Source organism: Paraburkholderia bengalensis (assembly GCF_037126505.1).
Classification (GTDB): Bacteria; Pseudomonadota; Gammaproteobacteria; order Burkholderiales; family Burkholderiaceae; genus Paraburkholderia; species Paraburkholderia bengalensis.
Window position 1 is genome coordinate 1 of the sequence record NZ_JACFYJ010000050.1, and the last position, 56,641, is coordinate 56,641.

The window sequence follows — 56,641 nt, forward strand, 5'->3', positions numbered from 1 at the left end:
GCGCGCAAGGTCCTCAGGCGTACGTCCGGACTTCACCAGTTCGACTATCTGGGCCCGGAAGTCCGCTGGGTATGGCATTCGATGTCTGCCCATTTCGACGTTTTCGCGGGTCAACCTCACCACCATTTCAGCGTTAGGACGATCGACGCCAGTCCGCTGCCCACAAGAACGGCACCCAGCATAGGAGCATGACGCGCTGACGCCCCGCCCGATTCAATGCGGCGGCCAATGTGCCACACGACAGCGCCAACAACTGCTATCGAGAGAGCGACAAACCAGCCCGGAAACCTCACGCCGACTGCCACCAGAAATCCCGCAAGCGTGACAAGCTGCGGCCACGTTCCGCGCACCACTGCCAGGCAGACTGCTCCCAACCGGTCCACTATGCCTCTCCCACAATGATTACGGCGCGAGCGCGTCGGGTTTTGATCGGAGCGCCGTGAGAATGCCTGTTAACAGATCAACGGGCGATGGCGGACAGCCCGGAATGGCGACGTCCACAGGAAGCAGGTTCGACAGCGGTCCACACACGGCATAACTGTCCCTGAAGATGCCGCCCGTGCACGCGCAGTCGCCTGCGGCAACGACGAGCTTCGGATGGGGTGTAGCCTCCCATACCCGACGCACTGCTTCCTTCATGTTCAGCGTGAGCGGACCCGTCACCAGCAGCATGTCCGCATGACGCGGACTCGCAACGAATTTGATACCGAGCCCTTCGATGTTGTAGTACGGGTTATTCAGCGCGTGAATCTCCAGTTCGCATCCGTTGCACGAGCCCCCATCGACCTGGCGGATGCATAACGCGCGACCGAGCACGTCGAGAATCTCCCGCTGTATCTGCTGCTGATGCGAGGTTCTCCAAGCGTCGTTCGTGTCCGGGACGGACCCGGCCGGAATGTCTGTCCGTGCGATCTGTTTGAGAAGTTGCCACATTACAGGTCGTGTCCCGCGTAATTCAGGTTGAACGATTTGTTGATCAGCGGGAAATCGGGAACGATATTGCCGATGATCGCGTGCTCGAGCGCCGCCCAGTTCTGCCACGACGGATCATGGCAATGGCAGCGGGAAATCGTCCCGTTTTCGCCCGTCTCGATGGCCACGAACACATCGCCGCGCCATCCTTCGACCCAGCCGACACCGCGAGATGGAGGCTGCCCGGTTTCGACTGGCGCGACGACGGCACCGTCAGGCAGACCGTCGAGGAGCACGCGAATCAGCCGCAACGACTCATAGACTTCGTTGAACCGCACAGCGACGCGGGCAGCCACGTCGCCCCGGCTGTCGCTCATCATGTGAGGCTGGACCTCATGATATGGCGCGAACGGATGATCCACGCGAACGTCGATGCACAGACCGCTCGCCCGCGCCGCCAGGCCGCACACGCTGAAATGCGTGGCCACGTTCGCCGTGAGCTTGCCTGTTCCCGTAAAGCGATCCTGCAGACCCGCCTGCTCGTCGTAAATGCGCTGCATCGCGCGGACCGCGTCTTCGGTTCGCTCGCACTGTTCAGTGGCCGCCTCGACGAACTGCGCAGCGATATCGCGCGCCACCCCGCCCGGCACGATCTGATCCATCAGATAGCGATGCCCGAACATCACTTCGTTCAGACGCAGCCAGTCTTCCTTCATCCGCGCGAACTGCGCGAGCCCGAACGCAAAGCCAGCGTCGTTGCCAAGCGCACCGAGATCGCCCAGATGACTGGCGACGCGCTCGCGCTCGAGCAGCACGGCGCGCAGCCACTGCGCGCGTGGCGGAACAAAGATGTTCAGTGCGTGTTCGACGGCCATGCAATACGCCCACGAGAAGGCAACCGTCGTGTCGCCGGCTATCCGTCCCGCCAGACGATAACCAGTCAACAATGGCGTGCGCTCGAACAGCCGCTCGATACCCCGATGCGTATACCCGAGCCGCTCTTCGAGTCGCAGCACCTTCTCACCCACGACTGAGAAGCGAAAGTGCCCTGGCTCGATAATGCCCGCGTGAATCGGTCCCACCGCGATTTCGTGCACACCGTCTCCCTTGACCTGCACGAACGGGTAGTCCGCTTCCTGGGATTCGAAGCGCTCAGTTCCAGACGACAGTTTCTGAAGCGGATAATAGTCGGCTGGCCAGCTACCGTGATTCAGCCACGGACGCCCGTCCGCCGCGCCCGTCGCACGCACCCCGAGCAGATCGTAGACGGCACGCTGCATGCGCGACGCACACGGAAAGATGTTCGACACGTCCGGATAGCCGGCCGCTTCTTCATTGCCCATCGCGACAGGCAACTGCACCCACAACAGGCCATCTTGCATCGCATAGGCAGCCGACATCGTGAATGCGCCCGCAGCCGCTTCCCTACCCGCTTGCGCACCCCACAACGAGATCAGCCGGCCGCCCTCTTCTCGTGCTGTGCTGGCGATGCGGACCCACGTTGCGGCGTCGGTATGTGTCAGCCAGGCAGACGCCGAAAGCCGCGTGAGGTCCGAAAGTCCGAGTGAGTCGATCCGCACGCGTCACCCCGCAATCATCGCTGCCGCCTGCCGGTACCACGCAGCAAGATACGGCGGTATGTAAATCCCCAGCATGAGACCGAGGCCCAGATGCACGAATACCGGTAGGAGCGCCGGCGGGTGCTCGAGCGGTGTTGCCGTCGTCTCGCCAAATACCATGTGCTGCACGCGCGCGAAGATGGTAGCGAACGCCACCGCAAGTGCGATGAGGAGTACAGGCGTCGCCCACGGCAGTTCGCTAATAGCCGTCGTCAGAATCAGGAACTCGCTCGCGAAGACGCCGAACGGCGGCATGCCCAGAATGGCCAGCGCCCCCAGCATCATGCCCCACCCGACCGTCGGGCTCACGCGCAACAGCCCGCGAATGTCGTCGATCATCTGCGTGTGTGTCTTCTGTGCAGCATGGCCGACCGTGAAGAAGATCGCCGACTTGACGAGCGAATGCACGGTCATATGCAGCAGACCGGCGAATGTCGCGGTCGGCCCACCGAGTCCGAAAGCAAACGTCATCAAGCCCATGTGTTCGATCGACGAGTATGAGAACAGGCGCTTCACGTCTTTCTGGCGCAACAGCGAAAAGGTGGCGACCAGCACCGCTACCAGTCCAAACCCGACCAGCAGGCGCCCCGGCAGACCGTTCTGCAAGGCCCCGTCGGCAAGCACCTTGCAACGTAATACCGCGTACAGTGCCACGTTGAGCAGCAGGCCGGAGAGCACGGCGGAAATCGGGGTAGGCCCTTCGGCATGCGCGTCCGGCAGCCAGTTGTGCATCGGGACGAGGCCGACCTTCGTGCCATAACCGATCAGCAGGAAAACAAACGCAAGGGACATGATGGTTGGATCGAGCACGCCCTTCACTGCGCTCAGGCTGGTCCAGAGCAACGCGTCGCCGCCCGTGAGCTGCCGGCTTGCCGCAAGATAGAGCAGGATCGTGCCGAACAGCGCCTGCGCAATGCCGACCCCGCACAGGATGAAATATTTCCATGCCGCTTCGAGACTGGCCGCCGTGCGATAGACGCTCACCAGTAGCACCGTCGCGAGAGTCGCGGCTTCCATTGCGACCCACAGGATGCCGACGTTATTAGTGAGCAGCGCGAGCAGCATCGCGAACACGAACAGCTGATACATACTGTGATACAGACGCATACGCGCCGCCGTCATCTTGCCGCGCCCCTGTTCAATGCGCATGTACGGTCGCGAGAAAATCGACGTGGTCCAGCCGACGAATGCCGTCAGTGCAACGAGGAAGACGTTGAGCGGATCGACGAAGAAAAGCTTTCCGAGTGCGAAGGCGGTACCGTGGGCAACGGTTTGCGCGGCCAGCAGAATCGCCGCAATGAAGGTCAGGAAGCTGAACGCCACATTGAGTTCCGGCGCCAGACGATGCTGTCCGACGAGTGCCAGACATCCGCCCGCGACGAGCGGAATGCCGAAGACGAGCAGCAGAACCCACGCTTCAGTCATCTTTGAGCTTTTCCAGATGGTGGATATCCAGGCTGTCGAACTGCTCGCGGATCTGGAACATGAAGACGCCGAGAATCAGGATGCCGACCAGCACGTCGAGCCCGATGCCGAGTTCGACGATCATCGGCATGCCGTTGGTCGCCCCTGCCGCCGCGAAAAAAAGACCGTTCTCCATCGAAAGAAAGCCGATCACCTGCGGTATCGCCTTGGACCGCGTGATCATCATCATGAACGAAAGCAGCACACAGGCGAGCGCGATGCCGAGCGTGCCGCGCGCAACCGAAGTCGCGAGCTGGCTGATCGGCGTCGCCACGTTGAACGCCACGATGACGAGCACGATTCCGATGAGCAGGGTTGTCGGTATGTTGAGCAGCGTCTCGACATCGGTTTTCACGTTGAGGCGCTGCACCAGCCGGTACAGAATCCAGGGAATGACACCGACCTTCAGTATCAGCGTCAGCAACCCCGAGATGTACAGATGGACATCATCGGTGACAAAGCCCAGAACGAGGTTGGCCAATACAAGCGCGATACCCTGTAGCGTGTAGAGGTGAATCAGCGACAGGATGCGGCGCTGGCTGAGCATCGCAAACGACACCATCAACAAAACGGCCGCCAACAGGTTGATGATCTGTGTCGAAAGACCGTGGAGACCGTGCATCATGCCCCCAGCAGAAAGTGGACAAGCATGCCGATCACCGCGAGCAGAAAGGCCGTGGCGAGAAACTCCGGCACCCGGAAGATGCGCATCTTTGCGTTCGTCGTCTCCACCACGGCGAGCGCCACGCCGCCCACCAGCAGCTTGACGAACAGCAGCGGTATGGCGAGCAGCAGCGCGACGGGATTGCCGGCCTCTGCGATGCCCCACGGCACGAACAAGGACAGTCCGATGCACGAGTAGGCGAACAGCTTGAGACTCGCCGCCCACTCCATCAGCGCGAGATGCCGCCCGGAATACTCAAGGATCAACGCCTCGTGAATCATGGTCAGTTCGAGATGCGTGGTCGGATTGTCGACGGGCAATCGTGCGTTCTCGGCAAGCGACACCATCGTGAACGCAATGCCCGCGAACGCGAGGCTCGGATAGATCGCAAGCTCCTGGTGGCTCAACGCGCTCACGATATGCGTCAGCAGCGTCGAGTGGGTAATCAGCGACGCGGAAAAGAGCACCATCAGCAGAGCCGGTTCAGCCAGGAACCCCACCAGCATCTCGCGACGTGCGCCCAGCGTGCCGAATGCCGTGCCGATATCCATTGCGGCGAGCGAGATTGTCACGCGCGCCAGCGCGAACAGCCCGACCAGCGCAACGGCATCGGCAGCGGGCGACAACGGCAGATCCGTCGAGAGCGTCGGCACGATGGCGCACGCGAGTGTCATGCAGCCCAAGATCACGTATGGCGCACCGCGAAACACGGGGCTCGCGTGATGCGCGACGACCGATTCCTTGTTGAACAGCTTGTGCAGCATCCGGTATGGCAGCCAGATGGATGGCGCGCGACGGTTCTGCAACCAGGCACGGCACATGTTGATCCAGCCAGTCAGCAGCGGAGCCGCTGCGAGCGCCAGCAGAATTTCGAGCAGTTGCGAGGCCAGTCCGGAGAGCCTAATCATCGTCTGACCAGTACCAACAGGACAATGAGCACGAGAAAGCTGTGCATCAGATAGACAGCGATGCGGCCCGCCTGGAGCAGGCCTGCCAGCGCCGCGATGCGTCTGACAATGCGCTCGATGGGCTCGTAAAGCATCGCCCACGTGCGGTCCGTCACGGCGACGCGATACGTCGGGCGCGCGTCGAAGGGTGTCGGGAGTTGCCGTTCGATCCTGAGCAGCGGCGCGAAGATCTCGCGAATCGGCTGGCCGAACCCTTCGGCCGTATCCTGCATGCGCGCGTTCACGAACGGATGGCCGCAAGCCCACGGAATCGCGCGGCGCAACCGCCCATGATAGAACCGTCGCACGAGCACCCAGGCCAGCGCGCAGCAGCCGACGAAGAACAGCAAAAAGACCAATGGCATGTAACTCGCACGACCGGCATTTGTGGGTGCCAGCAGCAACCAGCCATTCCGGGCAACCGCTGGCCCGATGCCCGCGCCGATCAGCGCCTGCGTCACGCGATCGAGCACGGCAACGAACTGCACAGGCAGCAGGCCGAGCAGCACGCACGTCGCCGCGAGCCAGACGAAGCCGACACGCTCCCACGGGCTGGCATCCCGCGCGTAGCTCAGCTTTGGCTCGCGCGGCTGCCCAAGGAAGATGATCCCGAAGAACTTCACCATCGTGTAACCGGCGAGTGCGGCAACGAGTGCGATCAGCGCCGCGACGAGCGGAACGATCATATTCAGGAATGAGTTCGGCAGGTCGGGCGTGAACAGGAAACTCTGCAACAGCAGCCATTCGGACACGAACCCGCTCAACGGCGGCAGCCCCGCACTCGAAAGCGCGCCCAGCAATGCGACCCACGCAGTCCATGGCATGAACCGGATCAGGCCACCGAGGCGGCCGAGATTGCGCTCACCCGTTGCATGCAGGACAGAGCCCGTCGATATGAACAGCAGGCTCTTGAACGCGGCATGGCTGGCGATCTGGTAGAGCAACGCCGTCAGCGACAACGCGGCGAGCGCCGGCATGTCGAACGCCCGGAACACGACCGCGAGCCCCATGCTGACGAACATCAGACCGATGTTATCGACCGACGAGTAGGCGAGCAGCCGTTTCATGTCGGTCTGGATGGCGCTGAACACGACGCCGAACAGTGCGGTGAACAGACCGAGCGCCAACATCACAACACCCCACCATGCGGTCTGCACGTGCAGCAGGTCGAACACCGTCCGCAGCATGCCGTAAAGCCCTGCCTTCAGGACAAAGCCGCTCATCAGTGCCGACACAGGCGACGGCGCCGCCGGATGCGCCTCGGGCAACCAGACGTGCAACGGGAAGATGCCCGCCTTCGCCCCGAAGCCAAACAGCGCCAGCGCGAACGCAATGGATGCCCAGAATATGTCCAGATGCTGTTGCCGCATGCCGGCAAACGTGGAGTCGCCCGTCCCCGCCTGCAACAGCCCGAAACACAGCAGCAGCGCGAGTGCGCCCACGTGCGAAATCAGGAAGTACAGGTAGCCGGCTCGCCGGATTTCGGGAATGCGATGGTTGCTCATGACGAGAAACGTTGCCGCCAGCGTCATCGTTTCCCAGGCGACCATGAAGGAGTAGGCATCGTTTGCCACGAGGACGAGCGCGAGGCCCGCAAGGCACACGTGATATTCGAAGCAGAGCAACCCGGGGGGCGTGCCTTCACCCTTGCGGAAATAGCCGGCGGAAAAGGCACTGACGCCCGCGCCAACCATGCCGAGTACAGTCAGGAAATACGCCGACAGGGCATCGAGCCTGACATGGAACGGTAGACCCGGCAGACCCAACGGCAGGATCGCCTCTTGGGGAGGGGAAACGATGCCGGCAATACCCAGCGCGCAGAGCAGCAACCCAAACAATGCACCTGCCGGGAAAAGCGCGTGTGCGACGACTCGCGTTCGACGTAGGCTGAGGAGCCCCAGCACCCCGACGACGAGCCAACCGGCGATCACGGCAAGCACGGCAAGCACGAACGGAAGGACGGTGAGAGAGGCCATCGTGCGTCGCCTTTGCTGTATGCCTATTCTCGGCCCGCTGCCGCACCGGATGCGATGCGATCAACAACTTGCGTCGCGCGTCCTTCAGGACAGGCGGCGCCTGAGCGCCGGCCTGTCTGACCGCCCGGTTGATGAAGCGGTCCGTCTGCCGCAAATCCGCGCTGCATAGGATGTCTCCTCGCGAGGCCGGAACCTGGAAACACGGAGCCGGCGTCAGGAACATACAGTTATCAGACTATGATAATGCCGTTATCATCCTATCAGCTTTGTCCGCAGGATTCCATACGGCAGCGACGACCCCCTTCGCTTCGCGGCGGCGCCGTGTTTTCACGCCTGCACAATGGCAATCCGTCTTTCAGAACCGAGACCAGCGCGCAATTCCGACGCGGTGGAATTCACGCCCACACAAGGCCACATACACATCGTGTGACGGCAGGAGTCTGTACGCATACCCGCGCACTTCTTTCGAGCATCGACCGGAAAGGACCGACGTACCGAGGCGAACAGGCGTCTCGGGTTTTCCCTTGCGTTCGTGGCAGGTGCGGCGAACGCGGGCGGCTATCTGGCCGTGAAGCAGTACACGTCGCATATGAGCGGCATTCTTTCCGCGATCGCGGACGAGGCGGTGCTGGGTGATGTCGCGCTGGTGCTTGCCGGCATTGGCCCGCTGATCTTGTTTCTGCTGGGCGCCGCCTGCTCGGCGGTGCTCGTCAACTGGGGAGGCCGTCAGCGCCTGCATAGTCAATATGCTTCCCCACTCATGCTCGAAGCCGCCCTGCTTCTGTGCTTCGGCATGGTCTGCAGTCATCTGGCTCTGCGGGAAACCTTGTTCGTGCCCGCAACCGTCGTGTTGCTCTGCTTCATCATGGGACCGCAGAACGCCATGATCACCAAGCTGTCAGGCGCGGAAATCTGCACCGCGCACATGACGGGCATCGTCACCGACATCGGTATCGAACTCGGCAAACTCTTTTACTGGAACGTGTTGAGCGCTGATCCTGCCTCGAAACCCGTTCTCGCCAACCGGGAGCGACTCAAGGTGGACTCCGGCATGCTCGCGAGTTTTTTGTAGGCGGCATGACGGGCGCCCTGGGCTTCAAGCATGTCGACGGCGCTGGCAATCAGTCCATTGCTTGACGATCTTTGGGAGCGCCCGTGGCGGCCCGCGCGCAAGCCGCAATGACCCCGGCGATGAACTGACAGGGCGTGGAGTCACCTCATCCATGCTGCTCACACACACATGGTATGATAATGCCATTATCATTTGATTTGCGCTCCTGTCCGACGAAATACGCTGACGCCGGCCTGCCTGTGGCAAGTCTTGAGACGGTGCCACGAACAGACGTGCGAAACGCGTCCGAAGACCTGCAAGGAAAGAACGTGATTGACCCGGGTGCTGCCCTGCTGTCGCACGACCACGCATGCCGACTGGTTCGGGACATGAAGGGCGAGCACGGCCTGGTCGTGGTCGGCGTCGGCACGGCCGGGGAGCGCGGGTTCCAGATGCTTCACCGGTTTGCGGAGATATCCGACAGTCTCGAAGCTCACGGAATCAACATCGTTTTTGTCTATCCGAAGGCATCGGCGCGCCATGTGTTCGACGCGATCTCGGTCCGTGGCGCCCGGTATCGCGGAAAGACATGTCTCTTTCTCGACGGTGACGGCCGGCTCTTTCGAAAACCACTACCGCCGAGAGCTATCCGCGCGGTCTATCTCGACGCCGATATGCGATCCATCGATACCACATGCGTGATGCTGGACAGCGAGACATGGGACGATGCGTTGCGCAGCTTTCTTGCGGACATTGTCGGACGGCGTCTGCACTAGGTCGATGGGGGTCGTATCGGCCTGATTGAACCGACGCGCAGGAAAGGAGAAACACTGTGGTAATGCTTTGATTCGGGTGACGGCCCGATGGGGAGTCGATGAGACCGTAGCGGCGGAATTCGCGGCAACAGCAGTCACGTTTGCCAGCGATGTCATCTGTGCGGCAAATGGTCGCCATGTCAATGGCAAAGATGCCATGTCGGTCATGTCGCTGCGGGCCCGACGGGACACAGCCGTTCACATCCTTGTGGCAGGACCTGACGAGCGGGATGCGCTGCAAACCCTGTCGGCCAAACTCTGTGCCTCAGAGCTTGGGGCAGTGCCCTATATGCAGTCGCGCGCACAGTGCAGCACTGCAGTCACCGGCCGATGATCCGCAGCGGTTGGCCCAGCCAGAATGGAGGACCCGAGCGACCTGTGATTGTACGGGCGGGCGGTTTCGTCGCGCTGCAGTTCGATGAAAGCGGCGTATAGAGTTGCATGCTTGCGCAAGAGCCCTACGCCCTTGCGTTGGGCTATACGCGGACCATGATGGGCTTTTTGTTGTCCCAGCCAAATCCGCGCCGCATTTCGATCGTCGGCCTGGGCGGCGGCTCGCTGGCGAAGTATTGCTACCGCTATGTGCCTGACGCCATCATCACGGCTGTCGAAATCGATCCCGACGTGCTCGCGCTGCGTTCGCAGTTCCAGATCCCCCCCCGACGACGAGCGGTTCACGGTGATCTGCGCGGATGGTGCCCATTACGTCGATTCGTCTGACCAGCATCCCGACGTGCTGCTTGTCGATGGATTCGGCGCGGAGGGTGTGCCGCCGCAACTGTGCAGCCGCGCGTTCTATACGGCCTGCCGGCGACAGTTGCCGGATAACGGTTTGCTGGTAGCCAATCTGATAGCTAGCGATTCCGGCTTCCGTCGCTGCGTCCGCTCACTCAGGGCCGTCTTTGACGATGCAGTCGTCGTGGTGCCGGCGGAGGACAGTCCCGAGAATGTCATCGCCTTTGCGTGGAAGGAGCCGGCCGCATGCCTATCCCTGGACGAGTCGCTTGCACGAGCGCGCGTCCTCGAGGTCATGCACCCTCTGAATCTACGCGAAACTGCGATAAGGATCGAATACGGCAAAAGGATTGACTGGGACGAACGCACGGCCTGCGCACAAACCTGACCAGACACGCTCCCCCAGCCGGATCGAATTCCCCCGCTTCTCCCATCGTGAACCACGCCACGACAAGAACGAGACATGACCGAGCCTACTGACCTTCGGCCAGTCAAATTGAGCCATGCAGCGATCTGGACGCTCAAGCGCCTTTCGCAACCACGCTACGGGCGCAGCACGCCAGCCCTGAGCTGGTCCGTCACTCATGAATTGATTCGTGCCGGGTTTGTTGCCGTCTCCGAAAACGGTCGGGGGGCCACGACGCTCACCCAGGCAGGACGCAGTTTTCTGCATGGCGACGCAAATCTTACGCTCCTGTTGCTGCTGGCGGTCGCCAGGACTGCCACCTGGAACGCACGCGCCCGCCTCTCGATTGAGCGCAGTGACATCAATTACTGTAGCGAAAGCGAACAATCCATTATAATTTGATTAACATGTTTCAACCTTCGCTGCCACCATGGAATCGAAAAGCGCCCGACTGACAGTCCTGATTGACCCCGTAAAAAAAGAAGCGTTCGAGAAACTCTGCGCCGCACAGGACCTGACTCCATCCCAGGTTGTGCGGCAGCTTATCAGAGACTACCTCGAGCAGCATGGCGTGACCTGGAAGACACGGAGCACTATTGGCGCACGTACACGGCGATGACAGTTTCTGCCCAACACGCTAACGAAGCCCGGGATCACCCTGCACGCCTAACCTCTTCCACCGTCAGCATTGCCCACTGCGGCCGGTAACCAGCCTGAGCGTAGATGCTGGAATGCGGCGAACGCAGCGCCGTGACGCCGCCGGCAACTCGTATCCAGGTCGCGTCTTCGCGCGGATGAAACGGGTCGTTTCAAAACTGCGTGTTCACGCCACCACTCAAATCCGCGCCGCGATTGATTCACGCACCCATAGGGCTGCCAGTCCCGGCAGCCGCCGGTTTAGATAGTCCATTGCCCGCGTAATCCAATCCCTACCACCACTGCCCAGAGGTCGACCCCAAGATCGGCCTGCCCCAGTCCATCGATCTTCGCGTCGAATCTTCTACGCGGCCAGATCACCAGGGCTCCGGCGCGAAGCGCGTGTCGAACAGCAACGTCACGGCAGGACAGACGGTTTGCGCCCTTGCGAATTTCTCACGTTGAGCGCTCAAACTGCGGTATCTGTGACTCCCATAAGCGGCAGCGCACATAGTTGCCAATCTTTTTCCTATACGCTGACGGTTCAAACACGTGCTCGATGGAGCAATTACCACGGCAGAAGGCCCTTGCGGCGATCGAGCACATGCCTGCCGACGGGCTTGCTACACGCGAGAAGAATACCGCTCGTTGCACCATCAATGTTTAGTGATCGATAGAGACTGAAGGAGGGTACGATGGAAGGCTCACCTTATCCGATTCGATACCAGGTTTTTGGGGTCTCTCGACCATCAGATTTCAGCCTGTTTATTGACTATGTCGCGGGGAGCATAGAGCAACGTCGCACGAATATCATCAGTCTCATTAGCGATGGAGCAGACGCGGCCTTGAAGAGATGGTGCATGTTTGGACACCTTTCAGATTGTGACGTTTTCGAGATCGAGTGTCTTCCAGATCAGGTGTCAGCAGAAGAAGCAGTGGGATTTTGGAGAGCATATTTCGCATCTTTAGGCGAAGAAATCGTTTCGGCGAAGCACATATGTGGCGATGCTTGAGTTAATCGATCACTGATTCTTATGAGGTCGTGTTGTTGCGTCGACGTGCGGAACTGGTCTGAGTTGTATTTCTATTCGTGGCTCGGGGCCTTCCGGCCAGCAAGGGGCGGGTGGAGCGTCTAATGCGCGACTATGGTATCCACGTCCTACACAGACGCCGTTATCGCAATCTCGACGGACTTGAGGCACACGCTGCCGGTCACTGAGAATCTGATGGCGCGCAACTTCACGCCGAGGGCGCGGAACTCTCGCCGTGATTGCCCCCGTCCGAGTGATGCTGCGCACCGGGCTCGGGCCGGCGTCTGACCTTCCAGGCAAAGCTGGACGGATATGGCATGCCATGCTCAATGAGCCGCAAAGGAATTGTTGGGAATGCTCCGACAGAGCGTTTCTTCAACAGCCTAGAGCGAACGGGTCCATTCGAATACACATCAGAACGTCGTAGCGGACTTGTTGGCGGCGCGACGTTCAAGGAATTGATAACCCCAATCGATTGCCAATCCGACGGCTACATCCTTTTCTGGAAGAGGATGCAGCTAGCCCATACACCGACGATACCGAAAAACACCACTGGTACTTACCGTCGCTCCACGGACCGCAACGGGGAGACTCAGCACCAGCTCGGCTAAAGCAGTATCAAAGACGCAGCACTTCGAGACCATTGCTGCTTGCGCCAATGGCAGAAGGGAACGGGCCGCCCACCGGAACGGCGAATAAGTCTTGTCGACCCACAAGGGACGTCCACGGATTTCGATAGCGATCGTTCGAGTCACATTACGCTCGACATATCGCAATGATTTCCTCGCTGGTTGCGTCCCGGAAAAGGCTACCGTCCCAATCTCGGTAAGTATCCAGCCACAACGCTCTTTTCAGGTTCGCCCGGCAAACTGCCCGGAACACGCACGCGGAGGATTCGCCGAAGGTCTTCAACCAAGATCCGTTGAACCTGTCCGTTCTCGATTTGCCCGTATGGAATGTCCGCGAACCCGCCACACACAGACAACGGCAACATTCCTGTGCCATCGTCAACTGCGACTTCTATGTCATGCGCGGGCGAATGCACCCTTCTGTCCGCCGATCTCCTCCGTGAAGGGGCCAATCAGGCAGACACTTGGTCGTCGACCCGACATTCAGGTACAGCAGGTGTCAAATCTGATTCGCTCGACATTAGCATCTCCGCCGCGGCCAAACCCCAAACTTACCCAATCGAAGGCGTTCTTACGACCTTTACGGCCCTTCAGATTCACCGAAAACGGCCGTTCAAGTTAGCAGGCTACACTGACAGCCTTTGCCCGCTCAGGCGCCGCTTGATCGCTAGTGCGCCAGTACTCGTATTCCATCCAGCAATTTGCTGATCTCCGACTCAGTGGTCAGGTAGCTGACCGACGCGCGCGCGATCTGCTTAAGTCCCCTGAATTCCATATCCAGCGGCGTATAGCCGACGCCATTGCTACCGATCGTAATACCTTGAGCCGCAAGACTGCGCTGCACCGATACGGCGTCTAACCCCGTCAAGTTGAATGCCACCAGACCGGACCGTTCGACGCCTTGATCCAGCACCGTCACACCCGGAATAGCCGCCAGTTGCGTACGCAACGTCTGTGCGATGCCGTCGATCCGCGCGCGGATAGTGTCGATCCCGATCTCCAGGGCTTCCTGCAACGCATTGGCGAGTCCGCAGTGCAGCGCCAGCGACGCTTCCGACGATTCGAACCGCACAGCGTCATTTCGCAAAACGGGTTCGCCGTTCGCATCCAGCGGCGCAGAGCGCGTGTCGACGAATGCGGGCGCCAAGCGGGATAGAAAATCCTGTCTGACATACAACAGGCCCGTGCCTCTTGGACCACGTAGTGCCTTACGACCCGCACCGCTCAGAACATCGCAGCCCACCTCGACTACATCGATAGGAAGTTGCCCCACTGCCTGCGCGGCGTCGATGAAGTATGGGATCCCGTGACGGCGCGCGACCCGACCGATCGCCGCGGCCGGATTGATAAGCCCGCCGTTCGCCGGCAACCAGGTTAGTGCAATCAGGCGTACCCGGTCATCGAGCATCGCCTCCAGCGCGTGGGGATCCACTGTGCCGCAAGAATCGGACGGAATTTCTTCTATCGTCGCCCCCGCGCGCTGCGCCGCCAGGCGCATGGCAGCCAGATTGCCGCCCCATTCGTGACGCCCGACCAGGATGCGCTCGCCTGATCGCCAGGAGCCCAATGCGGCAAATGCGGCACCCCATCCGGGCGAATTGCCGGTGGTCAAGGCAATCTCGGTCACCTTTGCGTTCAGCAGTTGTGCGGCGAGTATCCGCGCGCGTTCGGTCTGTTCTCGTCCTGCTACGCCGGCCTCCATTGGCCCAATCGTGGCTTCGCGCCATAGTTGCGTGTGGATTGCCTCCAGCGTGGCCGAAGACGGCAGCGAGGCGCCGGCATGATTGAAATGTGTGGTGCTTTGTGCGCCCGGCGTGCGGGCGCGTAGCGCTTCCACGGCAGTAAGCGAGAGAGAAGACGACATGGTTGTCCTAATGAAGGGAGTTGGATTTACGCTTGTGTCAGCGAGATGATGGCTTCCACTTCGACGGCCGCACCGGAGGGCAACGACGCGACGCCGACCGCACTGCGCGCATGCCGGCCGGCATCGCCGAAGACCCGAACCATGACGTCGGACGCGCCGCTGGCAACAGTACTCTGGTGGCTGAAGTCACGGATACTGGCGACGAACGCAGCCAGACGAACGACCCGAGCTACGCGATCTCGACGGTACCCTGTGGCCGCCGCGATCTGCGAAAGAACGCCCAGCGCCGACAGTCGCGCAGCCTCGATTCCTTCTTCCTCCGTGAGGTTGTCGCCGAGGCGCCCGAGGTAGGCCGGCTGCCCACCCTTGCGCGATATTTGGCCGGAAATATGGAGGAGATTGCCATCCTGCACGTGCGACACGTAGTTGGCAGCAGGAGCGGCGGCGGGCTCGAGTGTGAGTCCAAGTTCGGCAACGCGAGCGGAAATTGCTATGGTCATGGTAGGGGGCATCTGTTCAAGATCGGAGAAGCCTCCATACTATTGACCCAGCCATCACGTGACCAATGAATTTTCGCGCGCCACCCGTGAACGAAACTAATACGTTCAGGTAAGCACACTCTCATGGGTGACTTCCGTGAGCCAGGCACAGAACGCCGAGGCCGCCTCGCTCATGCTAGCCCTCCGCGTAACGAGCCACCAGCCAATTCGGGGCTCGTCCAGTACCGCATCGGGTAGCGCCTGAACCAATCCCCGCTCGCTAACTGTGGCCTGATCAGGTTGTAGCGCCCCATGGCAATACCCTGTCCGGCCAATGCAACTTGTCGTCGCGATCACGCGGGTACAAGGGAGAAGTCACCAGTTGGCGACGCCGCGGCCACGCGTCAGCGCTCAGATCCCGGATACACGCTTGTTTTCGGCCATCACCGATGAGGTTCGGGCGCGGTACGCATGTGATTGCGGCGCATCCGCCTGCCGCCGGTCAATGACTGGCGGAACTGCCACGTCACCGTAGGCGGAAGGCAGCCGACTACAACTACTGCCCGGAAAGAGACGAACCGTCACATACCCTAATCGTACCCACTTCCACGGAGCGGACGACCTGTCAGGCTATCGACCGATTCACGCACGGCCTCTCTGCTCGATCCGCTTCGTCGATAACACGACGCGTGTGTTCGTAGAACAGAGCCGCGCATCGATTTGCGCAAGCCCGCGCATCGAATGGAGCGCCAACCGTGCGTTCAGATGCTCGTCGAACTGCGCAATCGACTTCGAGACGGCCGGTTGTCCGGGCTTCAGGCGGCGCGCGGCCGCGGAAAACGAGCCCGCCTCGACGACGGTGACGAACATCTCCCACGTTTGCCCTATATCTTCATGATCGCGCTGCCTCCAGCTTGTCCTGTGTCGCCGTATCAAAATCGCTTGCATTGTGACGCTCCCGAAGCTGCCCGGAAGGGTCACCGCTCGTCCGGTTGACCATGCGGCCACGTCTTACTGCCGGCCGCGCGAGAAGCATGTCGGCCCAGCGTTGAACGTTCGTGTAGTCCTGCACGGACAGGAATTCCGCGGCACCGTATTGCCAGCCTTTGACAAGGCCACCGTACCAGGGGAACACCGCCATATCGGCGATGGTGTAATCGTCACCGGCGAGATATTCACTGTCGGCGAGCTGCCGGTCGAGCACATCGAGCTGGCGCTTCACCTCCATCGCGAAACGGTCGATCGCATACTCGATCTTCGTTGGCGCATAGGCGTAGAAGTGGCCGAAGCCGCCGCCCAGGTACGGCGCGCTGCCCATCTGCCAGAACAGCCAGTTGAGCGTTTCGGTGCGTGCCGCCACATCCTTCGGAAGGAACGCCCCAAACTTTTCGGCCAGGTACAGCAGGATCGAGCCCGACTCGAACACGCGTACAGACTTCGGCCCGCTGCGATCCAGCAGCGCGGGGATCTTCGAGTTCGGATTGATGCCCACGAAGCCGCTGCCGAACTGCTCACCCTCGCCGATCCTGATCAGCCAGGCGTCATACTCGGCCCCCGAATAGCCGGCTGCGAGCAGTTCCTCCAGCAGGATCGTGACCTTTACGCCATTGGGGGTGCCCAGCGAATAAAGCTGCAGCGGATGACGCCCGACAGGCAGCACCTTTTCATGTGTCGGCCCGGCGACCGGTCGGTTGATGTTCGCAAAGGTGCCGCCGCTGGGTTTGTTCCAGGTCCAGACCTTCGGGGGAATATAGTCGATTGAATCAGCCATGCAGTTCTCCGTAACGGCTCAGTGCCAGCTCAGGCAACCAGCGGATAATTGGACGGGAAGAGCGCGCGACGAGTCTCTTCGTCGTTGACCTTCTTGAACTCGTGGTCCTTGCCGACTGCTCTGGCGCGGGCCGCCGCTGGGCGTGCATCGACTGTTTCGAACAACCGCTTGAGGTTGGGAAACGACCCCAGCGGGTCCTCGGCCCCCTTGAGCACACGCGAAGCGCGGTCGAGCCATCCCCATGCCGATATATCCGCGATTGTGTACGTTTCACCGACGATGTACGTCCGCCCTTCCAGATGGTCGTTCAGAACCTGGTAGTGGCGCTCGGCCTCGCGTCGATAACGGTTCACCGCATAGTCGAGCCCTTCGGGCGCGGCGAACTGGAAGTGCACTGCCTGGCCCGAAAATGGCCCCAGACCGGAGGCAAGGAACAGGAGCCACGAAAGCAGCTCGGGTCTGTCCTCCGGTGCGCCCTGCAATTTGCCGGTCTTCTCCGCCAGATAGAGCAGGATCGCCGTGGAGTCGAACACGCGCGCTTCCTTGCCGCCCGGCCCGTCTGTATCGACGATGGCAGGCACCTTGCCGTTGGGGTTGATCGCGCGGAATTGCGGCGTGTGCTGCTCGCCCTTGCTCGTATCGATGGGGACCATCTCGTAGGGAAGACCCGTCTCCTCGAGAAACAGGGCAATCTTGGCCGGATTTGGCGTGGGGTGGAAGTAAAAGCGGATCATGGAGGTACCTTCAGGTTTGCGAATGGGTTGATGCACGCCGCACTGCTGCAATGCGCGCGGGCGGGGGCCTGGAAGCGAGCAGTACACCGAAAACGATGACGACGATCGACAAACCTTCGGCCAGCGACGGCGTTTCGCCGAGAACGGGTATGGCGAGAACCGAGGCAACAGCAGGAAGCAGCGCAATGACAGCAGTGGCAGCCGAAGAGCCGAGCAGGGAAACGGCCCGGTTATAGGTGATGAGCGCGACGCCACTCATCAGCACGCCTTGATAGAGCCCCTGCATGGCGATCTCGCCCGGGGAGGCGAGGCTGAACCGGCTGAGGCCGAGGAACAGATAGACTGGAAGATAAAGCGCCATCGACCAGAGACAGATCAGCGCAGCGGATTCGACCGGTGTCAGGCCGCTGCGTCGAAACAGCAGCGTGTAGATGGCCCACATCGCGGCAGCGGCCGTCAGTGCGAAGATGCCAAAAGGATTGGGTTTGCCATGGGCTGCTACACCGGCACCCACCAGGCAAACGAGCCCTGTAATGATCGCCGCATAGCCAATCCAGCGTGACCTTCCCTGCCGCTCACGCAGGAAAGCCCAACCCAACACGCCGGCGAAGACGGGCATCAACGTCGGTGCGACAGACGAGGCCTGAGCCGCCGAAGTCAGCTTCAACCCGAGCGCGACGAGCAGTACGAAAGGCACGCCCCACAACACCGCAAATATCAAACCCTCGCCCCAGGCGGCGGCAGACAGGCGGGAGCCCCGGCGCACGACAGTTGGCGCGAGAAGGATGGCGCCGATGCCGAACCTAAGCGCGGCAATGTCCCAGATGCGAAGCTCGCGGATGACACCGAGCCGTGTCACGACAAACCAGCCCGAGAAGATCATGACCGTGAGCGCTGCCCAGGCGAACCCCGACAGTCGTATGCGTGAGGCTTTTCGCTGCGCCTGCTCAGGGTCAACGGCCGCCGCCGCACCCGATACCTTGCCGCTTGCCATCGATCAGGCCGGTAAAAGCGCTTTCAGGGCAGCGAGAATCGCATCCGGTTCGAGGCGCTTGCAGTAATCGACCTCGATACCGGCGAGCACAATGCGCCCATCCGGAGCAATCACATAGGTGGCGGGAACCGGCAATTCCCAGCTGCCGTCGCCATTGAGCACAGGCAACGCCTTGTTGTTCGAGCGCAGTGCCTCACGCAGGTCCTCGGGCAGTGCATAAACAAGCCCGAAGCGGCGCGCGACGGAATTCCCTGCATCGCTCAGGACATCGAAGGTCAGTGCATTAGTCTGCGCAGTCGTCAGCGAACCGTCGTGCAGCTGCGGCGAGATCGCGACCAGCCGGGCGCCTAGCGCGGCCAACTCAGGAAGGATCGCCTGATACGCCCGCAACTGGATATTGCAGTAGGGACACCATCCGCCGCGATAGAACGTAACCACGACGGGGCCGTGCCGCAACAGACCGGAAAGCGAGATCGGATTGCCATGTACGTCCGGTAGCGAAAAGTCCGGCGCTTCGTCGCCAGTTCCGACCGCCCTCTCCAGTCCGAAACTGGCACGCAGTTCGTCGATTCTGGCCTCGTAGAGCGCGACGCGCCCGGATGGCGCAGTGCGCGCAAACTCCGCCCTGAAGCTGTCCAGTTGCTCCTGCAGTCCCATGACTCTTCTCCTCCACGCGATGCCTCCACGGGGCACGATGCACCCAAGGCATATCAGGTCGCGCCCTTTTCGTTTTAGAACGCACATTCTATAATCGCTCATCGCAGCGAAGTTGGCAAGCTAGCTGCGCCATGATGGATCCAGGTGACAGAGATGGCGAGACCAAGGGAATTTGACGAACAGACAGTGCTCGACGCAACGGTCCAGTGCTTCTGGAGGTTCGGCTACGAGGCGACGTCGGTGAAAGATCTCACCGGGAAAACAGGTCTCACCGCCGCAAGCCTTTACAACGCGTATGGAGACAAGCGCGGCCTGTTCCGGGCTGCGCTCGATCGCTACGTAAGCGAAAGCATAGGCAACCGCATACGGCGGTGCGAAGCGCTCCCTCCCCTTGAGGCGATCCACTCGTTCTTCGACGAGATCCTGCGCCGCTCGTTGAACGATCGCCAGCATAAGGGTTGCATGCTCGTGAACTCGGCCCTGGAGATGGCACCGCACGATGCTGAGTTCCAGAAGATCATCGCCGGCGTTCTTACCCGTATCGAAGGCTTTTTTCTCGGATGCATCAGAACAGGTCAGGCCGACGGGACCATTACGCAATCACAGCCGGCCGCAGTCCTCGCCCGGCACCTGCTTGGCGTTCTGATGGGCGTTCGCGTCCTGGCTCGCGTTCGTCCGGAAAAAGCGCTGCTTGAAGGGGTGATTGCGCCAGCGCTCGCCCAGCTTGTACCGCCCGAGGACGGGCCGAACTGACGTGCCCTGAAAGATTAATGCTTTCAGGCAGGTACTTCGGCCAGGCAATCCATCGACTCTCGAGCGGGTCACTTGGAACCTCTACGGACCCTTCCGGCGACGGTCAGCGAGTCGCTGACCGACCACCGGCCACGGACGTGGTCACCAAGGCATGAAACGGAGAGGTCCGATCTTCCACGCTGGCGTCTGAGAACGAAGTCGTCCAGGCATTCTGGAAGCAGCGTTCCTCCTGTTACCTGCTGCTACCGGTCCGACGGCGCATTGCGCCTGTAACTCCGGGGCATTCCTCCGTCCCCTCGCACTCACCAGTTCCATGCGAGGTATTGTCTTGCGGCTCGACGGTCTTTTTTCAACGAGATCCCCTCTACGGGCGATGCCGCAAGTTTGTCGAGGCGACCCGAGGTTCGCTCTCGGCACAGCGCGACAGCGGAGGCCCAACAGTCCGAGTCTGGACCGACCCTGACGGGGCGTTCGCCGCCCGCAGGTGCCCGCTATGCTGAATATCCGGTGCAGGCGCGCCATCAAGGCGGTGACGTCAACAGTTGTGATTCGTGATATCGTCAGGATTGCTAAACTGCCGTCGCCCTGAAATCACTTTGCTCCTGGCAACAGGATGCCCTGCCGACTTCATTTTTGCGTGTGGGATCTCCCATTGATGTCCGTCGGAGATCTCGTCATCGAAAAGATGTTGCGCGTCCATTAAGTCCTGGCGGGCATTCGCGAATGCAGGAACTTCAACTAAAAAAATCCGGCGATGCCCCGACTTGCGGCATCGCCGGGAAAACGCCGCTTTAAGGTGCGACGCGCCCCCCGTAGATCCCACGATCCGGCTTCAGAACCGATGACGAAGGCCGACGCGTCCAACTGTCTGCTGGCGGTTCAACGATGGTGACACGCCGGCGATGCTGGCTACCGCGCTGGCTCCCGTCGAGTCGTGGCCATTGGCCGTCTGATACTGGAGAGCGGCGTAAACGTCGGTGCGCCGTGACAACGTATAGTTCATGCCTGCACTGAATTGGCTGTAATTCGCGCCCCCGACCGTAGCCGAAACATGGCTGCTGTGCAGGTAATTATATGCAATACCGGTCAGAAGTCTCGGGGTCACGTGATACTGCAGGTTGACTTCGAAGTCGTTGAAAATGGCCGAGGAGTTTCCGAGTGCGGGGATGTTTGAGAAGCGAACATTCGAGTAGTTCGCGCCGAGTACCGCGTCGCCCAACGCGTAGAGCGCGCCGGCACCGATCACGTTGTATGCGCTTGCACCCGCATAGCCGCTCAACACCGGCGTCCCGGTCAAGCCATTAGAGGTGGGCGTTTCGTTCGGGTTGCTGCCGAACAGTGATGTCGCCGGATTACGCGCTTGCAGGTAGGCAATGCCCAATGTCACCGGACCACCGTGGTAGCCGCTGCCGAGCGAAAAGACCTGATTGCGCGCGACGGAACCCGCAACGCCACCCAAGCTGTAGATACCCCCAAATGTAAGTCCACCGTAGTCGTTGCTGGTGTACTTGACGGCGTTGTTGGTTCGGCGGCTGTTGTTGAAGTTGTCGAGGTCCGCCGGATGTGCGCTATGACCAGTGCCGACATTCGAGTCGCCAAATTCCAGCTTCCCGACGTAATCGACGATACTGTCATACTGGCGGCCGAGCGTGAGCGTACCCAACTGCTTGCTTTCAATGCCGACGAACGCCTGCCGGCCGAACAGCGCGCCACCCTGTCCAAGGCGGCCATTGTTCAACTCAAATCCATTCTCGAGCTGAAACAGCGCCGTCAGTGCGCCTCCGAGCTCTTCCCGTCCTTTCAGACCCCACCGAGAACTATTGAGACCATTGGTCGCATCCAGCCGGAACTGCCGGCCGCCGAGCGCGCCGGCAGTGGTTGTTGCGTTGCTGATAGTCTCAAAACCTTCGTCGATGAGGCCATATAGCGTCACGCTTCCCTGCGCGTGAGCCACAGTCGCGACAGGCATCGCGGCAGCACAGACGATGAGCATTCGTTTCACGGATTCGTTCTCCTCAAGTTATCTACTTTGGTTTGCGTTCGCGCCGCGATCCCGTCGCGACAGTGATAGAACGCGTACCGGCGCATCCTGCGTCCCGAGAGGACCCGCATTGAACACCGATGTTGTCCTTTTCCACAGTCTCTACGGCGTGACGTTGGCGGTTGGGCGGAAGTGTCAGGAGATAAATCGGGGGACGCCGCGGGAAAGTTACAAGGGCATCAAGAGATTCGCGGCGCTGAACAAGCGAGCGTTAGCTCACCATTCGAGTATCGGCGTCGCGAACCGCTTCCGACCCCCTCTCGTCATGTCATGTTATATTGAGAGATTCGCCCACCTCACCGTCATCGCGTGTTCGTGCGGCGGCGCCGCCACGTTCCTGCGCGTGGCCTGACGAACGTGCGGCTCGCCGTCGTGCTCGAAACCGGCACGACGCTCGGCGCGCTGACTGGCGTCGCGCTAGCCGACATCGTTCCCGTGGCCGCTCTAAATGTGCTCTTCGCCGGCTTGCTGCTGGTGTGTGGGTGGCAGATGTACCTTCGCCGCGAAGCGAGTCATTGCCAAAAAGCGGACGCAATGCCCGTCCCACCGAGTCAAGCGCCGCCGCGCGCGCGCTCGAGCGCGGCAGTCGACACCGAAGCGTTCAACGGTTCCGGCAGCGTCTTCTCGCCGCGCAGAAAATACGCGCCTGCGCTCGCAGCGGCCGTGACGCTGATCATGAGGCGTCGCGCGCCCTCGCCGAACGGACTTGCCGGCGCGCCAGGCCTTCCCGGCTTGCGTGCGCGAATACATACAACGTGGCCGGTGGTTGGCCCGACATGGCCCGCGCCCCGCAGTCACTGATATTTTTCATTGGATCTGTAACCGCTGGCCATGTCAAAGCGATCTATTCCGTAACACCGTCGCGTGTCAACGCTGCGAACATACCAATCCGAGGCGCTAGCGACCGATTTCTCTCACGATCCATTGCAGATGCATAGACTAAGTTTGCATGACAGCTTCGTTCTGCCGCGTTTGACGTCCAACCAATGGTCGGGCGATGCCTTGTGTCCATGCCCCGCTGCCCAGCCCTATTCGGATCCGCAGGTGTCGTCGATGCCCGCCAGGTGCTCGCCGAGGCGCCGGGTCTGGGCGATCCGGTGTGCTCCCTGTTCCCGCAGCTTACGATGAACGCCAATGCGACGATGAAGCTCCGTACGTTCGACGAGGAGGACCAGGCGGCAGAGCTCGCCCGGCGCACGAATGCGGCGGCGAAGGCGGAACGGCGTCTTGCCGCCCTGCTCGACGCATCGATCAGCGGCGACAAGCACGCGTACCACCGCTTCCTCGACGAACTCGCGCGCCATCTGCGGGCACGCCTGCGCAAGCAACTCAGACAGCAGGACGCCGATGTCGAAGACCTCGTACAGGAAGTGTTGATCGCCGTACACAAAGGACTCGACACGTTTCGCCCCGACGTGCCGCTCACTGCCTGGATCAGCGCGATCGTGCGCTATAAGCTGGCCGACCACTTTCGCGCAAATCTCCGACGCGGTGAGATGTTTGAGCCGCTCGACGACGATGTCGCGGTTGAGGGCATTTCCCCACTAGATTCGCTCGAAGCACGCCGCGATCTGACACGGCTGCTCGACACCTTGCCCGAGCGCCAACGCCATCCGATCGAGCACACGAAGCTTCTGGGCCTGTCCATTGCAGAAACGGCCGCCACGACCGGCCTCACCGAATCCGCCGTGAAAATTGGCATCTTCGCTGCGAGTGCTTTCAGCCCGCGATGAACACTGAAGCCCTCATTTCGATGCTGGCGTTTGGGCCACGGGCGCCATCACGCGCCGCCATCGCGAAACGCATTCGGCAGTGGCGTAGTCTTTAGCATGGCGGCAGCGCTTCTGTTTCTGCTGTACATACTGCCGGGTGGAGCGAATGCTGCCGCGCTGGCATCGCGTCTTTCAATGCCGCTTTTCTGGGCCAAGCTCGCCCTACCATTGTCAATGTCGATCGCGGCGGTGTGCGTCGCCGCGCGGCTGTCGCGCCCGGGCGTACGAGTCGGACATGCATGGACGGCCCTCGCGGCGCCGGCCGCGCTGGTATGGGTGGCCGCGCTCGCGGTGCTTGCTTTCTCGCCGGCTGGAGCGCGCCGCGCCATGATGCTAGGACACACGTGGCGGAGTTGCTCGCTGCACATTGCATTCCTTTCTATGCCCGCGCTGGTTGCATTGCAACTGGCTATGCGCGGTCTCGCGCCGACGCGTCCCGCGCTGTCCGGTGCCGCTGCCGGCGTGCTGGCGGGTTCGATCGGAGCACTGGCGTACTGCCTGCGCTGTCCCGAGATGGCAGTCCCGTTCTGGGCGATATGGTATTTGGTGGGCATGTCACTGCCCGCGCTCGCTGGCGTACTGATAGGACCCCGCGCACTGCGCTGGTGACGGCAAGTCATACGACTCGCGTTCGTTTCCGCAGCCCGGCTTAATCGTCTGGATAACTAACCGTGATTGCGGCAGCAGTGCAGCTTCTCGTAACCGACCATACTCTTAGCGGTCATGCATCGCTTGTGTTGAGGTGGCACGGTGGTTAAATAAAGACAGCTTCCTTGGACTCGCTGGAGATCTTACGCCAATAGTTTTCTTTCGCACTGCTGGCGGCACGGATCCGATGGGTTCGAGCAAGCGGATTGGAGTGAAACGGTGCACCCATCGTAATGTGGCAAATTCCCGCGATTCCGGGGATTTACAAGGATCTTGGCGATTAGGTAGCTTGGTCTTGTACAAGCCATTGTTAGTAGGCCTGTCCGGTAATTGCGCACGTACCGGCAAGACAGTCGGCACCGGCTGCCGCCGTCGCGCTGAATCCCTGCTTGAGCGCAAAGAACGCTTTGTACTCTTAAAACCGGTTCTCGCGGCTTCATCAGTTTCGCCGCCAAAGCAGAGCAGCCGGCACGCCGTTCCAAACTTCCGAATGACTTCCGCGCAACTCAATGGAAGCCTCAGTGTTGCCGTCGCTGATCCCGTGTAACCAATCTAGGGGTTGGCGCGATCTACTCTCCAGTGACCCTCGGCGAAGAATGCCGGCGGTGTCCGCGTCGTTAGTCCACGCGTTGTATCCGAAACAGTCTCTACAGGAGATAATATGAAAATTCGAAAATTCGTCGGCATCGCAATGCTGTCGGCCGTCTCAACCATGTACGTCGACGCCGCACATGCGCAGGGAACCGCCCGCGCGGAAGCAGGGCAGCAGTTGGTTCGAGCACAGCAAAACGGCCTAGGATCGGTCGCCGATGCGCCGTCTCCCGTCGTCAGCTCTGTCGATCAGCGAAAGCTGCAAGAGATGCAAGCCGAGCATAGTCGGGACAGCGGATTCGGCGGACAACCGGGCGGCAGCGGCGGATCCGGCGCGACCGCCGTGCCGGCGCACCCCGCGTCCGCGCCTCACGACGACTGCGTCGGACCGGTCAGCTTCTGTAACATATATTTCGGCAGCTAAGGGATATGGTCAGCCGGCATGCGCTTCGGGCTTCGGCGCTCCGTGCCAGGTGACCCTGAGACCATGAAAACGCTTATTTGCCGCTCGCTCGCCCTGGGCTTTATGGCCTTACCGCTGCTATCGTTCGCCCAGTCGACCGCAGGCCTCACGCGTGCGCAGAATTACGACCAACTCGTGCGGCTTGGACAGGCCGGCTACGTTCCCAGCGCCGGCGATGACGCGCATTACCCGGACGATCTGCGGGCCGCCGAGGCTCACGTCGCGGTCCAAGACGCGGCGCGGGCCTTACTACACAAGAGTCTGGTTAGGGAGCTCTCCCCGCCGACGGCGCAAGGGTAGAGAAAAGACTCAGCGTGCTATGTCGATCCAGTCGTTGACTTTGTCCTGGGGCCATGACGACGAAGCGTGAATTGCTCGCTCGCGGTGACGGGGACCTCAATGTCCCCTTATTGCGGTCCGTCCGTAGCCGGCCGTCCGACTAGCGGCCCTATAAACATCGTAATGCAGGTACGGCCGGACCGCTTCGTTCAGCGATCGAGCCTGTCGCCGCGGCAGCATCTGTGGCCACTGCGTCTCTAGCAACAGGGGATTGATGGATCATCTGCTTTCCATCCGGGCGTTCGTCGCGGTCGTGCGTTTCGGGACTTTTACGAGAGCGGCCTGGCATCTCAAGATGTCGATGCCTGCACTGTCGCGTGCTGTCGGCAACCTAGAAGCGCATACGCAGACCCGCCTGTTACATCGCTCGACGCGTCACGTATTACTGGCTGATAGCGCTCGCGATTACTACACCTGCTGCTGCAAGTTGCTCGATTGCCTGCATGAAAGCGAGTTGCGGCTCGCAAAGGATCGCGAAACACCGCGCGGCGTGATCCGTGTCGCCGTGCATCCTATGGCAATGGAATCGGGCTTGCCGCAACAGGTCGAAGTTCTACGTGCCGAAGCCCCGGAGATTGGTTTGACGATGACTGTCGAGAGCGGGCGCCTCACGCTTGAACTGGGCCACTATGACGTCGCTGTCTATCCGCGCTTGCTGATCAGCGACACAGAGGCAATCCGTCGAAAGCTCATCAGCTCGCCATGGATGCTCGTAGCCAGTGACGCGTACAGGCGCCGTGGCCGGAAGATGCCGACTGCTGACGACTTTTCCGGTCACATGCTGATTTCGTGCGACGGCGCCGTCAGCGAACGCGAGCCGGTCCGCCTAAAGTGCGGAGACACGGTTCTGACTCCCATCAAACCCGCTTCCCAACTAGTGGCGAACGAATCCACCGCCATCCGCCTGGCGCTGGGCGGCCACGGCATTGCCTTACTGCCGCGTATTACGGTCAACCACTATCTCGAGGCGGGGCGGTTGCAGCCAGTGTTCTCTCAATATGAGATAGAACGGACCCCCGCTCAATTGGACATCGCTTTCATCCGTCGGCAACCTCTACCGCGCCGCACCCGCAGTTTCGTCGACGCCTGCCTGCGTCATTTCTCGGATCGCTCACCCCGTCCGGCAAAGGCGTCGCCGCCCATCCTGTGAGGGCGCGGTCTCGACGTCGCCGTTCAGACATGCGGTCGGCTGCGAGCAGATCAATGGCCCACGCTACCAATTATGGCGGCCCGCGGACCTGGACGAGCTCGGCAACCAACGGTATCGGCCGCATCGCACTACCATTCGGACGCGTAACGCAGTGTCAGTGCCACCTGCGATTGGCCGCTCCGCTCGATTGAGTCAACATGTCGCGTATCGCTGTAACCACGCCCCGTTCCCCACCGATCTACTAAAGGCTGTTTGTCCTCGGGCTTGATCTCCACACCTTTGGCCAAGCCCGCCTTGTTATCGACTTTACTCGGCGTGGTCCACCTATGAATCAGTTACGCTCGTTGTTTCATTATCTCAGCCCGTCCTGGCTATCCCTACGTCTGGCCGCCATCGCACCGCTTCCTGTCCGGCTAATTGTCGGTTATGGATTTATCGCGCACGGTTACGCAAAGATCGTAAAGGATCCCGAAAACTTCGCCGCAATCCTTCATGCATTAGGTGTACCGTTTCCGCACCTGATGTCGTGGGCCACGATCGCCGTTGAACTGGGCGGGGGTCTGGCGATCCTTCTCGGCGCCTTCGTGCCCCTCATCGCGACTCCCATGATCGTGGTCCTGATCGTCGCGACATTCAGCGTGCACCTGCAGTTCGGCTTCACGTCAATCAAGCTGATGTCCGTCGTGAACGGCGTGCCGCGCTTTGGGCCGCCGGGCTATGAGACTGACCTCCTCTATATCGGCGGCTTGCTCACGCTTGCATTTGGCGGTAGCGGCCCGTTAGCGATCGATACGCTCCTCAAGCCGTTCTATTTGCGGGTCGCCGGAGCGATATCGAACGATTGAATCGGCGCGACCGTCGGGATCCCATCTCCCTGTAACAGAACCGCCGGTTTTCTCGATTTAACTAGAGTGACAGGCCGCATCACTTGCCTGTCCAGCCATTGGAATTCTCTCTATAGGAACCGATAATGAACGCTCGAATACTCGCCACAGCTGCTTTGACTGCATGTACCTTCCTCGGCACGGCCCACGCTCACGGCATTGGTCAGGACCAGGTACAACCGGAACCGCAAGCGCAACAGGCCCTGCAAAGGCCGAATGCCACATTAGCTTCACAAGCCGACGGCAGGCCTCGCACGGACCCAATGGATAGAGCAGCCTCGATGGCGCCGGCGACAGGCCAGAACGACAGCTGCGTAGGGCCGGCCAGCTTTTGCAACATCTTTTTCGGCGGGAGCTAGAAAGTTCTGGCTCATCGCATCGGGTCGGGACACAACGATATTCCTTGACGCCCAAAGTGTCCTTCTTGAGGGGCCGCGCAAGCATCTCTGACACAGGACGCCGACATCGAGGATCTCATGCAAGAGGTTGCTCGATGGCGTTCACAAGGGCCTCGACACTTTTCGGCCTGAGGCCCCTCTTACCGCCTAGATTAGCGCGTTCGTCCGCTACAAGCTTGCCGATCACTTCGCATGAGCACGCGCCGTGTCCAATTTTTCGAGCCGCTCGACGACGACGCGTCGCCCGCGACGGCCCACCTCGCTGTCCAATGGAACCTCGACGCTCAGCATGATCTCGACCGTCTACTCGCAGCGCTACCGCGCAAGCAGCGCGAATCGAACGTGCAGACCCGGCTAAGGGGCCGGCCTGTCGCCGAGACGGAGACATTGACCGGCCTCACCGAACCTGTTGTCGAGGTTAGTGTGCATCGCCGGCTGAAAGCACTTGCCGCGAAGATCAAAAGGGAAATCCATGAAGACTGACATGCTCATCATGATGCTCGCAAAAGGTCCGCGCGCGCCGTCGCGTGCCGCTGTGCGGCGCCGGCTCGGCACTGGCGTCATGTTCGGTGTGGCCGCCGCGTTATTGCTGCTCGTATTCGCGGTTCCGGGAGGCATACCGGTTCAGGCGCTCGCCGCGCGGCTCGCAATGCCCGTGTTCTGGGCCAAGTTGGCGCTACCTGTCTCCATGACCGCCGCAGGCGTAGCGCTCCTGTCGCGTCTGTCCCAACCGGGCGTACCGACTGAGCGAGCATGGAAACTGCTCTGCGTGCCGATCGTGCTGGTCTGGCTGGTCGCGCTCGCCGTACTTGCGGGCGCGCCGGCGTCGACACGCGAGGCGCTGATTCTCGGCCACACCTGGCGGGCCTGTCTCACCCACATCGTCCATCTCTCGATTCCTGGTTTCGCAGCCCTGCTCATTGCGATGCGTGGTCTCGCCCCGACCCGGCCAGCACTCGCGGGCGCGGTGACCGGCGTACTCGCAGGCGCAATCGGCGCGCTCGCTTACTGCCTGCGCTGCCCCGAAATGGAGCCGCCGTTCTGGGCTACGTGGTATCTGGTCGGCATGTCGGTGCCGGCAGTCATAGGCGCGTGGGTGGGACCACGCGCAATGCGGTGGTGACCGGTTGCGAGAATTGCCCCCGGACGAACCACAGCCCGCATCTGCGTGCGCCGATCACTAGACGTTGAGCCTGCCGCTCAGCCGCGCATGAAAAGCGCGGCTGTGCTCGTCCATTCCGGTGAACTGCACGGCGACATCGAGCTGCCGATACTTCGCCTCGATCAAATCGAGCGCGGCCACCGTCGACGCGTCCCAGATCTGCGACTGCGAAAAATCGATGACGACGGTATGAGGATCGGTTGCGTACTCGAAGCGATCGACGAGTTCGTTGCTGCTGCCGAAGAAAAGCGGACCATGCACTTCATAGCGCACGCTCTGCCCGTTGGCCGACACGCTGCGCGTCGTGCGGATCACGTGCGCGACACGGCGCGCGAACAGCACCGTTGCGAGCAATACGCCGCCGACCACGCCGATCGCGAGATTGCCCGTATAGACGGTCAGCGCAACTGACACCAGCATGACGGCGGTTTCCATCAACGGCATACGTGCGAGGTTCGCCGGCCGCAAGCTATGCCAGTCGACTGTCTTGACCGCGACAACCATCATCACCGCCGCGAGCGCCACCATCGGGATGTGCGCCATGACGGAACTCAGACCCGTGATCAGCGCGAGCAGCGAGAGCGCGGCCGCGAGCGTCGAGACCCGCGTGCGCGCGCCGCCGATGGCAACATTCACGACCGTCTGGCCGATCATCGCGCAACCCGCGATGCCGCCGAACGCGCCTGCACAAAGGTTTGCCAGTCCGAGCGCCCAGGATTCGCGCGTCTTGTCCGAACGCGTTTGCGTCATTTCATCGACGAGCTTCGCCGTCAGCAGCGTCTCCAGCAAACCGACGAACGCAATGCTAACCGCCGTCTGCCAGACGATTTTCAGCGTCCCCAGGTCGAACGGTACGGTCCACGCCGTGAGGCCCGGCAGGTCCGCACGCACCGGCTGGCCCGCGCCGACGGTCGGCACGCTCCAGTGCATCGCGAGCGCGAGGCCGGTTGCGGCGATGATTGCGATCAGCGGCGAAGGAATGGCGCGCGTGAAACGCGGCGCGCCCAGCACGATCGCGAGCGTTATCGCAAAGAGGCCATAGACGGCGGAAGATTGATGCATCACATGCGGTAGCTGCGCACAGAAGATCAGGGTGCCAAGCGCGTTGACGAAGCCGAGCATCACCGGGCGCGGAATGAAACGCACGATGCGCGCGAGGCCGAAGAGCCCAAACGCCGCCTGAATGAGCCCGCCGAGCAGCACGGCGGGAAGGATGTAGCCAGCCCCGTTCGCATGCGCGAGCGGCCCGACCACGAGCGCAACGGAACCCGCCGCCGCCGTGACCATCGCCGGACGGCCGCCGGCCAGCGACATCACGACGAGCAGCACGACCGAGGCGAACAGCGCGAAACGCGGTTCCACGCCAGAGATGAACGAAAATGAGATCACCTCGGGCATCAGCGCGAAGCTCGTGACCACGCCCGCAAGCACTTCACGCAGCCATTCGGCGCGCGACGCGGGCAATGCTATGCGCGATGCGACGCGCGGCGTATCGATCCTGTTCGCAGGAGTTGTCATGACCCTATCCGGTTTGTTGACGACGTCGGGAGCGGCGCGGGCAATGCCCCGCCGCGCGGCGCACGGATCAGACACGCACGACGCATCGAAAGCCGATGTGACTCGTCGACGTGTCGAGCGTCTGGCCCTGTCGCGCGGCAGGCCGATAGCGAAGGCAATAATTCGGCGCGCACAGGTGCGAGCCGCCCTTCACCACGTGGCGCACGTTCGGATCGTCCAGCCTCGACGCGGGAATGCAGCACGACTTCGTCTCCGCTTCGCCGGGCGCCTCGCCATAGCGCGTGGCGGTCCACTCCCACACATTGCCCGCGACGTCGTAAAGACCGTAACCGTTGGCGGGATACGACTTCACCGGCGATGTGCGTTCGTAACCGTCGAGCCGCGTGTTCTGCCATGGGAATTCCCCTTGCCACGTGTTCGCCATCTGCCGGCCGCCCGGCGCGAACTCGTCGCCCCATGGATAGACCGCACCGTCGAGCCCGCCGCGCGCCGCGTATTCCCATTCGATTTCGGTCGGCAGCGCCTTGCCGGCCCACGCCGCGTAGGCACTCGCATCCGCGAACGACACCTGCACGACCGGATGATCCGCGAGCCCTTCGAGACTGCTTTCCGGCCCTTGCGGATGCCGCCAGCTCGCGCCGGGCACGTACGCCCACCACTGCCGATAGTCGCCGCGCCCGACCCGCCCCGGCGGCTGCGTGAACACGAGCGACGCCGGGCATAGCAGCGCGGGATCAGCCTCCGGGTAAAGCGCGGGATCGGGCTGACGCTCGGCCGTCGTCAGATAGCCGGTCGCATCGACGAACGCGGTGAACTGCGCATTGGTGACTGGATGCGCGTCGATCCAGAAATCCGGCGCGCTCGCGCGCCGCGCCGGACGCTCCTCCCTGTAGAAGAGATCGGAACCCATCGTGAAGTCGCCGCCCGCGATGCGCACCATGCCGTCGGTGCGGGCGGTTTCCGTCGATGGGGCCTGTGCCGCCGCCTTTGCGCAAGAGCAGCAGCATGCACGCTTCGCGGGTCGTGCGTCCGTCGTCGGCGCGCTCACCGCATTACGCGTTGAAGACCGACTTCGGGACGAAGTCGAGTTCCGAGCCCGGCGGAATCAGCTCTTCCTTCTTCACGCTATCCTCGAACTCGCGCACGACGCGATGCGCGTGCTGCATCACCCACCACCGCACATAGCGCTGGTTGACCGCTTCGCGTTCCTTCGGATCTTCCTGCAGATGCGTGATCCGTGCAAAGCCGAGCGGCAGTTCCGGATCGTGGAAATGCTGCTGACGCTTGAAGTTGATCTTGAAGTCCTTCCACTTCACCGCGTGCAGTTCGTCCTTCAGCCACACCATGCACGATTCGCGATTCGACGTCGGCTGTTCGCCGAGGAAGAAACGCGTCTGATCCTTGCCGTCGATGAGCCGGTCCTTCGGCGGCTCGGCGCCCGCGAAATTCAGCAGCGTCGTGAACATATCGGTGACGTGCACCATCTCGTTGCTCTCGACGCCGGCCGGAATGCGGCCGGGCCAGCGCGCGAGGAGCGGCGTGCGGATGCCGCCTTCCGCCGAACTGAAGTAGGAGCCGTCGAAAAAGCCGCCGGTGCCGCGCCCCGCGAGATGGTCCTCAGCGCCGTTGTCGCCGCAGAGAATCACGATCGTGTCGTCGGCCACGCCGAGACGGTCCAGTTCGTCGAGCAGGACGCCGAAGTCGTGATCGAGCATCAGCAGGCAGTCGCCCCATTCACCGTTGGTGCTCTTGCCGACGAATTCGTCGCGCGGCGACATCGGGAAGTGCATCAACGAGTGATTGAAGTACAGGAAAAACGGCTCGTCGTTCTTCACGCAGCGCTGCATGAAGTCGATGCCGCGCTTCTGGTATTCGAGGTCGCAGGTCTTCTTGGTTTCCATCGTGAGCTGCTCGTCGAGGAGCGGCTTCGTGCCCTTGCCCTTGAAACCTTCGTGCATGTACGAGTAGCCGTCGCGCTCCGGCACATAGTGCGGATCTTCGAGCCACATGCATTCGTCGTACGTTCGCAGCGGACCATACCACTCGTCGAAGCCGTGATCCGTCGGAAAGCGGCCGTCCTCCGCGCCGATATGCCATTTGCCGAGACACGACGACTTGTAGCCGCCCTTCGCCAGCAGTTCGGCAATCGTGATTTCCCACGTCACGAGACCGCCGCTGTTGCCTCCGAGCGCGATCGTATGATTGCCCGAGCGGATCGGATAGCGCCCCGTCATCAGCGCGGAGCGCGTGGGCGTGCACTGCGGTTCGACCACGTAGTGGGTCAGCTTGGTGCCTTCCTTGCTGAACGCGTCGATGCGCTTCGTATCCGCGCCGCGCAACTTGCCGCCGCCATAGCAGCCGAGTTCGCCCATGCCCAGATTGTCGACGTGGAAGAACAGGATATTGGGTTTCTTGCTCATTGCAAAACTCCATCTGATCGGAAGCGCTATCCCCCGCTTCCCGTTAGGGATACTGATCGATAAAAATGCCGGCGCCCTTCGTCCGCCGTGCGTGACAGCCTCAAAGCATTTCTTCGACGCCGTTCGGGCCCATCTCGATGCCGAAACCGTCGACGCCGCCGAACGCCAGCTCCGATCCCATCGCGGCGAGCGACTCCTCGCGGATCAGGTTTTTCAGCCTGTGAACGAGTTCGACGAACTCGGGCGTGTCGAACATCGCCGGAGTGCGCGGACGAGGCAGCGGCACGCGGATTTCCGCCTTGACGCGGCCGGGCCGCGCAGTCATTACGTAGATACGGTCGGACAGAAACACCGCCTCCTCGATGTCGTGCGTGATGAACAGCACGGACAGCCGGAAGCGTTGCCACATGTTCGTGAGGATTTCCTGCATGACGGTGCGCGTCTGCGTGTCGAGCGCCCCGAACGGCTCGTCCATCAGTAACACCTGCGGATTGGCGGCGAGCGCGCGAACGATGCCGATGCGCTGCTTCATGCCGCCCGACAGTTGATCCGGATAGTGGTTCTCAAACGCGAGCAATCCGGCGAGACCCAGCAGCGTACGGGCGGTGCTTTCCCGCTTTGCGCGCGATACACCCGCCATCTTCTGGCCAAATTCGACGTTCTCGCGCACCCTTAGCCAGGGAAATAGCGAATACTGCTGAAACACCACGCCGCGTTCCGCGCCGGGCTTCCTGATCGGCACGCCGTCCAGCGTTGCCGTGCCGCGCGTCGGCTTCGTGAAACCCGCTACGATGCTCAGCAGCGAAGACTTTCCGCAGCCCGATGGCCCGATCAGCGAAACGAATTCGTGCGGCTCGACGGTGATGGACACATCCTTCACGGCTTCCATCTTCGCGTCGCCCGACCCGAACACGACGCCGATGTCGCGGCAGTCGATCCGACCTTTGTTGGTGTTGCTCATTTGCGCGCTCCGTTCATGTATGAGAGCCACGGCATCGACCACTGGCCGACGAGGCGGATGGCGCCGCCGCACAGCAGGCCGAGCACGCCGATCGTGATCATGCCGAGAACGATGGCCGGATAATCGACCAGCGAATAGGCCTCCCACGTGTAGTAGCCGACACCGTACTGCCCCGAGATCATCTCAGCCGCGATCAGCGACACCCATGCGACGCCCATGCCGACCGTGAGGCCCGTGAAGATGTTCGGCAGCACGCCTGGCAGAATCACATGCCAGAACAACTGCGCCTCGCTCGCACCCAGACAGCGGCCCGCGCGCAGCAACACGCCGTCGAGCGATTCGACGCCCCCCACCGTGTTGAGCAGGATCGGATAGAACGCGCCGATAAAAGTGATGAACACGATCGACGATTCGGTCGTCGGCCACAGCATGATCGACAGCGGCACCCACGCGATCGCGGGGATCGGGCGCATCACTTCGATCGCCGGCATCAGCAGTTGGCTTACGATGCGATAACGCCCGATCAGCAGCCCGAGCCCCACGCCCGACAGCAGGGCGATAAAAAAACCGGCAAAAATGCGCCGCACGCTACTGCCGACGTCGACCGCAAACTTGTGCGAGCCGACCATGTGGCGCGCCTCGCGAAACACGTCGAGCGGCGTCGGTACGTCCTGGAAGCGAATGTAGAACTGCACCCGGTAACGCGTGGCGAGATACCAGAGCACGAACAGCACGCCGATCGATACGCCGGCCAGCGCAGCCTTGATACCGAGCGTGCGTGCGCTGCCGGGTGACGGTGCCCGCAGGCGACGTATTTTTAGCGCCCGTTCCGACGGCGCGGACGGCGTGCGCGCAGCGCTGTCGACTTTCAGATCAAAAGACCGTTCCATGTCACTTTTCTCCTTTGCCGGCGGCGTTCAACGCCTGCTTATAGTCGACCACCTTTGCGCCCGACTTCTTCGCGCTCGCTTCGGCGTCGCGCTTGAGCAGGAACGGCTCGATGTCCGGCTTCGCCTTGTCCGCGCCGCCGAGCGTGTAAAACGCGGCGTCCGCAAAGACCTTCACCCCGAGCCTATCGTCCATCAGATAGACTGCATTGAGTTTTTTGCCCTGCGCGCGGTATCGATCGACGCCCGCGAGCGTACATGCCGCCGAGCTGAACGAGACGATGTCGCCGCCGTCGATCCAGATCTGTCCGGCCCGCGACGGGTCGGCGATCGGCGCATGGCACACGGGGTCGGTTCCCTCGACCTGATAGTTCGAAAAGCTGGCGAGCTGCGCATCGTAGTTGCGACCGGTCTCCCTGAACGCTTGGCGCACGAACGAATTGTCGACCCACCTGTCGATGTCGAGATCCTTCACCATTTCGAGCTTCCTGAGCACCGCGTAGTCCGTTTTCAACGCGGCGACCCATCGCGGCTTGATGGTTGGATCGAGCGTGTCGATGCCGCCGGGACCGAGGAAGATGTAGGCGACTTCCTTGTTCACCCCCGTCCACGATTGAATCTTCTCCGCCGCCTGCGCGGGATTTCTTCGGACCCAGTCATTCGCGTCCATCAGCGCCTTGATATAGGCGGTTACGATCTCCGGATACTTCTGTCCGAAGTCCTTGCGGATCACGACGCCGTGAAACGTCGGCTGCCCGGTCTCGACGCCGTCGAAGATCTTCCGCGCATAGCCGCGAAAAGGCAGCAGTTCCGCGAACGGTACGAAATCCGCATGTGCATCGACGCGGCTTTCCTGGATGCTGGTGCTGCCTACTTCCGGCGACTGATTGGTGAGCGAAAAGTCATCGCTTGGCAATCCGCGGCTTTGCAGCGCGGCGAGCAGCATGCCGTGCGCAGCGGAGCCGAAGGGCACCGATACACGCTTGCCCTTCAGATCGCCGAGATCGTAATAAGGCGAATTCTTCGGCACCACCACGCCGTTGCCACCGCCAAGCGCGTTATATGCAAGCACTGCGACGAGTTCGGTATCGTTGCCGGTAGCGTGGCCCGTCGCGCCGTTCACGAGCAGCGGGTAATCGCCCATCATCCCGATTTGCAGCTTGCCCGCAATCATGCCGTTTGTGATCGGTGGCCCGGAAGTCGCGTTCTGCCACGTCACGTTGTACGTGACGTCCTTGTACTTGCCCGTGTGCGGCAGATATTTGTTCAGCAAGCCCAGTTGCTTGATAACGATGCCGCCCGTGACTGTGTTGGTCGTCGTATCCTGCGTGCCGATACCGATGTCGATCGATTCGGCGTGCGCGGCGCCCGTACCCGCCAGCACGGCTCCCATCGCGACGAGCGAACTGCATAGTGCATGGCCTGTGAAATCCCTGATTCGCATGATGTAACCTTGAGATTGAATGACATGAGATCGCGCGGCCGGCCCATGTCGGACAATGACAACCGGAACGCCGGAGCGGCGCCCGCATGTGATCCAGTCTGACTCCTTAGCGTGCGGCGCCGATCGCCTGCCGCTCGACGTGGACCTTGAACTGGAAAGCATCTCCCCGGTAATACAGCTCCTCGTATTCGAGCGGCGCGCCCGCGCTCGTGTGAATCACGCGCTCGATAAACAGAATCGGCGCACCCTCCTCCACGCCGAGCACTTTGCACACTTCGTCGGTGGCCAGAAGCGAGCACATCCGTAGATCGGCGTGTCCGAGCACGATCTGGCAGTCGTTTTCGAGCACCGCAAACACGTCGCGATTCGTCAGGTCGGCCTTCGCGACGCGCAGACCGATTTCGGACGGCAGATACGACACGTCGAGAGAAATGGGCGCCCGGCTCAGAAAGCGCAGCCGCCTCAGTTCGACGACTCGCTCGCCGCATGCGATGCGGTCGCGAACATGCCTCGGCGGCACGATGCTACGCAGCGACAGCACCTTCGAATGCGTTTCATAGCCCATCTGGCGCATCGACGTGCCGAAGCCCTGCAGGCTGCCGAGATCCTGAAACGCCCGCGGGCGCGAGACGTACGTCCCCTTTCCGTGGATACGGAAGACGAGCCCTTCGTTTTGCAAATTGCCGAGTGCCTGACGCGCCGTGATACGGCTCACGTCGAAGGCTTTCATCAATTCGCTTTCGGATGGCATCTGCTGATTCGGCCGGTACGTTCCCCGCAGAATGCGATCACGCAGGATGTCGGTGATCTGCATATACATCGGGCCAGGCGCGCCGAGATGTATCGGTGGTCCGTCCTCGGGCATGTTGCTCGTCGCAGGTGAGGGAAAGTCGTCCGCATGCATGGCAGTAGTTATAACTCGTCATTACAAGTTGATTTTTAGAAGGCAAGAGCCATGCCAAGATTTTCCCCATGTAAACCGCCGTATTTCCGGCTTGCACTGCCGCCGGTTTGCCCCACAAGCGAACTTGGCTGCGGCGCGCGGTGCAGGCGCGTCTCCGGCTGGTGCACGCTTTGTGTGCGTCATGCCAGCGTGCAGATCCACGCGAGCGTTTGGAAGCGGATCAACAGCGAGAGGCCGACTGCCGTCGTCATAAACGGCGCGATGCGTGCCGCTGCAACGCGCAGCGCGCGTATCGGCATCGGCGAGCGCGCCGTGAAAAACGCACAGGTGCACAGCGCGGCCGTCAGCACGACGAAGTCCGTCGCGACCCACGCCACGTCGCGCGGCGTCCGGCCGACCAAAAGACTCGAATACACCAGGACGTTATCGACTGCGCCGGACGTGGCGACGAAACCCACGGTCGCGACACGCGCCAGTCGCCCCTTCCCGAAGAATGTCGGATGCTCGGGCTCACACACGCGGGCGTCGCCGGCCCGACGCAAACCCGCGATGCCCTTGAGCCCGACGACGAGCGGCACAATGCCGACAAGCCCGACGAACGGGCCGTCGTAACGCCATCCCAACTGTCCGATCGCAAGGGAAAGCGCGAGCTGCGCCCCTATGCTGACGAACTGGCCGGCAACGACCTCCGCCGCGTGAAACCGCGCGTTGCCGAAGAATACGAGCAGAAGCGCGTAACCGTCGACGTTGGTCGACACGTACGCGGCCGTCACCGCCATCATTAAGGTAGAGAGGAGCCCGTTCAATGTGCGCTCCCGTCTTGTCCATCTCGTCCCGAAGGAAGTTTGGGTTCTTTCCTCATACACTCTCCGCTTGTTATGACATGATATGTTCAGTGTTCACTGCGCAATGCAAATACGATGCCATCCGACGCACGGCGTGTACGCGACGGTATAATCCTTCGAGAACCAAAACCGCGCGATGCGGCCCATAGAACATGCCCAACCGTCACCCCTCGTTCGATCTGGATTCCCCGATCCCGTTTTATCAGCAGATAAAGGAAAAGCTACGCGGCAGCATTCTCGACGGCACATATCCACCGCACAGCCGGATGCCGTCCGAGAGCGAACTGCAGGAAATGTTCGACGTCAGCCGCATTACCATTCGTCAGGCGCTCGGCGATCTGCAGAAGGAAGGCCTGATTTTCAAGGTGCACGGCAAGGGGTCGTTCGTCTCGCAGCCCAAAGCCGTGCAGAACATCACTTCGTTGCAAGGCTTTGCCGAAGCGATGTCGAGCGAAGGGCACGAAATTTTCAACCGCGTCATGTCCTTCGCCTTCGTGCCCGCGAGTTCGGAAGTCGCCGCAAAGCTCGGGCTGGAAGAAGGGACGCCGGTCGCCGAAATACACCGCGTTCGGCTGCTCAACCGAAAGGCGACGTCCTACGAGATCACCTTCGTGCCGGAGTCGCTCGGAAAGAAGCTCCAGCGCGCCGACCTGATCACGAGAGATATTTTCCTTATCCTCGAAAACGACTGCGGCGTGAAGCTGGGCAGCGCGGACCTCGCCATCGACGCGACGGCGGCGGACGCTGCCATGGCGTCGGCGCTCGAAACGAGGAAGGGAGCGCCGTTGCTGCGGGTCGAACGCCTGACTTACGATGTCAGCAAACAGCCCATAGACTTCGAATATCTGTACTTCAAAGGCGGAACCTTCCAGTATCGATTGAAAGTGGACCGTAAGCGGCCAGCCACCGCGCGGGGCCAGCGCCAGGCAAAGGAAACGAAAGCCTGAAAACGGGTCGCGCCAAGCCGCGACGGGGGCGAACTTCAGTCCAACCGCACAACTGAACGCAACGACCGCCACCAGGACGGCGGCAAATGCACGGACCGGCATTCGCTATAAGGCGCACAGCCGCGCCATCAACATGCCCTGCAGACCAGCAGCAAATGATGACGGCCACGTCGGCGATCGTGCGGTGAACCGGGGCTTGCACCAAAATACGCGCAGGCGCTCGCACAGCCCCTCACACCGATAATGCAATTCGAGGTCGCCGTCGACACGCGCATTGGCAGGCGCAACGAGGTATCCATCCACGCATGAAAGTCGACGGGATAGGCTGTGGGTCGCGACGTCGACGAGACACCATAGCTCGTTAAACCGGGCGCATGCCGTCGCGATCTCACTGCGCGTGGCCAGTGGCCTGGGTTGTGCCTGGCGTTAACCGCTAGTAGCTGCGTTGCGTTCACGAGTCAGTTCATGGATCAATTCCCAGAACGCACTGGCAGCGGGCGATAGCGAACGGTCAGGGCGACGAACTGCCATGATCGACCGGGACAATGGAGTTCCGGAAAACGGCTTGTCGACGAGCAACGGCCGGTGCTGTAGTGATACGGCTAGCTGCGGCATCAGAGCCAGACCGATGCCGGACTCCACCATTCGTAAGACGGAACTGGGTTGCGCTAACTCCAGTACAACGTCGACGTTCACCTTCTGATGCACGAGGTGTTGATAGATGAGATCGTGGCTACCAGAGGTACTCGCTAGCATGATCATCTTTTCGCCGCTCAAATCCTCCCACCGAAGTGCTCGTTTGTGAGCAAATCTGTGAGTCCGCTGACACACGAGATGTATCGGGTCGGTCATCAATGCGGAGCAGAGCAAGCCGGGCACCTCTGCAGCTCCACCGATTACGCCAAATTCGATTTCGCCGAGCCCAATTCTCCGGCACACCTCCGCTGCGGAATCGTCACGCAATCCAATCTGGACGTGAGGGAGGCGCGACTGCGCAGCTAGCAACCACTCCGGCATCAGCGAGGTGGCTATCGAGGGCACGCAAGCCACTAGAACGCGGCCCTTACGTTGTTCGCCGATATCACGTATTTCTACAAGACATGCCTCCAGTTCGCCCATCAGGCGTGCTCCCGTTGCGGCCAGCTTCTCACCAGCATCCGTCAGCCTCACCTGTCGAGTGGTGCGGTCCAGCAAGCGCAGTCCAAGCTCCACTTCCAATTCTCGGACGGTCGTACTAGTGGCTGACTGTGAGAGGCCAATAGCCTCAGCGGCTTTGGTGAAGCTGCCAAAGTCGGCGACCGCAAGAAAAGCCTTCAGCTGACGAAAACTTACATTCATATGTTTTGTAGATGAATGGATTCGATATTTCAATTTGAATTATATATAGCGCGAAACTAATCTGTCGACATGCTTCAGCGACGTTTCGCGAGGCAGCGCTGGCGGCGATGTGAGTCGTCACGCGAGCGGATTCGAACAAGGAGACGACTATGGAAATTCTCGGGACCTCACCATCGATTAACACGTTCGTGTTCGACGCATACGGCACGTTATTCGAAGTGCATTCAGCTGTAAAACGATACGCAACTCGAATCGGCCCTAAGTCGCAGGAGATGTCCGAGATGTGGCGGGCGCGTCAGGTCGAATACTCGTGGACATATAGCCTGATGGGTCACAAAACGGATTTCTGGCAACTGACTCAGCAAGCGCTGGATTATTCGATGGCGCGCTTCGGTCTTTCGGATGACAAACTGCGAACGAATCTGATGAACGCGTACCTCGAGCTACATGCTTATCCTGAGGTGCCGCACATGTTGCGCACGCTCAAGGAGCGCGGAGCGCGTGTCGTCATCCTCAGCAACGGAACCGAATCCATGGTCCGTAGTGCAGTGCAATTCGCCGGACTTGCAGACTGGGTCGACCAGATTTTGTCGGTAGATGAAGTGGAAATCTTCAAGCCGCACCCGAGGGTTTATGAGTTGGCTGTTCGTACTCTCGATGTTTCTCCAGACGCTATCAGTTTCCAGTCGTGCAATCCTTGGGATGCGGCCGGCGCTGCCGCCTACGGATTCCGCGTCGTCTGGATTAATCGGAATGGACTGCCAGTGGAATATCCCCATATCGGTCTGCGGCGCGAGGTGAAGTCGCTGCACGGCCTGGCTGACATCTGGAGTGTCGACCACGTGTAGCCCCCCCCAACACTTCATCCGCAATCGAGCCAGGAGACAAAATCATGTGCGAATGCCCACTCTGCAATTGGCAAAGCTCTACGAAGATTCGCCCAGGCGATGTACAGTTCCTCATCAATCCAGAAGCACCTGACGGCGTGCAATCAGCCAATCTGATTGGCGAAGTCAAGAAGCCGGGCTTCTATGTTGCGCGATTCAAGTTGCCAGCGTTCATGAGACAACCTGCGCATACACATCCGGACGACAGAACCTACACAGTGATCTCCGGAACAATGTATTCAGGTGTTGGTGACAAGTTTAATCCCGACGCGCTCATCGAACTCGTTCCGGGAAGCTTCTACAACATGCCTGCTAACACGCCGCATTTCTCCTGGACTCAGAAGGGGGAAGTCATCATGCAAGTGACTGGTCATGGACCGAGTGGCTTTGCATATTGCGACCCCGCCGATGACCCTCGCAACAAGCGTTGATTGATTATCCGAATATCGCTATCACATCCGGCATGGCTCGCATTGCACCCTGATTTGATTGGACTGGCAGCAGTGTGAGCGCGGTGAGTTGAGGAAAACGGAGGAGACCAGCATGATCAGATTCCATTTCGAACGCACCCATGCGGCCGAGATCGGCGGTATCCGGACGGTACACAAGGCGAGCTTCCCTGTCCGTGCGCGTGTGACGATGTTGTTATGCAGCATCTACGCACTCATGTATCTGGACCGTATCAATCTCTCGGCGGCGGGCACTGCGATCAAGGCCGAGTTTGGCTTGTCGAACTCTCAGCTCGGCATGGCGTTTTCGGGATTTTCGTGGGCCTATCTGGCGACGGTGATGTTTGGAGGCTGGGCAGCGCGTCGATACGGACCGCGTATCGTGCTTGTGTCATGCGCTGCCTTGCTGGGGCTTGCCACGGTCGGTACGGCGTTCGCGGCCGGCGCACTCAGTCTGTTCATCATCCGTCTTCTTGTGGGCGCGGGAGAAGGGCCCGCGTTTCCAGCTGCGACACAGGCGATGCGAAACTGGTATCCACCTGAGAAATTTGGCTTTATCCAGGGCATTACTCACAGCGCGTCCCGTCTTGGCGCAGCCCTCGCCCCACCACTGGTCGCGCTCCTGGTGCTGGCGTCCGGCTGGCGCAGTTCTTTCGTGCTCTGCGGGGTTGCCGTGCTGGCATGGAGTTGCGCGTGGTGGTTCTATTTTCGAGACGATCCGCGCGAGACAGACATTCCGGTGCCAGCTTCAGCTTTGGACGTCGGTTCCCGGGTGGTCGATTCGAACACACTGACGCCTATATGGGCGTTGACCAAGAGAATGCTTCCCGTGACTTTCGTGATGTTTACCTATGGGTGGGTGTATTGGATATTTGTTTCCTGGCTTCCACTCTACTTCATCAACCATCACCACGTCGACCTTCGGTCGTCGGCATTTCTGACGAGCGTGCCGCTGATGGCTGGCATGATGGGTAATACCGCTGGCGGCATGTTGTCGGACTGGCTTTTGCGGCGCACGATGAATCATCGTATTGCTCGTTGCAGTGTTATAGCGGGTTCGCTGGCAGGATGCGCGGCAGCACTAGCGCCGGTTGCGCTTGCTCATAATCTGACGCTTGCTTTGCCTTGTCTGGCGCTTGCGATGTTTCTTCTGGAGTTAAGCATCGCACCGATGTATGCCATCCCTATGGATATATCGAGGGAATTCGCGGGGCTTGGTAGCGGCTTCATCATTATGGGTGTCGCGCTGGCAGGTATCACATCACCGGTGATCTTTGGATGGATTATCGACGCAACGGGAAACTGGAACATACCGTTCGCCACAGCGGTTGCCGTACTACTTGTAGGTGCAAGCGGAGTCCTGCTTGTTCGGCCTGATCGACCACTCGTGTCGTAACGCAATTGCACCAGTCGCGATGTCGCGTTGAATGAGCATCGCAACTCGGCAGTCCTGCGCCGGCTCAGTTCGCCGTGGTGAGTTCAATCGTCGATTATGTCTCTTGGATTGGCGCGCAATTCAGCGACGCCGACGACCGGCGCGAACTCTTCGTGCAAGGGATGCATCGGATCGAAGAGCATGAGCGCGCGCTGCTTTCCTTGTTGCTCGACGGGGTCGAAGCACAGTGTGGTCTGCGAGCCATCGAAGGCGTGCGGGTTTTCTGGGATCACGACGATCTGACGCGCCGGGACCTGATCGCGGGAATAGGCTTCGATGATCTTGAGCCAACCGCAGCCGTGCGCGCATACGAAGAGCGCGGCGTGATCGTGTATGAGCGCATAGCCACAAGCCTCTACTCTGGGCGCATGCTGAAATCGTTCGATCTCGACGGTGCCGTGCGCATATCTCCGTTGCATTGCCATGCGCCGAGTGATGTTGCGAGGTTTTTGGCGGCGACGGAGGACATTGCGATCGCGTGTCGACTCTCCAGATAGTGGAGGGTGAGACATGGACTCATCGAAATCTAGTCTGGCGCTCGCTGCGCATCGTTCGACTCACAAGGCCATTGCACGACTGGATCCTGACGTGTACGAGCCTATCAGGGCGAACTGCATACCCTTCTGGCGTCGGTTCAGAAAGCGCTCGATCAGAAGATCTCCGCAGATACGGCCTCAATCTAAGCGCTAAGACATAGCAACGGTGCAGCGGTCGCAATGTCATGGTTGCGACCGCCGCTCCAAGCCACGATTGCCACTCAGATACCTGCGAGGCCTTGCAGGCTTATCTTTGACTGGGTGTTTGCCGGTTGCTCTCCAAGCTTCGCAAGTGAACCATTGCCGCCAATCGAGTACGCGACAATCTTGTCGTCGCCCGCATAGTCCTGGTACAGGAACTTCCCATCGGGGCTTATCCAGGAGTCGTTTGCGAATGCAGACGTCTGGCCCGCTACCGGTGTCTCCGTCGCCGCGACGGCATTCACGAGGCTCAGCTTGCCGGTGCCGTCAAGCGCGAACAGTGAAACAGCCCCACTGCCATTTCCCACATAAGCGAAGTGATTATCGGGTGTGAGAGAAATCCAGCACGGTGCCTGCTGCCCCGTAACTGTCACTGGTCCGCTAAGGACACTGAAAGCGCCAGCAGACGAGAAAGAGTATGAACTCGCTGTGCCACCTGCAGCTTCCGTCACCGCAAAGACAGATGACAACGGGCCCGACGCGAAGCGACCGCCAAACGGACCAACACCTGCTGAAGCGCTCGACACTGGCATTCCGAGGGAACCATCGCTGTTGATCGGGTACGCAAGGAGCATGTTGAGCGGCGTCACCGGAGATACAGACTTAAGAAAGCCATTCACGACGACAAATTTTCCGTCGGGGCTGATCGCTACCTGTGTCGGAAGCGCATCCTGATTCGCGACCACATACTGCGCAATCTGCGTCAACTTCCCGTCTTGTCCCACGCGATATGCGCCTAGCTCCTGCGCGCCCTGCTGATGGGTAACATAGAGCACGTCATTTGAAAATGCCAGTGAAGTTGGGCGTACACCACCTGTTGGCGATACAGCCTGCACCGTGAGGTCACCGGTCGCACCGATCGCGAACGTGGTGACGGAATTGTCGCCCGCATTCGCTACAAATAAGCGCGACTTGTCGGGCGACACAATGACGCTGTTGTTACTGGTCAATGCATCAGGAGCAGTGATGTTGCCCATGAAGTAATTGACGCCGTTTGTGCCCTTGCCGCCCGTCAGCGCACTACCCTTTGCGACCAGGGTTCCGTCCTGATTTCGGGTGAAGTGAACCACGGCGTTGTTTGTATCATTTGTCTGTGCGAAGAGTTGCGCAACAGTCGTAGTGGGTTTGCCATTATCCGATCCGCCACATGCCGCGAGGAAGACAGACATAGTTGCCGCCGCTGCCAGCCTGAGTTTCATTCTTCACCTATTTCTGTGAGTTAGATGTTCGTCACCGGGGGGAGTCGCCGTCTTTCGACAACCGACAAACACCTACTTCGTTCGCCAAAGGTGATTGGTTACACGAAAACAAAGACTGCAGGTTTGATGCTCATGCTGGCAACACCGCGACCGGACAAATGACTCGGTTTGCCGATCGTGCCCTTATCTCCTGAAAATATTCGCTAGCGAGGCATCCACGGAACTACGTCCCGGCCCCCATGCAGCCATGCCGAGTGCCATCGCGGCCCACGTCAGGTGGCTCGGCCAACTGTAAGAGCCCCCGCAACACCGCCACGGTTTCGAGCTTCGGCGAGGATTCCTGGGTCAGTCCCGACAGCAAGGTTCTATATCAGGATTGCCCAGGCGACGACAAGGTCGTCGACTATTCAATCGGATCCGATGGCTCTTTAACCAAGACTAATGAGCAGCCCGCAAACACCGTATCGAAGGCGACGTTACAGGGGCTGGCGGGCGTGTGACCTTCCGGAAGGTTGATCCAGAATCGTCAAAGAGATCTCCGTATGTAACCTTTTATCTTCCCGGTGCGAATTAACCGGTAGCCCCTCCGCATCGCCTGTCTGATGCGGAGCGGCCTTGCCACCTGCGCGCATCGCACTATAAGTACATGCATCCCTGAGGATTCGTCTCCTGCCTCGCAGAGACGCGTGAGGCCAGATTGAAAACAGACACGCTAATCTCACTACTGGTATCAGATCTGGACCCGGTGGACCAGGTGGTCCCCTGGAGCCGCTTCTGGCCGTCGATAGCGTATGCAGTTGGCGCATCCTGTATCTTGATGGTGCTGCTCTACGGTCTTCATCCTGAGCTTGAAGAGATGCTCTGTGCCCCCGTCTTCTGGGCGAAGTTAGCACTTCCCGTATCTCTCGCCGGCATCGTGGCGATGGTCACGATGCGCCTCTCCTACCCGGGCGTCCCGATTGGTGTTCCTGCCGTCTGCTGGATGCTCCCCATCCTGTGCGTCGCTTGCTGGGGAGCCTATCTGCTGGTGAACACGTCGACCGGCGAGCGCGCATCGCTCATTCTCGGCCGCACATGGCGCACGTGCTCACTGAACATAACACTCCTTTCCATCCCGGCCTTTATCGCAATCACCCGAACCCTGCGGAGCCTCGCGCCAACACGATTGAGAATTGCCGGCGCTGCGGCAGGGCTATTATCAGGTGCGCTCGGCGCAACGGTCTACTGCGCGCATTGCCCGGAGATGAGTCCCGTTTTCTGGGCGACCTGGTACGTGCCAGGCATGTGCGTTCCTGCAGTAGCAGGCGCATTGCTCGGACCTCGCTTGCTCCGATGGTAACTCGGCAATTTCGACAACACTTCAACCGTTCAATGATGATCTCTCGACTCGCCAACTACTTCCTCGGAAAAAATGAGGCGGCGCTGCCTTCTGACTACCGTCTCCTGACGAGTCTGTTATCGCTCGCGTGGGTCGTAGAGGCGCGCGACCCCTACACGGGTGGTCATCTATGGAGGGTCTCAAGATTTGCGAATATGCTGGCGCGCAAGGCAGGACTTTCCGAGAAGGACGCGTGTGTCGTATCCATCGGCGGGTTTCTTCACGATCTGGGAAAAATTGCAGTCCCCGATGCGGTATTGAAGAAAGCCGAGAGGCTTACGGATGAGGAGTTCGCCGCAATCAAGACACATCCAGACGTCGGCCGGACCCTGCTCGCGCAGCACCCTCTGGGCGCGGTTGTTCTCGACGCCGTGTATTCGCATCATGAGCGTCCCGATGGCAAGGGCTACCCTCAGGGCCTTTCCGGCCGCGCCATCCCCCGAGCTTCGGCAATCATCGGCATCTGCGACGCGTTCGACGCGATGACGAGCAATCGCCCGTATCGCAAAGGGATGCCCGTTGAGGAAGCGCTATCGATTATCGCCAAGAATCTTGGCACGCAATTCGACCGGGAATTTGGCGAAGCATTCCTGCAACTGGGCACAGCTGAAAATCTTTACCACATTGTCGAACATAGCGACGAAGGCATTCCGCTTCAGCGTTGTTTTGGATGTGGCCCGACGATGGTGGTCAAACGAGAAACCACTGTCGGCGCATCCATTTTTTGCCCCGTCTGTCACGGTGGCTACACTTTCACCGGACTTCTGGCTGTGCCCGAGCCCTCGGGCAAGCTGGCGGACGCTGCGGATATCCAGGCAGATCCGGACGAAGAGCTGATCGCACGAATCGTCGGCAAGGCGTGGGATACGTACCTCGCGCCCCTGGCGCGATAGCAAAGCCGGGGCTTCAGACCTGTAAGCCCAGCAATGCGTGCACGGGGCGCAGTAATCCTGTGAGAAGCGCACGCTCGGGCCGGGCGCGTGCAAGCACCCGTATTCCGAGCAACGTACTCAAAAGAATGCGCGCAAGGTCATCAGCGGACTGGTCGTCGGAGATATGACCGCTGCGCTGACCGGCGGATACGCAACGCCGAAAAAAATCTTCAACCTCTACGAGGACACCAGCGATCGTTTCCTGGAACTCGGGATCGTGAGGCGCGACCTCAAGCGCTGAGTTAATCAGGAGGCACCCTTTTCGGTCTTCGTCAGAAATCGAGCGATCGACGATTTCGTCAAAAAACGCGACGATTGCATCTCGCGGCGGCAGTTGCTCAAAGCGCGATACCCGGTCGCCGAAGCTCTTTGCGACGTAATGTGCCAGTGCCTTTCGGAACAGGGAGCGCTTGTCTCCGAATGCGTTGTATAGGCTGGCGCCCGTCATTCCCATGCTCTGCGCAAGGTCTCGCACCGACGTCGCTTCGTAACCGTAAAGCCAGAACTGGTGGACGGCCGCGTCTAGCACCGCTGTTTCGTCAAACTCCCTCGGTCGAGCCATAGATTCCTCTTTACATTAACCGATGCTACCGGGGCGTGATGTTGCATGCAATTTTCCGTTCGGCTATTCTAAAGCAATCGTTCTAAAACTACCCAATGTGAATCGATTTTCTGCGCTGTCGTGCGCTGCGCCCGTATCCCGGGTCGATCAACGCATCGCAGCGGGGAATGCCACAGCCTGTTTTCATGCTCATCCCTCGCTTTCTCGGTGCCAGCGAATCTGCTTTCGACTGGGCGTGTAATCGCACTCACGTTCATCCAACGACCCGTCTCACATAGAACATCAGAGCTATGGAAATACAGCAAAAACGCGTCTTGATTACTGGAGGTTCGAGTGGAATCGGACTTGCACTGGCGCACTCGCTCGGCTCGGCTGGAGCCCGCATCGTAATCACCGGCAGACGGGCCGCCGTTCTCGATGACGCGGTGAAACAGCTGGCTGCAACTGGCATCGCGGCAAGCGCAGTCGTCGCGGATGCATCAACAGATTCCGGCCGTGCGGCAACGTTGAATGGCGCTCTTGACGCGCTCGGGGGCCTGGACGTTTTGGTCAATAACGCCGGCGGCGTACGGGCAGGACGGCTGGAGGACACGACGGAAGCGGAAATCCGCGCGATGATAGACGTCGACCTGCTGGCTCCGATTCTGTTGACCCAGGCTGCCTTGCCGAAGCTGCGCGAGAGCGGTGAAGGGCTCGTGATCAATGTTGCATCCGGCATCGCGCTGATCGGTATGCCCTTTTACACAACCTATGCGGCAGTAAAGGCTGGACTCTCACGGTTTGGCGAGGCGTTGCGCCGCGAACTCGCGGACGAAGGTGTACATGTCATGACCGTGTATCCAGGGGCAACCGATACACCGATGATGCAGACGTCGAAAGCTGGCCCAGACCTGGGATTTGTGCGCGAACCAGCGTCAGCGGTGGCCGAGGCAATCCTGGATGGCATCCCTACCAACGCTTTCGAGGTCATCCGGGGCGGCCAGGCACGAGCAGAGATGATTGCCCGCAACAGGGAAGACCCAGCAGCCCTGGACCGCCGGTTCGCCGGTCTCAAATCGCAACTCGCGGAGGCGGTTCGCGATCATTCGGCGCTGTGAAGCTGGGGAAAGCTCTTGTACAACGCCGAAACCAGTCTGAAAGCGTCTTTCCGCTCGGGACTTGAAGGAAACGCCAGTGCGTATCGCAACTTCCTCGCAGATCTGACCGGCCACCTTCGCGGCTATTTGCGTAAGCGTCTGCCCCACATGCAGCATGACGTCGAAGACCTGATACAGGAAATCCTTCTGGCCGTACATAATGCTCGCCACACCTATCGACCTGACGAACCGCTGACGGCCTGGATACATGCAATAGCCCGATATAAACTCACGGACTATTTCCGGACCCGAGCGCGCAAAGACGCCTTGACTGATTCTATCGACGACCAGGACGATATTTTTGCATCGACGGACGATGAGCCCGCCGATGCGCGCCGGGATATCGGCAAGTTGCTGGCGAGTCTGCCGGCCAAGCAGAAAATGTCGATCCTGCATGTCAAGCTGGAAGGACGATCCGTTGCTGAGACTGCGCATCTGACCGGATTGTCCGAAGCTTCCGTCAAGGTCAGTGTTCACCGGGGACTGAAAGCACTTGCCGCCCTGGTAAGAGGCACAGCATGAAAACAGAAGAACTTGTCGACCTGCTCGCGACCGGGGCAGAGCCTGTGAGCCGCGATACAGCAGCGCGTCGCTTTACTTTGGCGTTGCTCGTTGCCGCCCTTGGCGCACTGTTGCTAATGCAGTGGAAATTCGGGCGGCGCCCGGATTTGGCATCCGTCGCATACACTGGATTGTTCCTCGCGAAGATTGCTCTTCCCACGTGTATTGCGATTGGCGCCCTTATTGCCACCACTCGCCTTTCACGACCGGGAGCGAAAATCGGCAGAGCGCAGTTGCTGGTGGGTATGCCGATAGCTTTGGTCTGGTTAGCGGGCGCGACATTTGTCTGCATGGCAGAACCGCAAGACCGCCCTCTTCTTCTGTTCGGGATGTCCTGGCGAACCTGCGCATTCAACATTCTGATGCTCTCGATTCCGGGCTTTATTGCTGTGTTCGTCGCGTTGAGGAGCCTCGCACCAACGAACCTAAGACTGGCTGGCGCGTCGGCAGGGTTGCTATCCAGCTCCATCGCCACCATCGCTTACTGCCTTCATTGTCCAGAGATGAGCCCAGCGTTCTGGGGTATCTGGTATGTATTGGGAATGACTCTTGTGGCTGCAATCGGTGCAGTAGTTGGCCCAAGATTGCTGCGATGGTAGCCGCCCAACAGAAGGCAACTTTGATTAGAAGGCCAGGTACTCCATTGAACCAGTGGGCGATACGGCGTCACGATCGACAACCCGTGCGCCAATTTCAAGAAGCGTCTCGCGCGTGCTGGCTTTGCTCGTGACAAATTCCCAATCTGATCGGTCTAGATCCGAAACGGCGTCCATATTGATGCGCGACAACGCCGCCAGTAACGCTTCGCGTTTGACCGAATGAATAACAAACCCTTCATTCGCAAGCGCCGCATTGGCGATACCGAGCAAACTGCACAACCGCGCCCTTATCGGGGCTTCGTGAAAGTCGATGGTCCGCAACTGTTCGGACGCACGCACCGTTACGAGATCCACCGCCTTCCCGGCGGCCCAGAACACCGGCTGGTCGACCGCCCAAGCCTCCGGTGGACAGGCTTTCGACGTGGGCGCGAGCTCAATGAAGGGATTCACTTCGGCTGGATAAATGCGACACACGAGCGGCCGGACGTCATAGGCTCCACATCGCATATTGGGCAACAGATGGGGACACGGACCGTCGAACGATGCGACAACGCTGACTACGACCCTGATCGGCAGATCGCCACTGACGGCCGCAAATGAGCGATCCCGTTTGTGACGGGCCTGCAAGTTCCCGGCAGCGGGTTCCTGTGGCCACGGGATCGCTTCACAAAAGATCTGTACATTACCGCCCCTGTTCAGCCACCCTGCGGTTTCACTCAAACTCAAGGGAAGCCGCAGATTGTGGCAGCACTTACCGCACTGCGTGCAGGAAAAGCGAATTGTTGCATCCATGAGTGTCGGCTCCGTCACGGCGAATGGTTCACGAACCACGCACGCGGCTGGCGAAGAGATGATCAATCGATATCCTGCCTGGTCCCCAAGCCGCAATGCCCAACGCCATTGCAGCCCAGGTAATATGTATCGGCCATCCATCGGGCACTGTGAGTTCGATAATGCACGTCATCAGCAGCAAACCAACTGCGGCGAAACGTGTACCCAAACCGAGTATAAGCAAGACAGGAAACGTCACTTCGCCACAACCCGAAAGAAATGCAACCAATGCGGGCATAGGGTAGTGATACGGCCCACCTGGCAGGTGCAGCTGGAATTCGTCAGTGAACAGGGTGATCGCTGTGTCATTGAGTTGCAGAAAGCCGTGCCATTTGAGCATTCCTGATTTCCAGAAAGGCACGGCCAGCGCGATTCGAAGTACAAGTTGCGTGAGCCACGGCTGGGCAACTTTCTGGACCATCCGACTGGCCTTATCAATCAGTTTGATCATGGCCGCCTCATTGGAAGGTTCAGTTGATTGTCGATGCGAAACCATCAGGAATCTCCATAAGTGACGCCGGCGAACACGCCAGCCGAGATCATCCCGGCGAGATTGGCCTGGAGATCAAAACAGGGCGAATCATCAAAGGCCGCCGAAACTGCGGCGCCGAGCGGTACACCGTCGCTTAGCTCTGTCAGAAATGCCGCCCCACCCGGTGGGAGTACAGACACCAGCACATCCTGCTCTGGTCGGGTCACAAGTGCATCTTCGCTCTCGGCCGAACAAATCGGACTGACAGGACCCTCGCGACGATTCATGGCGAAAATTGAAAGCGCGGGGTACGCTGAACGTACGATTCTCGTAGCTGGATGCACCGTGAAACGCAGTGACGCGAGCAGATCAGGCTCGATCGCAGCGAAGATGTCATGGGTAATGACGGGAAAATCGGCAGCATGATAGGCATCCAGCCACGCACGCTCGATGCGAGCAACATCGCCAAGCCACGGCATTTGTTGCGCGTACTTGTAGTCTTCGATGAAAGAAGGAAAACTCCTTCCATATTCAGACAGCAGGGGCGATACGGGCGGCATGGCACGAATGTGGAAACGTGCCATTGCTCTGAAGAAGTCCACTCCCGTAATGCGCTGAACCGCAGGATAAATCGCTGCAAGCGCATCTATCAGGCTGACTGTCACGTTGTTGCGATACACGTTGTACCGGGCGACCACAGACTTCCCGTCACGTGCCACAACGTCATCGGGCGCACTCACGAGCGGATCAAGGAGTCCTGCGACGAAAGCAGACTGGAAGCCTGTTGCCGACGCTTCAATCGGCATGTCAGTTGCCATTCCCTAACTCCTTGGCCGAACGCACACCGGCCATCCGTGCGTTCGCTTTGCCAACTTGCTCCCAAAGCACTTCCCATGAGGGTAGAGCGCTATCCCATTCGATCAATGTCGGCACAGGCCCCAGACCCCCGATAGCGTGCTCGTACAGTGCCCAGACGGAGTCGGCAACCGGACCATCGTGACTGTCAATCAGCAACAGAGCACCCTCGTCATCGTGCTGTTGCGTGTGACCGGCCAGGTGAATCTCACCCACAGCATGCAACGGAAGACTGTCCAGATAGGCAAAAGCGTCATATTCATGATTGGTCGCCGACACAAACACGTTGTTCACGTCAAGCAGCAAGCCACAACCTGTTCGTTGCGTGACAGCCTTCAGGAATTCCGGCTCGGTCATTGAAGACGAGGCAAATACTATGTATGTCGACGGATTCTCGATAAGTAGCGGTCGCTGGATTGCATCCTGAACCTGCTCAATATGCGCACAGACTTGCGCGAGGGTCTTCTGCGTATAGGGCACCGGCAAAAGGTCATTGAAGAATCGACCGCTATGGCTCGACCATGCCAGATGTTCGGAAACCAGCTCAGGTTCGTATCGCAGGCACACGTCACGAAATCGCTTCAGATGACCGACATCAAGCGGCTGCTCTCCTCCGATCGACATGCACACGCCGTGAACCGATAGCGGATAGTCTCGACGGATAGCCTCCAGCGCGCGATGCGGCGGTCCACCCGCACCCATGTAATTTTCCGCGTGCACCTCAAAGAAGGTGCGTTTAGGCCGGTTCTCGAGGATCGGCGCGAAATGTTCATGCTTGAAGCTGACCCCTACCAGCCCTTGCACGCATGCCGCAGGGAGCTGAAGATGCCGATGAGCTGCAACAACGTCTGCGTCAGTCAGATTCCTCATGACAGTCTCCGCTCCCTTGGCCAGCAGCTTACGACTTCACCGGCGTCAGCGAACCATGGGCGCCACCCGGTACAGTGATGCTCGTGCACGTACCGCCCTGGACAAACTTCCACGAGTTGCCCTGGAAATCGACCGACGACGTGCCTTGGCACGTGGTTCCCGGACCTGCGGCACAGTCGTTTTGGCCTTTCAGTGCAACGCCGTAGCACTTCTCTTTATGAGCTGCCACGGCTGCCGACTCCTCAGCTTTCGTCAAAGGTGCAGCGTTTGCGACTGACGACAGCAGGCTAGCCACGGCACCTGCGAGCAGGGCTGCATTCACGACGGTCTTTGCGGACATGGATTCTCTCCAAATGATTGATTAGTGGTACTCGACTGAGTACAACGACTAATTCGCACCGAGCGCGTCGCTGGTTACAAGGAGCGAGCAATACTTCTTCTAAACATTTTGTGATGATTTGCTTCAGCGATACAGCAGCTTGGATTCGGCTACCGGCGAGGCCGTAACCTCAGCGCACTTTCGGCTTCCTTAGTCGGTTGCCTCGCGAGATGATGGCTCGCGCACCGCGAAAACCTTCCGAGAACGTTCATCAACTGGTGAACACATCCGTGGCCGAAGTATTCGGAGTCGATAGGTGCGTCGCTCGTAGGAAAGCGAACGAACTGAAAGGCACCAGGCCGGCTGGCGCTGAACTCGAATACGGAAATATCAACCGAGCATCGCGGGCACATTTCGAAATGCAGGTGGCGCCGGTTCTGCATCACTGCGTCGTAAATCAAGCGCGAAAGCCAGCTGAATTTGGTCTTTCACGGTGAGACCTAAGAGTAGAAGCGGACCAGCGATACCGACGGTAAAACGCCGGACGCCCGAGAGATAAGAGCGTTATGTCGCCGTGCCGGCAGAAGTTTTGAAGATGCTGACCGTTTCGAGCAGATTTTCTGCCTGCGCAATAAGCATTTCTGTAGCGGTTCCGGATTGTTCGACCAACGCTACATTCTGCTGCGTTGTCCCTTCAAGATGCTCAATCATGCTGCGCACTTCGCCGATCTGTTGCGTTTGCAAGCGGCAAGCATCGTTGATTTCACTCATGATAGACGTCACATTCCGCGAGGCCACAATCACCTCTTCGATAGTTTCCCCGGCTATCTGCACCATGCGCCCGCCATCGCTTACACGTGAGTTGCTTTCCTTTACCAGCAATTTGATTTCCTTGGCCGCTTGCGCACTCTTTTGTGCGAGTATTCGAACTTCGCCAGCTACGACAGCAAAGCCTTTCCCGTGACCGCCAGCTTTGGCGGCCTCGACCGCAGCGTTCAAAGCGAGAATGTTTGTCTGGAACGCGATGGAATCGATTGCCGAAACGATCTCACCGATCCGCTGCGATGATGCGTCGATTCCACGCATGGTTTCGACTACACGCCCTACTGCGTCTCCGCCATTACCTGCAGTCAGAGAAGCCTTATTCGCCAGCTCGTCCGCCTGTCCCGAATTCGCTGCGTTCGCCGAGACGCTTGAGTCGAATTCGCTCAGCGCGTTGGTCGCCTGCTCAAGCGCTGCAGCTTGCCGGCTAGTACGCGCCCCAAGATCGTTCGTGCCATCGGCAATCTCGCGACTCGCCCTTACAACTCCATCAGCAGCCTTTCGCACCTGGTCAACGATGCTTGTGAGACTGTCGCGCATTGTCGCGACAGTAGCCATAACGCTTGTCGAATCGTCGGAGCGTGCTGGCGAAGGTCTCGAGAGGTCTCCATCGCGAATTGCTCCTGCAAAAGCGATCATTGCACGTGGATCGGCGCCGAGGGTTCGCGATATTTTGCGCGCGACGTACCACGCGACACCAAGACTCAGGACGCTCGCAGTTGCCGCGAGACTTGCCATCAAGATCCTGAACTTCACGCTGATTTGTCGCGCCTCCACACCTTCCGTTTCGCTCAGAGACTCTTCGTAATCGATCATTGTGTTCACGGCCGCGAGCCATGCGACAAGGGCCGGCCGCGCGCTGTCCAGCAAGACCCTGCGAGCCTCATCCTGTCTGCCGTCTGATTGAAGGTTGATTACCTGCTCGATTAATGGCAAGGCACGCGCCTGCGCAGACTTGATTCCAGCGTAGATCCCCTTTTCGTCGTCGTCGACGTTCGAACCTTCCAGGAAGATTCTTTCGATCGGCTCAGAGGACTGTTCATAGTAGCGCTGGAGCTTCCTGATGTTCTGTATCACAGCAGGGAGTTCCTCTTTACCAACGAGTGTGACGTCCCGCAAGGCGATCGAACGGTCGTGGACACTACCCCGAAAATTGATGGCATAGCGCTCCTTGACACCGTTGAGATCGATGATATCGTCGAGTCTCTCGCGGATGCTTTGCACCTGTATGATGGAAAATCCGGCGAGAGTCACTAGCGCAACCATCACAACACCAAATCCCGTGGTGATCGTAGCGCGCACGTTCTGAGTTGGGAATTTCATGTTCGCCCCCGTTTGCGAATCTTTTCGGCACAATCCTTACAGCGCCTTTCGTTAGCCTTTACCATGTCGCTCCCGCTCGGCGACGCCGCCTACCGGCCTTCTAGCGAGGCGGTGTTCGCTAACTGTGTCACCGCTCTGCTTAATTCGCCCGAAGCAGCTAGCCGGTTACAGCGCACGAAAAATTTTTCAATGAATCCTGGCGTAAAAGGTTGTTCAGCGAGATCAATCGTTCGGCATGAACGGCGGGAGTGAACATCGGCCAGGCCGGGCCGCCGAATCCGCGCATCGATCTAGGGCTTGCGAAACGTTCTTAACTTCCTGCAAGGAAAGCGAGGGATTCGCGTGTGACTCTGCTTCTCTGCTTAGGCGAACATTCACAAGGCGAATGGTGTTCAGCTATGTGAGTTTTCCCGCACACGGACGTA

Annotated in this window: 54 protein-coding genes and 8 pseudogenes; 29 read left to right on the forward strand and 33 right to left on the reverse strand. The window is 60.1% G+C overall.

Annotated elements, in window-relative coordinates:
• Positions 1-402: 402 nt before the first annotated feature.
• The 6 genes from H3V53_RS25510 to hyfB are packed head-to-tail and all read right to left on the reverse strand — an operon-like array spanning position 403 to position 7,582.
• The gene (locus H3V53_RS25510) at positions 403-933 is read right to left on the reverse strand and encodes an NADH-quinone oxidoreductase subunit B family protein (protein ID WP_336600325.1); all 531 of its coding nucleotides are present in this window, start codon (positions 931-933) and stop codon (positions 403-405) included.
• Positions 933-2,492: a hydrogenase large subunit gene (locus H3V53_RS25515; protein ID WP_336600326.1), complete on the reverse strand. Its 1,560-nt coding sequence runs from the start codon at positions 2,490-2,492 to the stop codon at positions 933-935. The genes H3V53_RS25510 and H3V53_RS25515 overlap by 1 nt, the downstream gene beginning before the upstream one ends.
• A 3-nt stretch (positions 2,493-2,495) precedes the next feature.
• Positions 2,496-3,956, reverse strand: a complete 1,461-nt coding sequence (locus tag H3V53_RS25520) for a hydrogenase 4 subunit F (protein ID WP_054923542.1) — start codon at positions 3,954-3,956, stop codon at positions 2,496-2,498.
• A complete protein-coding gene (locus tag H3V53_RS25525; RefSeq protein ID WP_054923541.1) occupies positions 3,949-4,617 on the reverse strand; it encodes a hypothetical protein in 669 nt (222 codons plus the stop codon). Before H3V53_RS25525 ends, H3V53_RS25520 begins: the two co-directional genes overlap by 8 nt.
• Entirely contained in the window at positions 4,617-5,567 is a 951-nt protein-coding gene (locus H3V53_RS25530; RefSeq protein WP_336600327.1) for a respiratory chain complex I subunit 1 family protein, read from the reverse strand. Before H3V53_RS25530 ends, H3V53_RS25525 begins: the two co-directional genes overlap by 1 nt.
• Positions 5,564-7,582 carry a hydrogenase 4 subunit B gene (gene hyfB / locus H3V53_RS25535; RefSeq protein WP_336600328.1) on the reverse strand — a complete coding sequence of 673 codons (2,019 nt, stop codon included), beginning with the start codon at positions 7,580-7,582 and terminating at the stop codon, positions 5,564-5,566. The genes H3V53_RS25530 and hyfB overlap by 4 nt, the downstream gene beginning before the upstream one ends.
• A gap of 448 nt (positions 7,583-8,030) precedes the next feature.
• Here hyfB and H3V53_RS25540 point away from each other — a divergent pair.
• From H3V53_RS25540 to H3V53_RS43735, 9 genes and pseudogenes are all read left to right on the forward strand, one after another.
• Positions 8,031-8,765 (forward strand): annotated as a pseudogene (locus tag H3V53_RS25540) (YoaK family protein).
• Positions 8,766-9,022: 257 nt separating this feature from the next.
• The gene (locus H3V53_RS25545; protein ID WP_054923538.1) at positions 9,023-9,409 is read left to right on the forward strand and encodes a hypothetical protein; all 387 of its coding nucleotides are present in this window, start codon (positions 9,023-9,025) and stop codon (positions 9,407-9,409) included.
• 76 nt (positions 9,410-9,485) lie between these two features.
• Entirely contained in the window at positions 9,486-9,782 is a 297-nt protein-coding gene (locus tag H3V53_RS25550; protein WP_336600371.1) for an HPr family phosphocarrier protein, read from the forward strand.
• Positions 9,779-10,571, forward strand: a pseudogene (locus H3V53_RS43720) (fused MFS/spermidine synthase). Before H3V53_RS25550 ends, H3V53_RS43720 begins: the two are co-directional and overlap by 4 nt.
• A 75-nt stretch (positions 10,572-10,646) precedes the next feature.
• On the forward strand, positions 10,647-10,991 hold the full coding sequence (locus tag H3V53_RS43725; RefSeq protein WP_419539573.1) for a hypothetical protein: 345 nt from the start codon (positions 10,647-10,649) through the stop codon (positions 10,989-10,991).
• A gap of 28 nt (positions 10,992-11,019) precedes the next feature.
• A complete protein-coding gene (locus H3V53_RS25570) occupies positions 11,020-11,208 on the forward strand; it encodes a ribbon-helix-helix protein, CopG family (protein ID WP_054923536.1) in 189 nt (62 codons plus the stop codon).
• Between the two features lie 712 nt (positions 11,209-11,920).
• Positions 11,921-12,238 carry a hypothetical protein gene (locus tag H3V53_RS25575; RefSeq protein ID WP_336600331.1) on the forward strand — a complete coding sequence of 106 codons (318 nt, stop codon included), beginning with the start codon at positions 11,921-11,923 and terminating at the stop codon, positions 12,236-12,238.
• Between the two features lie 83 nt (positions 12,239-12,321).
• A pseudogene (locus H3V53_RS43730) lies at positions 12,322-12,472 on the forward strand (IS3 family transposase); the annotation flags it as partial.
• Positions 12,473-12,546: 74 nt separating this feature from the next.
• Positions 12,547-12,691: pseudogene (locus tag H3V53_RS43735) on the forward strand (IS3 family transposase); the annotation flags it as partial.
• Positions 12,692-13,552: 861 nt separating this feature from the next.
• Here H3V53_RS43735 and H3V53_RS25580 read toward each other — a convergent pair.
• From H3V53_RS25580 to H3V53_RS25610, 7 genes and pseudogenes are all read right to left on the reverse strand, one after another.
• A complete protein-coding gene (locus H3V53_RS25580; RefSeq protein ID WP_336600332.1) occupies positions 13,553-14,749 on the reverse strand; it encodes an aminotransferase class V-fold PLP-dependent enzyme in 1,197 nt (398 codons plus the stop codon).
• Positions 14,750-14,775: 26 nt separating this feature from the next.
• The gene (locus H3V53_RS25585) at positions 14,776-15,249 is read right to left on the reverse strand and encodes a RidA family protein (RefSeq protein WP_336600333.1); all 474 of its coding nucleotides are present in this window, start codon (positions 15,247-15,249) and stop codon (positions 14,776-14,778) included.
• Between the two features lie 596 nt (positions 15,250-15,845).
• A pseudogene (locus tag H3V53_RS25590) lies at positions 15,846-16,098 on the reverse strand (LysR family transcriptional regulator); the annotation flags it as partial.
• Positions 16,099-16,120: 22 nt separating this feature from the next.
• Positions 16,121-16,999 (reverse strand): glutathione-dependent disulfide-bond oxidoreductase, encoded by an 879-nt coding sequence (gene yghU / locus H3V53_RS25595; protein WP_336600334.1) that lies wholly within the window; start codon positions 16,997-16,999, stop codon positions 16,121-16,123.
• A gap of 29 nt (positions 17,000-17,028) precedes the next feature.
• Complete coding sequence (locus H3V53_RS25600; RefSeq protein ID WP_336600335.1) at positions 17,029-17,733, reverse strand: glutathione S-transferase family protein; 705 nt, start codon at positions 17,731-17,733, stop codon at positions 17,029-17,031.
• A gap of 10 nt (positions 17,734-17,743) precedes the next feature.
• On the reverse strand, positions 17,744-18,727 hold the full coding sequence (locus H3V53_RS25605) for a DMT family transporter (protein WP_336600336.1): 984 nt from the start codon (positions 18,725-18,727) through the stop codon (positions 17,744-17,746).
• Positions 18,728-18,730: 3 nt separating this feature from the next.
• A complete protein-coding gene (locus H3V53_RS25610) occupies positions 18,731-19,384 on the reverse strand; it encodes a peroxiredoxin-like family protein (protein WP_336600337.1) in 654 nt (217 codons plus the stop codon).
• Positions 19,385-19,537: 153 nt separating this feature from the next.
• Between H3V53_RS25610 and H3V53_RS25615 the strand changes: the two genes are divergently transcribed.
• A complete protein-coding gene (locus tag H3V53_RS25615; protein ID WP_336600338.1) occupies positions 19,538-20,137 on the forward strand; it encodes a TetR/AcrR family transcriptional regulator in 600 nt (199 codons plus the stop codon).
• A gap of 832 nt (positions 20,138-20,969) precedes the next feature.
• On the opposite strand, the gene H3V53_RS25620 is transcribed toward H3V53_RS25615, so the two are convergent.
• Complete coding sequence (locus H3V53_RS25620) at positions 20,970-22,139, reverse strand: porin (RefSeq protein WP_419539574.1); 1,170 nt, start codon at positions 22,137-22,139, stop codon at positions 20,970-20,972.
• A gap of 411 nt (positions 22,140-22,550) precedes the next feature.
• On the opposite strand from H3V53_RS25620, the pseudogene H3V53_RS43740 reads away from it, so the two are divergent.
• A pseudogene (locus tag H3V53_RS43740) lies at positions 22,551-22,664 on the forward strand (sulfite exporter TauE/SafE family protein); the annotation flags it as partial.
• Positions 22,665-22,729: 65 nt separating this feature from the next.
• Here the strand turns inward: H3V53_RS43740 and H3V53_RS25630 are convergent.
• Positions 22,730-22,855 carry a hypothetical protein gene (locus tag H3V53_RS25630; RefSeq protein ID WP_336600376.1) on the reverse strand — a complete coding sequence of 42 codons (126 nt, stop codon included), beginning with the start codon at positions 22,853-22,855 and terminating at the stop codon, positions 22,730-22,732.
• Positions 22,856-23,188: 333 nt separating this feature from the next.
• On the opposite strand from H3V53_RS25630, the gene H3V53_RS25635 reads away from it, so the two are divergent.
• A complete protein-coding gene (locus tag H3V53_RS25635; protein WP_336600373.1) occupies positions 23,189-23,911 on the forward strand; it encodes a sigma-70 family RNA polymerase sigma factor in 723 nt (240 codons plus the stop codon).
• A gap of 96 nt (positions 23,912-24,007) precedes the next feature.
• A complete protein-coding gene (locus tag H3V53_RS25640; RefSeq protein WP_336600339.1) occupies positions 24,008-24,559 on the forward strand; it encodes a DUF1109 domain-containing protein in 552 nt (183 codons plus the stop codon).
• Positions 24,560-24,704: 145 nt separating this feature from the next.
• Here the strand turns inward: H3V53_RS25640 and H3V53_RS25645 are convergent.
• Positions 24,705-24,913 (reverse strand): annotated as a pseudogene (locus tag H3V53_RS25645) (IS3 family transposase); the annotation flags it as partial.
• A 346-nt stretch (positions 24,914-25,259) separates the two neighbouring features.
• On the opposite strand from H3V53_RS25645, the gene H3V53_RS25650 reads away from it, so the two are divergent.
• From H3V53_RS25650 to H3V53_RS25675, 6 genes are all read left to right on the forward strand, one after another.
• Positions 25,260-25,613 carry a DUF4148 domain-containing protein gene (locus H3V53_RS25650; RefSeq protein ID WP_336600340.1) on the forward strand — a complete coding sequence of 118 codons (354 nt, stop codon included), beginning with the start codon at positions 25,260-25,262 and terminating at the stop codon, positions 25,611-25,613.
• Positions 25,614-25,676: 63 nt separating this feature from the next.
• On the forward strand, positions 25,677-25,952 hold the full coding sequence (locus H3V53_RS25655) for a DUF4148 domain-containing protein (protein WP_336600341.1): 276 nt from the start codon (positions 25,677-25,679) through the stop codon (positions 25,950-25,952).
• Between the two features lie 253 nt (positions 25,953-26,205).
• Positions 26,206-27,141: a LysR family transcriptional regulator gene (locus tag H3V53_RS25660; protein ID WP_336600342.1), complete on the forward strand. Its 936-nt coding sequence runs from the start codon at positions 26,206-26,208 to the stop codon at positions 27,139-27,141.
• Between the two features lie 326 nt (positions 27,142-27,467).
• Positions 27,468-27,986 (forward strand): DoxX family protein, encoded by a 519-nt coding sequence (locus H3V53_RS25665; protein WP_336600343.1) that lies wholly within the window; start codon positions 27,468-27,470, stop codon positions 27,984-27,986.
• A 629-nt stretch (positions 27,987-28,615) separates the two neighbouring features.
• Positions 28,616-28,906: a hypothetical protein gene (locus H3V53_RS25670; protein ID WP_336600344.1), complete on the forward strand. Its 291-nt coding sequence runs from the start codon at positions 28,616-28,618 to the stop codon at positions 28,904-28,906.
• A complete protein-coding gene (locus H3V53_RS25675) occupies positions 28,896-29,546 on the forward strand; it encodes a DUF1109 domain-containing protein (RefSeq protein WP_336600345.1) in 651 nt (216 codons plus the stop codon). The genes H3V53_RS25670 and H3V53_RS25675 overlap by 11 nt, the downstream gene beginning before the upstream one ends.
• Positions 29,547-29,603: 57 nt before the next feature.
• Here the strand turns inward: H3V53_RS25675 and H3V53_RS25680 are convergent, their stop codons facing one another.
• The 8 genes from H3V53_RS25680 to H3V53_RS25715 form a co-directional block, all read right to left on the reverse strand.
• Positions 29,604-31,103 carry a SulP family inorganic anion transporter gene (locus H3V53_RS25680; RefSeq protein ID WP_336600346.1) on the reverse strand — a complete coding sequence of 500 codons (1,500 nt, stop codon included), beginning with the start codon at positions 31,101-31,103 and terminating at the stop codon, positions 29,604-29,606.
• A 67-nt stretch (positions 31,104-31,170) separates the two neighbouring features.
• The gene (locus H3V53_RS25685; RefSeq protein ID WP_336600347.1) at positions 31,171-32,043 is read right to left on the reverse strand and encodes a formylglycine-generating enzyme family protein; all 873 of its coding nucleotides are present in this window, start codon (positions 32,041-32,043) and stop codon (positions 31,171-31,173) included.
• Positions 32,044-32,155: 112 nt separating this feature from the next.
• Positions 32,156-33,523, reverse strand: a complete 1,368-nt coding sequence (locus H3V53_RS25690; RefSeq protein ID WP_054921685.1) for a sulfatase-like hydrolase/transferase — start codon at positions 33,521-33,523, stop codon at positions 32,156-32,158.
• 100 nt (positions 33,524-33,623) lie between these two features.
• Positions 33,624-34,484, reverse strand: coding sequence for an ABC transporter ATP-binding protein (locus tag H3V53_RS25695; protein ID WP_336600348.1), 861 nt, complete (start codon positions 34,482-34,484; stop codon positions 33,624-33,626).
• Positions 34,481-35,374: an ABC transporter permease gene (locus H3V53_RS25700; protein ID WP_336600349.1), complete on the reverse strand. Its 894-nt coding sequence runs from the start codon at positions 35,372-35,374 to the stop codon at positions 34,481-34,483. The genes H3V53_RS25695 and H3V53_RS25700 overlap by 4 nt, the downstream gene beginning before the upstream one ends.
• A 1-nt stretch (position 35,375) precedes the next feature.
• Entirely contained in the window at positions 35,376-36,815 is a 1,440-nt protein-coding gene (locus H3V53_RS25705; protein ID WP_336600350.1) for an ABC transporter substrate-binding protein, read from the reverse strand.
• Between the two features lie 106 nt (positions 36,816-36,921).
• A complete protein-coding gene (locus H3V53_RS25710; protein WP_336600351.1) occupies positions 36,922-37,680 on the reverse strand; it encodes a GntR family transcriptional regulator in 759 nt (252 codons plus the stop codon).
• A 218-nt stretch (positions 37,681-37,898) separates the two neighbouring features.
• Entirely contained in the window at positions 37,899-38,525 is a 627-nt protein-coding gene (locus H3V53_RS25715) for a cadmium resistance transporter (RefSeq protein ID WP_336600352.1), read from the reverse strand.
• Positions 38,526-38,716: 191 nt separating this feature from the next.
• On the opposite strand from H3V53_RS25715, the gene H3V53_RS25720 reads away from it, so the two are divergent.
• The gene (locus H3V53_RS25720; protein WP_336600353.1) at positions 38,717-39,511 is read left to right on the forward strand and encodes a GntR family transcriptional regulator; all 795 of its coding nucleotides are present in this window, start codon (positions 38,717-38,719) and stop codon (positions 39,509-39,511) included.
• A gap of 426 nt (positions 39,512-39,937) precedes the next feature.
• Here the strand turns inward: H3V53_RS25720 and H3V53_RS25725 are convergent, their stop codons facing one another.
• Positions 39,938-40,882 (reverse strand): LysR family transcriptional regulator, encoded by a 945-nt coding sequence (locus tag H3V53_RS25725; protein WP_336600354.1) that lies wholly within the window; start codon positions 40,880-40,882, stop codon positions 39,938-39,940.
• A 116-nt stretch (positions 40,883-40,998) separates the two neighbouring features.
• Between H3V53_RS25725 and H3V53_RS25730 the strand changes: the two genes are divergently transcribed.
• The 4 genes and pseudogenes from H3V53_RS25730 to H3V53_RS25745 form a co-directional block, all read left to right on the forward strand.
• Positions 40,999-41,697 carry a haloacid dehalogenase type II gene (locus tag H3V53_RS25730; RefSeq protein WP_336600355.1) on the forward strand — a complete coding sequence of 233 codons (699 nt, stop codon included), beginning with the start codon at positions 40,999-41,001 and terminating at the stop codon, positions 41,695-41,697.
• A gap of 44 nt (positions 41,698-41,741) precedes the next feature.
• Positions 41,742-42,167, forward strand: a complete 426-nt coding sequence (locus tag H3V53_RS25735; protein ID WP_336600356.1) for a cupin domain-containing protein — start codon at positions 41,742-41,744, stop codon at positions 42,165-42,167.
• Between the two features lie 112 nt (positions 42,168-42,279).
• A complete protein-coding gene (locus H3V53_RS25740; RefSeq protein WP_336600357.1) occupies positions 42,280-43,581 on the forward strand; it encodes an MFS transporter in 1,302 nt (433 codons plus the stop codon).
• Between the two features lie 41 nt (positions 43,582-43,622).
• Positions 43,623-44,117: pseudogene (locus H3V53_RS25745) on the forward strand (aminotransferase class V-fold PLP-dependent enzyme); the annotation flags it as partial.
• A 260-nt stretch (positions 44,118-44,377) separates the two neighbouring features.
• On the opposite strand, the gene H3V53_RS25750 reads toward H3V53_RS25745, so the two are convergent.
• On the reverse strand, positions 44,378-45,556 hold the full coding sequence (locus H3V53_RS25750) for a lactonase family protein (protein WP_336600358.1): 1,179 nt from the start codon (positions 45,554-45,556) through the stop codon (positions 44,378-44,380).
• A gap of 697 nt (positions 45,557-46,253) precedes the next feature.
• On the opposite strand from H3V53_RS25750, the gene H3V53_RS25755 reads away from it, so the two are divergent.
• Together H3V53_RS25755 and H3V53_RS25760 are read left to right on the forward strand one after the other, a co-directional pair.
• Positions 46,254-46,895, forward strand: coding sequence for a DUF1109 domain-containing protein (locus H3V53_RS25755; protein ID WP_336600359.1), 642 nt, complete (start codon positions 46,254-46,256; stop codon positions 46,893-46,895).
• A 35-nt stretch (positions 46,896-46,930) separates the two neighbouring features.
• Positions 46,931-47,827, forward strand: coding sequence for an HD-GYP domain-containing protein (locus H3V53_RS25760; RefSeq protein WP_336600374.1), 897 nt, complete (start codon positions 46,931-46,933; stop codon positions 47,825-47,827).
• A 13-nt stretch (positions 47,828-47,840) separates the two neighbouring features.
• Here H3V53_RS25760 and H3V53_RS25765 read toward each other — a convergent pair whose 3' ends face one another.
• Positions 47,841-48,428 carry a TetR/AcrR family transcriptional regulator gene (locus H3V53_RS25765; protein ID WP_060609582.1) on the reverse strand — a complete coding sequence of 196 codons (588 nt, stop codon included), beginning with the start codon at positions 48,426-48,428 and terminating at the stop codon, positions 47,841-47,843.
• Positions 48,429-48,718: 290 nt separating this feature from the next.
• On the opposite strand from H3V53_RS25765, the gene H3V53_RS25770 reads away from it, so the two are divergent.
• Genes H3V53_RS25770 through H3V53_RS25780 form a run of 3 tightly spaced genes read left to right on the forward strand, consistent with a single transcriptional unit; the run spans position 48,719 to position 50,724 of the window.
• Positions 48,719-49,525, forward strand: coding sequence for an SDR family NAD(P)-dependent oxidoreductase (locus tag H3V53_RS25770; protein WP_336600360.1), 807 nt, complete (start codon positions 48,719-48,721; stop codon positions 49,523-49,525).
• 15 nt (positions 49,526-49,540) lie between these two features.
• Positions 49,541-50,086, forward strand: a complete 546-nt coding sequence (locus H3V53_RS25775) for a sigma-70 family RNA polymerase sigma factor (protein WP_336600361.1) — start codon at positions 49,541-49,543, stop codon at positions 50,084-50,086.
• The gene (locus H3V53_RS25780; RefSeq protein WP_336600362.1) at positions 50,083-50,724 is read left to right on the forward strand and encodes a DUF1109 domain-containing protein; all 642 of its coding nucleotides are present in this window, start codon (positions 50,083-50,085) and stop codon (positions 50,722-50,724) included. Before H3V53_RS25775 ends, H3V53_RS25780 begins: the two co-directional genes overlap by 4 nt.
• Positions 50,725-50,748: 24 nt before the next feature.
• On the opposite strand, the gene H3V53_RS25785 is transcribed toward H3V53_RS25780, so the two are convergent.
• The 6 genes from H3V53_RS25785 to H3V53_RS25810 form a co-directional block, all read right to left on the reverse strand.
• On the reverse strand, positions 50,749-51,516 hold the full coding sequence (locus H3V53_RS25785; RefSeq protein WP_336600363.1) for a YkgJ family cysteine cluster protein: 768 nt from the start codon (positions 51,514-51,516) through the stop codon (positions 50,749-50,751).
• 28 nt (positions 51,517-51,544) lie between these two features.
• Positions 51,545-52,006, reverse strand: coding sequence for a DoxX family protein (locus H3V53_RS25790; RefSeq protein ID WP_336600364.1), 462 nt, complete (start codon positions 52,004-52,006; stop codon positions 51,545-51,547).
• A gap of 44 nt (positions 52,007-52,050) precedes the next feature.
• On the reverse strand, positions 52,051-52,833 hold the full coding sequence (locus tag H3V53_RS25795; RefSeq protein WP_336600375.1) for an HvfC/BufC N-terminal domain-containing protein: 783 nt from the start codon (positions 52,831-52,833) through the stop codon (positions 52,051-52,053).
• A 1-nt stretch (position 52,834) separates the two neighbouring features.
• Entirely contained in the window at positions 52,835-53,743 is a 909-nt protein-coding gene (bufB, locus tag H3V53_RS25800) for an MNIO family bufferin maturase (protein ID WP_419539575.1), read from the reverse strand.
• 37 nt (positions 53,744-53,780) lie between these two features.
• Positions 53,781-54,092: a BufA1 family periplasmic bufferin-type metallophore gene (locus H3V53_RS25805; protein WP_336600366.1), complete on the reverse strand. Its 312-nt coding sequence runs from the start codon at positions 54,090-54,092 to the stop codon at positions 53,781-53,783.
• 543 nt (positions 54,093-54,635) lie between these two features.
• The gene (locus H3V53_RS25810) at positions 54,636-56,216 is read right to left on the reverse strand and encodes a methyl-accepting chemotaxis protein (protein ID WP_336600367.1); all 1,581 of its coding nucleotides are present in this window, start codon (positions 56,214-56,216) and stop codon (positions 54,636-54,638) included.
• Positions 56,217-56,641 lie beyond the last annotated feature (425 nt).

Coding starts and splice junctions, on each gene's coding strand:
- H3V53_RS25510 (WP_336600325.1), bottom strand. CDS start 933: ATGTGGCAACTTCTCAAACAGATCGCACGGACAGACATTCCGGCCGGG.
- H3V53_RS25520 (WP_054923542.1), bottom strand. CDS start 3,956: ATGACTGAAGCGTGGGTTCTGCTGCTCGTCTTCGGCATTCCGCTCGTC.
- H3V53_RS25525 (WP_054923541.1), bottom strand. CDS start 4,617: ATGCACGGTCTCCACGGTCTTTCGACACAGATCATCAACCTGTTGGCG.
- H3V53_RS25530 (WP_336600327.1), bottom strand. CDS start 5,567: ATGATTAGGCTCTCCGGACTGGCCTCGCAACTGCTCGAAATTCTGCTG.
- hyfB (WP_336600328.1), bottom strand. CDS start 7,582: ATGGCCTCTCTCACCGTCCTTCCGTTCGTGCTTGCCGTGCTTGCCGTG.
- H3V53_RS25545 (WP_054923538.1), top strand. CDS start 9,023: ATGAAGGGCGAGCACGGCCTGGTCGTGGTCGGCGTCGGCACGGCCGGG.
- H3V53_RS43725 (WP_419539573.1), top strand. CDS start 10,647: ATGACCGAGCCTACTGACCTTCGGCCAGTCAAATTGAGCCATGCAGCG.
- H3V53_RS25570 (WP_054923536.1), top strand. CDS start 11,020: ATGGAATCGAAAAGCGCCCGACTGACAGTCCTGATTGACCCCGTAAAA.
- H3V53_RS25575 (WP_336600331.1), top strand. CDS start 11,921: ATGGAAGGCTCACCTTATCCGATTCGATACCAGGTTTTTGGGGTCTCT.
- H3V53_RS25580 (WP_336600332.1), bottom strand. CDS start 14,749: ATGTCGTCTTCTCTCTCGCTTACTGCCGTGGAAGCGCTACGCGCCCGC.
- H3V53_RS25585 (WP_336600333.1), bottom strand. CDS start 15,249: ATGACCATAGCAATTTCCGCTCGCGTTGCCGAACTTGGACTCACACTC.
- yghU (WP_336600334.1), bottom strand. CDS start 16,999: ATGGCTGATTCAATCGACTATATTCCCCCGAAGGTCTGGACCTGGAAC.
- H3V53_RS25600 (WP_336600335.1), bottom strand. CDS start 17,733: ATGATCCGCTTTTACTTCCACCCCACGCCAAATCCGGCCAAGATTGCC.
- H3V53_RS25605 (WP_336600336.1), bottom strand. CDS start 18,727: ATGGCAAGCGGCAAGGTATCGGGTGCGGCGGCGGCCGTTGACCCTGAG.
- H3V53_RS25610 (WP_336600337.1), bottom strand. CDS start 19,384: ATGGGACTGCAGGAGCAACTGGACAGCTTCAGGGCGGAGTTTGCGCGC.
- H3V53_RS25615 (WP_336600338.1), top strand. CDS start 19,538: ATGGCGAGACCAAGGGAATTTGACGAACAGACAGTGCTCGACGCAACG.
- H3V53_RS25630 (WP_336600376.1), bottom strand. CDS start 22,855: ATGATCAGCGTCACGGCCGCTGCGAGCGCAGGCGCGTATTTTCTGCGC.
- H3V53_RS25635 (WP_336600373.1), top strand. CDS start 23,189: ATGCCCCGCTGCCCAGCCCTATTCGGATCCGCAGGTGTCGTCGATGCC.
- H3V53_RS25640 (WP_336600339.1), top strand. CDS start 24,008: ATGGCGGCAGCGCTTCTGTTTCTGCTGTACATACTGCCGGGTGGAGCG.
- H3V53_RS25650 (WP_336600340.1), top strand. CDS start 25,260: ATGAAAATTCGAAAATTCGTCGGCATCGCAATGCTGTCGGCCGTCTCA.
- H3V53_RS25655 (WP_336600341.1), top strand. CDS start 25,677: ATGAAAACGCTTATTTGCCGCTCGCTCGCCCTGGGCTTTATGGCCTTA.
- H3V53_RS25660 (WP_336600342.1), top strand. CDS start 26,206: ATGGATCATCTGCTTTCCATCCGGGCGTTCGTCGCGGTCGTGCGTTTC.
- H3V53_RS25665 (WP_336600343.1), top strand. CDS start 27,468: ATGAATCAGTTACGCTCGTTGTTTCATTATCTCAGCCCGTCCTGGCTA.
- H3V53_RS25670 (WP_336600344.1), top strand. CDS start 28,616: ATGAGCACGCGCCGTGTCCAATTTTTCGAGCCGCTCGACGACGACGCG.
- H3V53_RS25675 (WP_336600345.1), top strand. CDS start 28,896: ATGAAGACTGACATGCTCATCATGATGCTCGCAAAAGGTCCGCGCGCG.
- H3V53_RS25680 (WP_336600346.1), bottom strand. CDS start 31,103: ATGACAACTCCTGCGAACAGGATCGATACGCCGCGCGTCGCATCGCGC.
- H3V53_RS25685 (WP_336600347.1), bottom strand. CDS start 32,043: ATGGTGCGCATCGCGGGCGGCGACTTCACGATGGGTTCCGATCTCTTC.
- H3V53_RS25690 (WP_054921685.1), bottom strand. CDS start 33,523: ATGAGCAAGAAACCCAATATCCTGTTCTTCCACGTCGACAATCTGGGC.
- H3V53_RS25695 (WP_336600348.1), bottom strand. CDS start 34,484: ATGAGCAACACCAACAAAGGTCGGATCGACTGCCGCGACATCGGCGTC.
- H3V53_RS25700 (WP_336600349.1), bottom strand. CDS start 35,374: ATGGAACGGTCTTTTGATCTGAAAGTCGACAGCGCTGCGCGCACGCCG.
- H3V53_RS25705 (WP_336600350.1), bottom strand. CDS start 36,815: ATGCGAATCAGGGATTTCACAGGCCATGCACTATGCAGTTCGCTCGTC.
- H3V53_RS25710 (WP_336600351.1), bottom strand. CDS start 37,680: ATGCCCGAGGACGGACCACCGATACATCTCGGCGCGCCTGGCCCGATG.
- H3V53_RS25720 (WP_336600353.1), top strand. CDS start 38,717: ATGCCCAACCGTCACCCCTCGTTCGATCTGGATTCCCCGATCCCGTTT.
- H3V53_RS25730 (WP_336600355.1), top strand. CDS start 40,999: ATGGAAATTCTCGGGACCTCACCATCGATTAACACGTTCGTGTTCGAC.
- H3V53_RS25735 (WP_336600356.1), top strand. CDS start 41,742: ATGTGCGAATGCCCACTCTGCAATTGGCAAAGCTCTACGAAGATTCGC.
- H3V53_RS25740 (WP_336600357.1), top strand. CDS start 42,280: ATGATCAGATTCCATTTCGAACGCACCCATGCGGCCGAGATCGGCGGT.
- H3V53_RS25750 (WP_336600358.1), bottom strand. CDS start 45,556: ATGAAACTCAGGCTGGCAGCGGCGGCAACTATGTCTGTCTTCCTCGCG.
- H3V53_RS25760 (WP_336600374.1), top strand. CDS start 46,931: ATGATCTCTCGACTCGCCAACTACTTCCTCGGAAAAAATGAGGCGGCG.
- H3V53_RS25765 (WP_060609582.1), bottom strand. CDS start 48,428: ATGGCTCGACCGAGGGAGTTTGACGAAACAGCGGTGCTAGACGCGGCC.
- H3V53_RS25770 (WP_336600360.1), top strand. CDS start 48,719: ATGGAAATACAGCAAAAACGCGTCTTGATTACTGGAGGTTCGAGTGGA.
- H3V53_RS25780 (WP_336600362.1), top strand. CDS start 50,083: ATGAAAACAGAAGAACTTGTCGACCTGCTCGCGACCGGGGCAGAGCCT.
- H3V53_RS25785 (WP_336600363.1), bottom strand. CDS start 51,516: ATGGATGCAACAATTCGCTTTTCCTGCACGCAGTGCGGTAAGTGCTGC.
- H3V53_RS25790 (WP_336600364.1), bottom strand. CDS start 52,006: ATGATCAAACTGATTGATAAGGCCAGTCGGATGGTCCAGAAAGTTGCC.
- H3V53_RS25795 (WP_336600375.1), bottom strand. CDS start 52,833: ATGCCGATTGAAGCGTCGGCAACAGGCTTCCAGTCTGCTTTCGTCGCA.
- H3V53_RS25805 (WP_336600366.1), bottom strand. CDS start 54,092: ATGTCCGCAAAGACCGTCGTGAATGCAGCCCTGCTCGCAGGTGCCGTG.
- H3V53_RS25810 (WP_336600367.1), bottom strand. CDS start 56,216: ATGAAATTCCCAACTCAGAACGTGCGCGCTACGATCACCACGGGATTT.